General features: G+C 40.8%; 65 protein-coding genes, 1 tRNA gene and 1 pseudogene (2 of these 67 cut by a window edge). 6 read left to right on the forward strand and 61 right to left on the reverse strand.

The features are described 5' to 3' along the window. The 26 genes and pseudogenes from WCV88_00275 to mnmA all read right to left on the reverse strand — a co-directional run. Positions 1–126, reverse strand: the beginning of a protein-coding gene (locus WCV88_00275) for a glycosyltransferase family 1 protein (GenBank protein MFA6474620.1). The gene continues 1041 nt to the left of window position 1, outside the view; only the first 126 of its 1167 coding nucleotides appear in the window; it begins with the start codon at positions 124–126; its stop codon lies off the left edge, out of view. Next, positions 123–1130, reverse strand: a complete 1008-nt coding sequence (locus WCV88_00280; protein ID MFA6474621.1) for a rod shape-determining protein — start codon at positions 1128–1130, stop codon at positions 123–125. Before WCV88_00280 ends, WCV88_00275 begins: the two co-directional genes overlap by 4 nt. Before the next feature lie 5 nt (positions 1131–1135). Next, on the reverse strand, positions 1136–3094 hold the full coding sequence (locus tag WCV88_00285; GenBank protein MFA6474622.1) for a DUF4012 domain-containing protein: 1959 nt from the start codon (positions 3092–3094) through the stop codon (positions 1136–1138). Next, positions 3078–3902: a glycosyltransferase family 2 protein gene (locus WCV88_00290; GenBank protein MFA6474623.1), complete on the reverse strand. Its 825-nt coding sequence runs from the start codon at positions 3900–3902 to the stop codon at positions 3078–3080. The genes WCV88_00285 and WCV88_00290 overlap by 17 nt, the downstream gene beginning before the upstream one ends. Next, positions 3899–4819, reverse strand: coding sequence for a glycosyltransferase family 2 protein (locus tag WCV88_00295; GenBank protein ID MFA6474624.1), 921 nt, complete (start codon positions 4817–4819; stop codon positions 3899–3901). The genes WCV88_00290 and WCV88_00295 overlap by 4 nt, the downstream gene beginning before the upstream one ends. Further along, positions 4800–6197, reverse strand: coding sequence for an O-antigen ligase family protein (locus WCV88_00300; protein ID MFA6474625.1), 1398 nt, complete (start codon positions 6195–6197; stop codon positions 4800–4802). Before WCV88_00300 ends, WCV88_00295 begins: the two co-directional genes overlap by 20 nt. Then, entirely contained in the window at positions 6175–7020 is an 846-nt protein-coding gene (locus WCV88_00305) for a glycosyltransferase family 2 protein (GenBank protein ID MFA6474626.1), read from the reverse strand. The genes WCV88_00300 and WCV88_00305 overlap by 23 nt, the downstream gene beginning before the upstream one ends. 5 nt (positions 7021–7025) lie before the next feature. Beyond that, complete coding sequence (locus WCV88_00310) at positions 7026–8027, reverse strand: glycosyltransferase family 4 protein (GenBank protein ID MFA6474627.1); 1002 nt, start codon at positions 8025–8027, stop codon at positions 7026–7028. Further along, positions 8000–9478 carry a flippase gene (locus tag WCV88_00315; GenBank protein MFA6474628.1) on the reverse strand — a complete coding sequence of 493 codons (1479 nt, stop codon included), beginning with the start codon at positions 9476–9478 and terminating at the stop codon, positions 8000–8002. The genes WCV88_00310 and WCV88_00315 overlap by 28 nt, the downstream gene beginning before the upstream one ends. 11 nt (positions 9479–9489) lie before the next feature. Beyond that, positions 9490–9897 (reverse strand): 30S ribosomal protein S9, encoded by a 408-nt coding sequence (gene rpsI, locus WCV88_00320; GenBank protein ID MFA6474629.1) that lies wholly within the window; start codon positions 9895–9897, stop codon positions 9490–9492. A 2-nt stretch (positions 9898–9899) separates the two neighbouring features. After that, a complete protein-coding gene (gene rplM / locus WCV88_00325) occupies positions 9900–10238 on the reverse strand; it encodes a 50S ribosomal protein L13 (GenBank protein ID MFA6474630.1) in 339 nt (112 codons plus the stop codon). Then, complete coding sequence (gene rplQ / locus WCV88_00330) at positions 10235–10633, reverse strand: 50S ribosomal protein L17 (protein ID MFA6474631.1); 399 nt, start codon at positions 10631–10633, stop codon at positions 10235–10237. The genes rplM and rplQ overlap by 4 nt, the downstream gene beginning before the upstream one ends. A 6-nt stretch (positions 10634–10639) precedes the next feature. After that, positions 10640–11338, reverse strand: a complete 699-nt coding sequence (rpoA, locus tag WCV88_00335) for a DNA-directed RNA polymerase subunit alpha (protein MFA6474632.1) — start codon at positions 11336–11338, stop codon at positions 10640–10642. Between the two features lie 18 nt (positions 11339–11356). Continuing rightward, a complete protein-coding gene (gene rpsD, locus WCV88_00340; protein MFA6474633.1) occupies positions 11357–11968 on the reverse strand; it encodes a 30S ribosomal protein S4 in 612 nt (203 codons plus the stop codon). A gap of 14 nt (positions 11969–11982) precedes the next feature. Continuing rightward, a complete protein-coding gene (gene rpsK / locus WCV88_00345; GenBank protein MFA6474634.1) occupies positions 11983–12372 on the reverse strand; it encodes a 30S ribosomal protein S11 in 390 nt (129 codons plus the stop codon). Positions 12373–12419: 47 nt separating this feature from the next. Next, positions 12420–12815, reverse strand: a complete 396-nt coding sequence (rpsM, locus tag WCV88_00350) for a 30S ribosomal protein S13 (GenBank protein MFA6474635.1) — start codon at positions 12813–12815, stop codon at positions 12420–12422. Between the two features lie 4 nt (positions 12816–12819). Beyond that, on the reverse strand, positions 12820–12933 hold the full coding sequence (gene rpmJ, locus WCV88_00355) for a 50S ribosomal protein L36 (protein MFA6474636.1): 114 nt from the start codon (positions 12931–12933) through the stop codon (positions 12820–12822). Positions 12934–12949: 16 nt separating this feature from the next. Beyond that, entirely contained in the window at positions 12950–13147 is a 198-nt protein-coding gene (infA, locus tag WCV88_00360) for a translation initiation factor IF-1 (protein ID MFA6474637.1), read from the reverse strand. Positions 13148–13482: 335 nt separating this feature from the next. Continuing rightward, positions 13483–13944, reverse strand: a pseudogene (locus WCV88_00365) (Bro-N domain-containing protein). An 83-nt stretch (positions 13945–14027) separates the two neighbouring features. Continuing rightward, entirely contained in the window at positions 14028–14423 is a 396-nt protein-coding gene (locus tag WCV88_00370) for a TspO/MBR family protein (GenBank protein ID MFA6474638.1), read from the reverse strand. Between the two features lie 93 nt (positions 14424–14516). After that, positions 14517–14798 carry a GIY-YIG nuclease family protein gene (locus WCV88_00375; GenBank protein ID MFA6474639.1) on the reverse strand — a complete coding sequence of 94 codons (282 nt, stop codon included), beginning with the start codon at positions 14796–14798 and terminating at the stop codon, positions 14517–14519. A 72-nt stretch (positions 14799–14870) separates the two neighbouring features. Then, a complete protein-coding gene (locus WCV88_00380) occupies positions 14871–15344 on the reverse strand; it encodes a hypothetical protein (protein ID MFA6474640.1) in 474 nt (157 codons plus the stop codon). Positions 15345–15411: 67 nt separating this feature from the next. Further along, the gene (locus tag WCV88_00385; protein MFA6474641.1) at positions 15412–16149 is read right to left on the reverse strand and encodes a hypothetical protein; all 738 of its coding nucleotides are present in this window, start codon (positions 16147–16149) and stop codon (positions 15412–15414) included. Positions 16150–16154: 5 nt separating this feature from the next. After that, on the reverse strand, positions 16155–17918 hold the full coding sequence (locus WCV88_00390; GenBank protein MFA6474642.1) for an alanine--tRNA ligase: 1764 nt from the start codon (positions 17916–17918) through the stop codon (positions 16155–16157). A 41-nt stretch (positions 17919–17959) separates the two neighbouring features. Further along, entirely contained in the window at positions 17960–20119 is a 2160-nt protein-coding gene (locus WCV88_00395; protein ID MFA6474643.1) for a hypothetical protein, read from the reverse strand. Between the two features lie 32 nt (positions 20120–20151). Continuing rightward, positions 20152–21240, reverse strand: coding sequence for a tRNA 2-thiouridine(34) synthase MnmA (gene mnmA / locus WCV88_00400; protein ID MFA6474644.1), 1089 nt, complete (start codon positions 21238–21240; stop codon positions 20152–20154). 9 nt (positions 21241–21249) lie between these two features. Between mnmA and pdxS the strand changes: the two genes are divergently transcribed. Then, complete coding sequence (gene pdxS / locus WCV88_00405) at positions 21250–22125, forward strand: pyridoxal 5'-phosphate synthase lyase subunit PdxS (GenBank protein ID MFA6474645.1); 876 nt, start codon at positions 21250–21252, stop codon at positions 22123–22125. Continuing rightward, positions 22115–22729: a pyridoxal 5'-phosphate synthase glutaminase subunit PdxT gene (gene pdxT, locus WCV88_00410; protein MFA6474646.1), complete on the forward strand. Its 615-nt coding sequence runs from the start codon at positions 22115–22117 to the stop codon at positions 22727–22729. Before pdxS ends, pdxT begins: the two co-directional genes overlap by 11 nt. On the opposite strand, the gene WCV88_00415 is transcribed toward pdxT, so the two are convergent. Both WCV88_00415 and WCV88_00420 read right to left on the reverse strand, forming a co-directional pair. Further along, on the reverse strand, positions 22630–23856 hold the full coding sequence (locus tag WCV88_00415) for a serine hydrolase (GenBank protein ID MFA6474647.1): 1227 nt from the start codon (positions 23854–23856) through the stop codon (positions 22630–22632). The two genes, pdxT and WCV88_00415, sit on opposite strands and share 100 nt — an antisense overlap. After that, positions 23831–24250 (reverse strand): hypothetical protein, encoded by a 420-nt coding sequence (locus WCV88_00420; GenBank protein ID MFA6474648.1) that lies wholly within the window; start codon positions 24248–24250, stop codon positions 23831–23833. The genes WCV88_00415 and WCV88_00420 overlap by 26 nt, the downstream gene beginning before the upstream one ends. A 47-nt stretch (positions 24251–24297) precedes the next feature. Here WCV88_00420 and WCV88_00425 point away from each other — a divergent pair, with 47 nt between their 5' ends. After that, complete coding sequence (locus tag WCV88_00425) at positions 24298–25812, forward strand: HAMP domain-containing sensor histidine kinase (protein MFA6474649.1); 1515 nt, start codon at positions 24298–24300, stop codon at positions 25810–25812. Here the strand turns inward: WCV88_00425 and WCV88_00430 are convergent. The 15 genes from WCV88_00430 to WCV88_00500 form a co-directional block, all read right to left on the reverse strand. Beyond that, positions 25769–26344: a riboflavin synthase gene (locus tag WCV88_00430; protein MFA6474650.1), complete on the reverse strand. Its 576-nt coding sequence runs from the start codon at positions 26342–26344 to the stop codon at positions 25769–25771. The genes WCV88_00425 and WCV88_00430 overlap by 44 nt on opposite strands. Next, the gene (locus WCV88_00435; protein MFA6474651.1) at positions 26329–26724 is read right to left on the reverse strand and encodes a riboflavin kinase; all 396 of its coding nucleotides are present in this window, start codon (positions 26722–26724) and stop codon (positions 26329–26331) included. Before WCV88_00435 ends, WCV88_00430 begins: the two co-directional genes overlap by 16 nt. Further along, complete coding sequence (locus WCV88_00440; protein MFA6474652.1) at positions 26688–27020, reverse strand: hypothetical protein; 333 nt, start codon at positions 27018–27020, stop codon at positions 26688–26690. The genes WCV88_00435 and WCV88_00440 overlap by 37 nt, the downstream gene beginning before the upstream one ends. Before the next feature lie 37 nt (positions 27021–27057). Then, positions 27058–28401, reverse strand: coding sequence for an MBL fold metallo-hydrolase (locus tag WCV88_00445; protein ID MFA6474653.1), 1344 nt, complete (start codon positions 28399–28401; stop codon positions 27058–27060). Beyond that, on the reverse strand, positions 28398–28958 hold the full coding sequence (locus tag WCV88_00450; protein MFA6474654.1) for a non-canonical purine NTP pyrophosphatase: 561 nt from the start codon (positions 28956–28958) through the stop codon (positions 28398–28400). The genes WCV88_00445 and WCV88_00450 overlap by 4 nt, the downstream gene beginning before the upstream one ends. Next, positions 28955–29731 carry a hypothetical protein gene (locus WCV88_00455; protein MFA6474655.1) on the reverse strand — a complete coding sequence of 259 codons (777 nt, stop codon included), beginning with the start codon at positions 29729–29731 and terminating at the stop codon, positions 28955–28957. Before WCV88_00455 ends, WCV88_00450 begins: the two co-directional genes overlap by 4 nt. A gap of 21 nt (positions 29732–29752) precedes the next feature. Continuing rightward, positions 29753–31360 (reverse strand): hypothetical protein, encoded by a 1608-nt coding sequence (locus WCV88_00460; protein ID MFA6474656.1) that lies wholly within the window; start codon positions 31358–31360, stop codon positions 29753–29755. 22 nt (positions 31361–31382) lie between these two features. Continuing rightward, positions 31383–31847 carry an NUDIX domain-containing protein gene (locus WCV88_00465; GenBank protein ID MFA6474657.1) on the reverse strand — a complete coding sequence of 155 codons (465 nt, stop codon included), beginning with the start codon at positions 31845–31847 and terminating at the stop codon, positions 31383–31385. Further along, complete coding sequence (locus WCV88_00470; GenBank protein MFA6474658.1) at positions 31847–35185, reverse strand: S8 family serine peptidase; 3339 nt, start codon at positions 35183–35185, stop codon at positions 31847–31849. The genes WCV88_00465 and WCV88_00470 overlap by 1 nt, the downstream gene beginning before the upstream one ends. A 104-nt stretch (positions 35186–35289) precedes the next feature. After that, on the reverse strand, positions 35290–36564 hold the full coding sequence (locus tag WCV88_00475; GenBank protein ID MFA6474659.1) for a TRAM domain-containing protein: 1275 nt from the start codon (positions 36562–36564) through the stop codon (positions 35290–35292). Further along, positions 36528–36980 (reverse strand): 23S rRNA (pseudouridine(1915)-N(3))-methyltransferase RlmH, encoded by a 453-nt coding sequence (locus WCV88_00480; protein MFA6474660.1) that lies wholly within the window; start codon positions 36978–36980, stop codon positions 36528–36530. Before WCV88_00480 ends, WCV88_00475 begins: the two co-directional genes overlap by 37 nt. A gap of 7 nt (positions 36981–36987) precedes the next feature. Beyond that, positions 36988–37488 (reverse strand): RusA family crossover junction endodeoxyribonuclease, encoded by a 501-nt coding sequence (locus WCV88_00485; protein MFA6474661.1) that lies wholly within the window; start codon positions 37486–37488, stop codon positions 36988–36990. Continuing rightward, entirely contained in the window at positions 37488–37655 is a 168-nt protein-coding gene (locus WCV88_00490) for a hypothetical protein (GenBank protein ID MFA6474662.1), read from the reverse strand. Before WCV88_00490 ends, WCV88_00485 begins: the two co-directional genes overlap by 1 nt. Positions 37656–37736: 81 nt before the next feature. Beyond that, positions 37737–37810 (reverse strand) — tRNA-Val (locus WCV88_00495). Between the two features lie 24 nt (positions 37811–37834). Continuing rightward, entirely contained in the window at positions 37835–38539 is a 705-nt protein-coding gene (locus WCV88_00500; GenBank protein ID MFA6474663.1) for a DNA alkylation repair protein, read from the reverse strand. A 62-nt stretch (positions 38540–38601) separates the two neighbouring features. Here WCV88_00500 and WCV88_00505 point away from each other — a divergent pair, with 62 nt between their 5' ends. Continuing rightward, a complete protein-coding gene (locus tag WCV88_00505; protein MFA6474664.1) occupies positions 38602–39459 on the forward strand; it encodes a hypothetical protein in 858 nt (285 codons plus the stop codon). A gap of 1 nt (position 39460) precedes the next feature. On the opposite strand, the gene WCV88_00510 is transcribed toward WCV88_00505, so the two are convergent. After that, the gene (locus tag WCV88_00510) at positions 39461–40405 is read right to left on the reverse strand and encodes a glycoside hydrolase family 6 protein (protein ID MFA6474665.1); all 945 of its coding nucleotides are present in this window, start codon (positions 40403–40405) and stop codon (positions 39461–39463) included. A gap of 142 nt (positions 40406–40547) precedes the next feature. On the opposite strand from WCV88_00510, the gene WCV88_00515 reads away from it, so the two are divergent. Next, positions 40548–40850, forward strand: coding sequence for a hypothetical protein (locus tag WCV88_00515; GenBank protein ID MFA6474666.1), 303 nt, complete (start codon positions 40548–40550; stop codon positions 40848–40850). A 360-nt stretch (positions 40851–41210) separates the two neighbouring features. After that, positions 41211–42743, forward strand: coding sequence for a B12-binding domain-containing radical SAM protein (locus tag WCV88_00520; protein ID MFA6474667.1), 1533 nt, complete (start codon positions 41211–41213; stop codon positions 42741–42743). A 42-nt stretch (positions 42744–42785) separates the two neighbouring features. On the opposite strand, the gene WCV88_00525 is transcribed toward WCV88_00520, so the two are convergent. The 17 genes from WCV88_00525 to WCV88_00605 all read right to left on the reverse strand — a co-directional run. Beyond that, the gene (locus tag WCV88_00525; GenBank protein MFA6474668.1) at positions 42786–43502 is read right to left on the reverse strand and encodes an ABC transporter ATP-binding protein; all 717 of its coding nucleotides are present in this window, start codon (positions 43500–43502) and stop codon (positions 42786–42788) included. Between the two features lie 5 nt (positions 43503–43507). After that, positions 43508–44614, reverse strand: coding sequence for an ABC transporter permease (locus tag WCV88_00530; protein MFA6474669.1), 1107 nt, complete (start codon positions 44612–44614; stop codon positions 43508–43510). Positions 44615–44752: 138 nt separating this feature from the next. Then, the gene (locus WCV88_00535; protein ID MFA6474670.1) at positions 44753–45934 is read right to left on the reverse strand and encodes an aminotransferase class I/II-fold pyridoxal phosphate-dependent enzyme; all 1182 of its coding nucleotides are present in this window, start codon (positions 45932–45934) and stop codon (positions 44753–44755) included. A 21-nt stretch (positions 45935–45955) separates the two neighbouring features. Next, positions 45956–46204: a chorismate mutase gene (locus tag WCV88_00540; protein MFA6474671.1), complete on the reverse strand. Its 249-nt coding sequence runs from the start codon at positions 46202–46204 to the stop codon at positions 45956–45958. An 8-nt stretch (positions 46205–46212) separates the two neighbouring features. Continuing rightward, on the reverse strand, positions 46213–46782 hold the full coding sequence (locus WCV88_00545; protein ID MFA6474672.1) for a prephenate dehydratase domain-containing protein: 570 nt from the start codon (positions 46780–46782) through the stop codon (positions 46213–46215). Between the two features lie 2 nt (positions 46783–46784). Beyond that, complete coding sequence (aroC, locus tag WCV88_00550) at positions 46785–47789, reverse strand: chorismate synthase (protein MFA6474673.1); 1005 nt, start codon at positions 47787–47789, stop codon at positions 46785–46787. A gap of 3 nt (positions 47790–47792) precedes the next feature. Then, positions 47793–48869 (reverse strand): 3-dehydroquinate synthase, encoded by a 1077-nt coding sequence (gene aroB, locus WCV88_00555; protein MFA6474674.1) that lies wholly within the window; start codon positions 48867–48869, stop codon positions 47793–47795. Next, the gene (locus WCV88_00560) at positions 48859–49902 is read right to left on the reverse strand and encodes a 3-deoxy-7-phosphoheptulonate synthase (GenBank protein MFA6474675.1); all 1044 of its coding nucleotides are present in this window, start codon (positions 49900–49902) and stop codon (positions 48859–48861) included. The genes aroB and WCV88_00560 overlap by 11 nt, the downstream gene beginning before the upstream one ends. A gap of 4 nt (positions 49903–49906) precedes the next feature. Next, a complete protein-coding gene (locus WCV88_00565) occupies positions 49907–51121 on the reverse strand; it encodes a shikimate kinase (GenBank protein MFA6474676.1) in 1215 nt (404 codons plus the stop codon). Next, positions 51103–52335, reverse strand: a complete 1233-nt coding sequence (gene aroA, locus WCV88_00570; protein MFA6474677.1) for a 3-phosphoshikimate 1-carboxyvinyltransferase — start codon at positions 52333–52335, stop codon at positions 51103–51105. The genes WCV88_00565 and aroA overlap by 19 nt, the downstream gene beginning before the upstream one ends. Positions 52336–52569: 234 nt before the next feature. Next, positions 52570–53259: an amino acid racemase gene (locus WCV88_00575; protein ID MFA6474678.1), complete on the reverse strand. Its 690-nt coding sequence runs from the start codon at positions 53257–53259 to the stop codon at positions 52570–52572. Between the two features lie 25 nt (positions 53260–53284). Beyond that, positions 53285–53833, reverse strand: coding sequence for a hypothetical protein (locus tag WCV88_00580; protein MFA6474679.1), 549 nt, complete (start codon positions 53831–53833; stop codon positions 53285–53287). Between the two features lie 96 nt (positions 53834–53929). Then, positions 53930–54727, reverse strand: coding sequence for a hypothetical protein (locus tag WCV88_00585; protein MFA6474680.1), 798 nt, complete (start codon positions 54725–54727; stop codon positions 53930–53932). 17 nt (positions 54728–54744) lie between these two features. After that, positions 54745–55425, reverse strand: coding sequence for a hypothetical protein (locus WCV88_00590; GenBank protein MFA6474681.1), 681 nt, complete (start codon positions 55423–55425; stop codon positions 54745–54747). A gap of 23 nt (positions 55426–55448) precedes the next feature. Next, positions 55449–56351: a transglutaminase domain-containing protein gene (locus tag WCV88_00595; protein ID MFA6474682.1), complete on the reverse strand. Its 903-nt coding sequence runs from the start codon at positions 56349–56351 to the stop codon at positions 55449–55451. A 9-nt stretch (positions 56352–56360) separates the two neighbouring features. Then, entirely contained in the window at positions 56361–57485 is a 1125-nt protein-coding gene (locus WCV88_00600) for a C39 family peptidase (GenBank protein MFA6474683.1), read from the reverse strand. Further along, positions 57412–57671, reverse strand: the end of a protein-coding gene (locus WCV88_00605) for a hypothetical protein (protein MFA6474684.1). 544 nt of this gene lie beyond the right edge of the window; only the last 260 of its 804 coding nucleotides appear in the window; the start codon falls outside the window, past its right edge; its stop codon occupies positions 57412–57414. The genes WCV88_00600 and WCV88_00605 overlap by 74 nt, the downstream gene beginning before the upstream one ends.

The following is a 57671-nucleotide window of genomic DNA, read 5'->3' on the forward strand; positions in this document are numbered from 1 at the left end:
CACAATGTGGTGTTGAGTTGGATCGTAAATGCGGGCAAAGTTTTTTAATAAATAATAACAATACCACTCTGTACCAGTGCGCTGTCGAACATTCGCCCGAGAGGCATCGATACCGATCGTAATCATCGGGTCGACAAAATAGATCGTTTGTAGGATTCCAAATTTTCTAGAGCAATACCCGTACCTTTCACCACATTTTGTAACGGATCATCCGCTAAATAAGCCGGTACATTGATCGCGCGCGCCAATAATTCATCCAAATTTCGCAGCATCCCGGAACCACCCGATACAACCATGCCTTTATCAATTACATCAGCCGACAACTCGGGCGGCGTGTCTTGCAAAACAGATTTTACAGCTTGCACAATACCCTGCAGTTCATCCTGAATGGCTTCAGTGATATCATCTGATGTAACTGTAGCCGTGCGCGGTAAACCGGTGACCATGTCACGCCCACGCACATCCATCGATAATCGATCGGTCATCGGTAAAGCCGAACCAATTTTGATTTTTAATTCTTCTGCACTCCGTTCCCCAATGGCTAAATTAAACTGTTTGCGCACATACTCTTGAATAGCCGCATCAAACTTGGTGCCGCCAATGCGCACAGATGTATTGGCCACAATTCCGCCCAAGGAAATAACCGCAATTTCACTAGTGCCACCACCAATCTCAATAATCATATGCCCCGAGGCTGAACCAATCGGAATCCCCGCACCAATCGCTGACGCCACCGGTTGCTTGATAATAAAAGCCGCTTTCGCTCCGGCTTGTAACGTAGCATCAATTACCGCCCGACGTTCTGTGGAAGTAATACCAGCCGGTACCGCGATCATCACTTCCGGACTAATAAACCGGACACCACCTAATGCCTTATTAATAAAATAACGCAACATACTTTCCGTAGTTTTATAATCCGCAATCACCCCTTCTTTTAGTGGACGTTTGGCCACGATGGTATCCGGTGTACGGCCTAACATTTCACGCGCTTCACTGCCCACAGCTAACACCTTGCCGTCATGTTGACTAACGGCCACAACGGACGGTTCATTTATAGCAATACCGCGCTTAGGTACGTAAACCAATGTGTTTACAGTCCCAAGGTCGATTCCAATTTTTTTAACAAACATAAGGTTTACTTATAGTCGACTGTCATGACCACATCACGCCATAAAGGCATTGTCAAATGCACCTTAGTATTATCAATTGTAACGGTTTCGTCAAGAGCCTGAGCGGCTAAGACTTTTCGCCCGGCATCAATGTTCATAGTGGCTGTGACATTGTTTGTCCCTGGCTGTTTTTGCCAGGTTAACTGATATGTACCAGCCATAATTTGCTCACCAATGCGCTCGGGCAACCGATAACTCAACTTGATGGTATCCTCAGTTTTAGGCTCAACCGAAATGAACCCGCCAAACACAGTTTTATGCACAGCCTCATCTTCACTACTAGTGGCTGCTACGGGGTCTCCACCTAAATAGCGATCGTTTGTTAAAAATCCTTCACTACTAAGTAACTCACTACCAATCGGCGCATAGATTCTGGTATAACTGCGATAGCGTGTGGTGAAATCATCAAACACACCATCGTTTTTATAGTGCATAACGATATCCGCCTGCCAGTGATCACCGACTTTGGTGACAGTATAATCAATTGTCTTAGTCATGACTCGATCGGTTTTTTTGGCGGCCAAATTGGCATCGATCACCATTAAATAATCGTTATCTGTTACCGTGACAGAACCATCCCACCCAATCTGATGCATTAAATTCTGCACGGCAGCATCATTGGAATACACCAAGAGATGTTTTTCTTCAAAGTTAGTAATGGCTAGATCACCCAATTTACCCCAATCAGACTGCGGCAAATTCATCACGCGATTCATAATCTCAGCGGCTAGCTTACCAATGACGGCTTTACGCGCTGCGTCGGACACCCCTTCCTTATAATAGGCAATTTCCACTTGATATTGTAGTTTTTCAGTGAGATTATCAGCATTATATTCATCACCATCAATCACAATCGGGCCGGTAATCACAAGTAAATCATGAATCACTTCCGGCGTTACGGCAATCACACCATCGATGTGGGTGGTGGATTGTGATTCACGAGTATAAAAATCTTCGGCGCGGGCGGCTGAGGTAGGAAAATCAGGATCCCAATTAGAATCGCGCAGATACCAACGTGAGGCATCGAGATATTTTTGTAATGGTTCCGGTGGAGTTTCCGACCAAGTATATTTTACTTTGTTATCAATATTATAAATATTATCGGTTTTAAATTCTTCAATGTTACCGCTTTTCAATTGCAAAATACCGTAGGTGCCAATAAAACCCCCGGTTGGTCTTAATTCGGTATTGTTTTGTAAAAGAAACAGATAAGTTTTACTGTCTGGATAACCAGCAATGGTTGGTGCCACTGTTAAAAATGGTAAACCCTTATTAACCGCTGCCTCAATATTAGGCAGATTGGTTTTAATAGTACTGACAATGATAGCTAATGGTCCAATCACGCCTTTATCCGGCAAGTCTTGCAGGGCGGTGACAGAGGCTTGTAAATCAGACTGAGCCGCCGTTAATGTATCTGGCGATTCACTAATAGTTTTTAAAAAGGCCTCGCGCTCCGCTTTACCAATTTTATTAGCGGTCGTACTTTTGTCACCCACTAATTTATCGACTTCTTGAATGATTTTCACGAGTGGTTTACCGGCTTGTATGCCCTTATCACTGGCCAACAAAAGCTGATCCACTACCTGAAATTGTGTATGCACATACGGCAACCATTTGATGGGCCATAAGCCATCTGATGCCGCCCGGGCTAAAGTAATATGTTCCGACGCTTGATTTAAATTGTCATTTATTGCCGTATATTTCTTATCGGCAATATTCTGTTGTATCTTAGTAGCATCATTTTTCAGCGCCATACCAGCCTGGTATAAGCGCCGGGCTTGATAAGTTGAATACCCTCCGACTATCAGTAGAATCACAATGACGACAAATAAACCTATATATAAAGGTTTACGATTGCGACGCCGTTTTGGTCCAATCACTTTAGCTGGTGTATCAACCGAACGAATCTCAGGAATTTTTTCCATAACCTTGTTTAGCAAGTTTTAAATAGGTTAACCAATCTTTAATATGAATGCGTGTTGTGTAATTTAGCAAACTCCCAAACCCACCCCAGAATGAATGTTGGGCTGATTCGCGTCGATGATAATGCACAATAGACACGTCGGGATAGTATATCACTTTATAGCCATGTGCACGAATGCGATCGCATAATTCAAAATCAGCAAAATAAAGGAAAAAATCTTCCTGTAATGCACCTACTGTATCTAAAACAGATTTACGCGCGACTAACACGGCACCTAATAACCAATCCACTTCCCGCACCGACTGGTGATCAAAATCTACCATTAAATGATTGGCTAAATCTTGTTTGGCAAAAGCTAATTTACCTAACGGTGTGCGCCGATAAAGCGGAGTTAGTTTTGAATATGGCCGAAAACAAGATGATTGAATCGAACCGTCGCCGTTAGTTAATTTTGGTCCTAACAAAGCAATATCGGGATGATCATCTAAATACTGACACAGTTTAGATAAATCAGCCGGGTTTAAAAATATCACATCACTATTCATGATCACGATATAGTCTCCTTTAGCTTCCTTAATACCAAGATTATTGCCTTTGGCATGACCGGTATTAGTCGGGCTAGCAATTAGTTTAATCTTAGGATAATATTTTTGCATCATCGCCACACTGCCGTCACCGGAGGCGTTATCAACCACGATAATCTCAGACGGCACAGTTAAGTTTAAACTAAGCAAATTTTTCACCGCCAAACGTAATAAATGTTTGGTTTTATAGTTTAAAATAATGAAAGATAATTTTATGTCGGTCATAAAGCTAACTGTCTTTTTTTAATCATTTTAGGAAGCAGTCGAAACATGGTTGGAAACATGCGTAAAGTGGACCATTCGAAAATCAAGACATAGCCGAGTTTAACACATTCGTACGGTAACAACCAGGGCAGGCGTTTTAACCAATCAAATAATGACAGATTCTTAAATAACAGCCAAATATGGTTACGGTAGGACATAGCCCGAATTAAAGCCGATTTTTGGCCACGTCCAGCCAAAGTAGTCTGTTGAATGGAGCGGGCATGATAGATGACGGCCGTTGGTTCATACCACACCGTATAACCGGTGCGATGTAAACGCCAGCTTAAATCAACATCCTCTTTATAGGCGACAAAATCACTGTCAAAACATTCACTTGTGATAGCCGACCGACGCAATAACATACCGGCTCCGGTAATACCAAAAACTTCCTCAGCTGAATCATATTGACCCGTATCGGCCACTTGCTCTCCCCGATTAACCGCTCGCCCACTTCTTTTTAAAATCAGACCAGCACTATCAAAAATTTTACTAGGTTGACCATCGATCAATTTCAACATTTTGCCTCCAACCATGGCACAGTGCGTGTCTTGCTGCATTCGCTCAACGAGACGTGTGATACTAGTGGGAGTTAAAATAATATCATCGTTACAGATATAAATATATTCTCCAGTGGCAACCTTAATGCCTTGATTATTGCCTTGCGCAAACCACACGTTAGTTTTATTGACAATTAATTGATCAACTGGACGAACGGTTTGATGTTGTAGCCAATCGACCGTACCGTCGGTTGAAGCATTATCAACTACGATTACTTCCACATCTGGATAAATTAATTTAGCTAACGATGCAAACAAGGCTGGCATGTGCCGCTGACTATTATAAGTAAGAATAATAATACTAACTCTGGCTTTGGTCATAAACAGTACTAATTGATAAAGCTAATGCTATCCAACCTAAGCCGAGCGGATGATTCAGATATGGTGTCAACATATGTACAAAAGCCAGAGCCACTACACCTAAACCGGCGGTTAGACTGTAAAGATTATTTTGAGAAAACAATCTGATAGATAAAGCAGTTATAATACTAACATATAGTAATACTCCTACCAAACCAAGTTTTAACCATAGATCAAGGTAACCCCACTCAAACGCAAAAGTGGTAAACCAACCAGATTGATTATTAGTCAAAGCGCGCGGATCTTTGGTTTGATAAGTCACCGTAGTGCCAAAACCCGAACCAAGCAAGGGATGTTGTAAAGCAGCTAGAGCCAAGGGTTTTAATAGAGCTAATCTTGAGCCACTAGCCGCTTCGGTTGTGACATCACTGGTACGATCAGACAATAAACTAGCGGCATCAACCCCTGAGCCACTACTAAACAGTGGCACGTTAATAATGGCCAAAATAAACATGTATCCAATAATTGCACTACTACCAACAATTAAGAGATAATATAATCGTTGCTTAAAAAATATTAAAAATATAATTATTATCAATCCGGTTGCTACCCAAAAACTTCTGGAATAACTGAGCACTAGTAAACTTACTGTTACAACCGATAACACATAGAAATATTTGGCACGGTGTTTTAATAATAGAGCGGTGCTCGTAAAAATAAACGCTAACAACACATAAATGTGGCTCTGAAAAAAAACTCTGGTGAAATGATTAGCTTGGACGGTGACTTCCGCTAAACGAAAATCACGCACCCAGCGATATAGTTCAGGTAGATAATACCCAAAGGCACCCGGGTGTGAATATAAAAATAATATGAACACTGATTGGATCGCCAAAACAGTCACACCGGCTAACAATACTGTGAAGAGATTTTTAATATCTTGTTCAGTTTTAACCGCTTGCACAAATGGTATCACCATGGCAATAAATAAATATCCATTCATGTCTAAAAATATTTTAGCCGGATCATTGTGATAGATTAAGGCTGTCAACACTGCGAGACCAAACACCCCAACTAACCCAACCCACCATTTCCAATAATTGGTTTTAAAAAACCGAATTTGTTTATCTCGAATAATCCATACAATCGTCGCTAACATAATAACCAAAAATATCCCTAAGCGTAACTGCCCAATTAAATGACCCTGCGAACCGATAACCAATTCGGCCAACACGCCAGCTATGCCATAGTGCAAGCGATATAAACTAGCCAGTAAGACGAGTAATAAAATTATACCCAAGACAATATTTTTCCAACTCGGGTAACTGTAAACCAACCAAGATAATCCCTCTACGGCTAGCAAAATTGCTAACCAACTAGCGTACCACTTGATTCGCATAAGCTAAAAACATACTAACCGGATGTAATGTAATAAACCACAGATAAGCCAACACCCCGTTATGCTTACGCATGTAGGTTTGTAAGCTATGGTTAAAAATGCGCTGCGCCGTAGGCCGAGCCAATTGTTTAAAACTTTGTCCTTTAGCATGAATACAGGTCAAACTTGGCTCATAGCGCACCACATAACCATCGAGTTGTAATTTACGTTGCAAATCAACTTCTTCAAACCAGGCGAAATAATCTTTATCAAAACCGCCATAGTGTTTAGCTAAAACCGTTGGCATAAACATAAAGGCGCCCATCACCTGGGGAACACAAGCCGGTTTGGTATAATCAAAATCAATCATGAGATATTTATCAACTAAATGCGGAAATAAATGATGTAACTTTAATTGAATCACAGTTTGATCAGATACCCTGGGCCAAGCGCGCACGGTTGGTTGAATTGAACCATCACGATTCAATAATTTCACTCCGACCATACCCAATTTGGCTTGACTAGTTTTAAATAGTTTTAGCAAATCTGGAAAAATATTACTAACCAACTCACAATCATCATTTAAAAAAAGCACATACTCCCCTTGCGCTTGAATGAGGGCTTGATTATTAGCCGCCCCAAACCCTTTATTATCTGGGTTGCGCAGCAAGTGAACCTGAGGAAAGTCTTGTGCCACCATGTCCGCTGAACCATCAGCGGAGTTATTATCAACCACAAAAATTTCATAGTTACAGTCGGTCGTATATTGCGCAATAGAGTGTAAACACGAGCGTAACTGTGCACGCACATTCCAGGACACAATGATGATAGAAATGTCAATCATGGGCATTACTTTAGCATGTCATTAAATTGTTGCCTACGGTGCTCCCAAGTTTGGTTTAGTACCCAGTGCTGTGCGGCAGATTCTAGTTCAGCATAGTTTTTTCGTTGCAAAGCCTTAATCAGATCAGCTGGATTAGTGGGATCAACTAAGATACCGGTAATACCATCTTGAATTGCTTCACTCATGCCACCAGAGCGCCCACCGATACAGATTTTACCGAAACTATTCGCCTCTAAAGCCACTATTCCAAAACCTTCGACATCGCCATTAGATAATTGCCGAGCCGGCATAACCAAACATGTACAATGTTGGTAGAGATAAGCAATTTCTTGATCTGATAAATTTTTTAAAATATGCACTCTTTTTTCTAATTTATATTCTTTTATTAACTCGTTTAATCTTGGTTCATCTTGACCTGAGCCCGCTATTACATAATGTATTTCGGGTATTTTATTTAGTGCCTCAATTACCCGATCAAACCCTTTTCTTTCAACCAAACGACCCACTGATAGAATAAATTTTTCCGGTATCGGCTCGGCTGGTTTTACAACACCGGTGGTTGGAGTGATATGAGCCGCTGGATGAATCACTGTAATATTTTGTAAAGTTCGATCAAAAGTGAACAGCAGGTTTTTGGTATAGTCTGACGCCGCCACAATATGTTGCGCATGTCGTAAGATTCGTTTCAGTAACCAGCGTTTACGCCAATATGTTTGCGGTACCAAAACATCCATACCGTGCGTAAAAACAATATATGGTTTTTGAGTTAATAATTTAACAACCAACGCTACGGTGCCTAAGGGTAAAACCTGTCCCACTAAAACATGAGAATAATTATACAAACGAACTTGACCAATTAACCACGGAATCATCAGCCACCAAGGCTTGGGCATATCTAATCTGGTGGCTACTTTGCAGCGTAACAAATTATGGTAATAATTAGCCACGCCGCCTACATCCGGCGGATACTCTAGGGTTATTAAGAGCGGGTACGCATTTGTTGCCATAACACCTTTATTTCACTAAATTTTACACCACCAAAGACGAACAATAAACCGACATAAATAATAATGCAGACACTTAATATCAATAAGAATATCATACTGGTATGATCCAGACTTTGCTGTAACCACCAGGCTAACACAGCCATGATACTGGCAGACAACAAACTAATGCCGGCTTTTTTTAGAATAACCAAACTGCGAAATTCCGTCAGTTGATACACATACGGTAAACCCAGTAAGACTAAAACGATGGCACTGAGAGTGGCCGCCAGAGCTGCCCCCATGTAGGTATATTGCGGAATCAAAATGATGTTTAAGACAACGTTAACACCTAAAGCTATGCCCATGTTTAACGTATTGGTTAATTGTTTATTGGCGGCATTCAAAGCATTGCCAATGGGATAATTCGCAAATAAAAACACTACCCCAGCCATAAACAATTGTAAGGCCGGAATTGTGGCCGGAAAATCTTTAAAAGCTAACTGAATAATATCTGGTGCCAACACATAAGTACCCAAAGCGATTGGTATGCTTAAAAATAATAACAATATACTAGTTTGTTCAAAAATGTTACGAAAAGATTCTTTTGATTGCAATAGCGCTTGACTCATCGCCGGGAAAAAAGCGGTCGCAAAAGCGCCTGGTAAAACGGTTAAGGTAATAGTTAATTTTAGCGCGATACTGTACCAGGCCACATAGCGATCCCCAGCTAAATAATTTAACATCACTGTATCAATTGAACCGTTCAATTTAAAAAATATATCAGCCAGGGCAAACGGTGCGGCCATAATAAATAGCTGACGCATAGTTGGCCAATGCCACTGCCAGCCTAACCGAATGTCGGTTTTACGATACAATATATAAACAGCATAGAGTAAATACAAAACACTGGCACAGTTAATGGCAATAATTAAACCGCCCGCTTTATAACCGAAGAAAAAAAATGTTCCGCCAATAACCACTACAGCGATCTGGTAAAAAACTTGACCAATCGCCTCATACTGCATGAGTTGCTGCGCGCGTAAGACGGCAAAGATAACCGATCGAAAGGTATCGAACACAATAATACCGATAGCCAAATAAACCAGCATGACTGTATACGCTGGCATTGGTTTGTATAAATTTAAAATATGAAACAGACCAATCAAAACCACAACGCTGACAATCGTTAGAATAATTTTTAACGATAAAGCCTGCTTAAAATATTCCTGTAATCGTTCTGGATTCTTGGCACCCTGCCGCGTTAAAACCGGAATCAAACCAAAATTCATCAAGATTACAAAAATACTTGTGTACGTAACCGCAAAGGTGTATTTCCCTAATAACTCATCCCCCGCTGGTATAGCCAGTTGATGGGCAATGTAGGCGAACCACCAAAACGCCAGAGCTTTTTGAGCCATGGACGATAAGGTGAGATAAGTAGCATTCTTTGCTAAGACGCCAGATAGCGTCATGGGGATAAAAGCTAACGTTTAGACCACTGTGGTGCGCGGCGAGCCCGTTTCAGACCGGGCTTCTTGCGTTCTTTCTTACGTGAGTCACGGGTTAAAAAGCCAGCTGTTCTAAGATTTTTGCGCAAACTTTCATCAATGGTCAACAATAAACGGGCAATGCCCAAACGCATGGCAATGGCTTGCGCCGCTTTACCGCCGCCTTGTACTTTAGCGCTAATTGAAATTGTTTTGGCATCTCCATAATGACTCAGCGGAGATTTAATGTCTTTCAGTAAAGTGGCCGGAAAATAATCAGCCACTGGCTTATCATTCACTGTAATTTCGCCATCGCCTTTTTTTAACAAACGCACCCGCGCGACAGCCGTTTTACGTCGACCAACGGCATAAAGATAAGTTCGTTTTGTCTTGGTATCTGCCATAACTATTCAATCGTTAAACGCTTAAGCATCTGATCCCGTAATTTGTTTTTTGGTAACATATTGTTAACCGCGCGCCGGAGCAACTGAGCCGGAGTAAAATCTTTCGCCAATTTCATCTTTAAACCACCGGGATGAAAAGTGTGATGTTTATGCTCAATCGTCGCCAATCTTTTAGCATCAAATTTTAGTGCCGAAATATTTTTAACTTCTACCATATCGCCACAATTAGAGTAGGGCTGATAATCTGGTTTGTGTTTACCCATCAGCAAGCCCGCTACTTTCGTAGCCAAACGACCGAGGGTAATATTGGTTGCATCAACACTGTGTGTTTTTCGAATCATACATTTACTTTGTCAGTTGGTTTATCAGTTGACTTGGCCGGCTGCTCAACAAACTCTAATTGCACTAATTCAGCGCCATCACCTTTACGGACACCAAGTTTGGTGACACGGGTGTAGCCACCTGCGCGCTGATCGAACATAGGTGCAATGGTTTTGATCAACTTATTGACCGCTGTAACATTACCTAAGCACGCTAAAAGATAACGGCGGGAGGATTCTGTATTGCGTCTGGCGCGCGTTATTAACCGCTCTACAAAAGCTTGCGTCACTTTAGCTTTGACTTTAGTGGTACGTAACCGACTGTTCGTTATCAAACCAATGGCCTGACTTTTCAACAAAGCCTTCCGTCCGGCGTGATTACGATCAATTTTTTTGACAGACTTCTGGTGGCGCATACAATATTATTCAGTCACCTCAGTAAACGAATTACCAATCACCGACAAATGATCAACTAACATGGCACAAGCTTGGTGCATGGCTTGCTCCGGAGTGAGCGTACCATCAGTAGTGACATCCATGAGTAATTTATCAAAGTTAGTCATTTGTTCCACCCGCACATGTTCAGTTTTGAAATTAACATTACGTACCGGTGTATAAACAGCATCTAAAGCCATAAAACCAACGTCGAGTTTTTCATCCTCACGGGCTTCCACTGGCACATAACCACGACCTTTTTGCGCCAAAATAGTAATTTCCAGTTTGGCAGAAGCATCGGTTAAGGTGGCAATATGCACATCTGGGCTCATCACTTCAATATCTGAATTTTTTTCAATATCTTTGGCGGTGACTTTTTTCTTACCAGATACTTTTAAAGTTACTTGCACGGCTTCATCTGAAAAAACTTTTAGACGGACTTGTTTCAAGTTTAATAAAATATCAACCACATCTTCTTTGACGTGTTCCATGGTAGAAAACTCATGATCGACCCCTTTAATTTTGACGGCTGTGATCGCACCACCTGGTAACGAAGATAACAATACTCGGCGCAACGCATTACCCAAGGTTGTACCATAACCCGGATAACATGGTGAGATAGTAAACAAAGCGTGATTGGTATCAATCGTTTGCGCTTGGATTTGGCTAGGAAGTTGAATATCCATATGGCGTAAGTTTGATTATTAACGAGAATAAAATTCCACGATCATATTAACTGCAATGCTGCCTTCAGCATCTTTGGCCGTGGGCAAAGTTAACACCTGCGCAGAATAACGAGTTTTATCTAGCTGCAACCAGTGCGGTGCATCATACGTTTTTAAATGATTGACGACTTGTTCAGTATACTTCGATGCTTGCGTACTGGTTTTTAGAATAATCACATCACCAACTTTTACTTGGCGTGATGGCACATTACATTTCTTGTCATTCACTAAAATATGACCATGCGTCACTAATTGGCGCGCTTGCCGCCGCGTTGTTGCTAAACCCATTCGGTACACGACATTATCCAAACGACCTTCTAAAAATTGCATGAGCTGTTCGGCGGTGTTACCAACTTTACGGCTAGCGGCCGCATAATAATTGGAAAATTGGCGTTCTAAAATACCATATAAGGCTTTGGCTTTTTGTTTCTCACGTAATTGTAAACCAAATTGGCTCAAACGCGGTTTTCGCTTCATACCGTGCTGGCCTGGAGCATAATTGCGTTTGGTTAAAGCACATTTGACTGAGCCACAAACGCTCTCTCCGAAACGGCGACAGGCTTTACATTTTGCTTTGAGATTTCGTGCCATAGGTAATACAATAATTAAACGCGACGTGGTTTTTTAGGGCGACAGCCGTTGTGTGGCATCGGAGTAATATCCTTGATATCGGAAATGGTTAAACCGGCCGCTGTAATGGCGCGCAAGGCTCCATCGCGACCACTGCCAATACCCTTAACAAATACTTGCACTTCTTTTAAGCCAGTTTCTTTAACTTTCTCTAAAGTTTCTTTCAGTACCACACCCGCAGCATAAGGCGTTGATTTCTTTGGTCCTTTAAAGCCGTATTGTCCAGCACTACCTTGAGCCACAGTATTTCCAGCCGAATCAGTAATATTAATAATTGTGTTATTGTACGTCGATAACACGTGAATCGCCCCTTTGGCAAGGGATCGCTTCTTTTTTTTCTTCTTTTTTAGAACAGCTTCGGCCATAATATGAGATAATTTGTAGTAGATTTATTGAACTTAATTGTTGTTAATTATGTTTTTTGAGCCGCAATCTTACGACCGGATCCCATAGTGTGGCGTTTGTTACCACGCACAGTGCGGTTATTAGTTTTGGTCGATTGCCCGCGCACCGGTAAATGCCGAATGTGACGACTACCCCGATAACTGCCAATTTCCTTCAAGCGTTTAATATTAGCAAAAATCTCGCGACGTAAATCACCTTCCACAGCGATGCCCATCTTATCAATCATGGTTTTAATGGCATTCACGTCAGCTTCGGTTAAATCTTTGGCGCGCGTATCAGGATTGATCTTCGCTTCCTTAAGAATTTTTTTGGATAATGGAATACCTACTCCGTATAAGTATGATAACGCCACTTCAATGCGTTTTTCATTTGGGAGGGTAACACCGGTAATACGTACTGCCATAAGATTAGCCTTGACGTTGTTTATGTTTAGCTGTTTTACAAATCACATGAACTCGACCTTGACGGCGGATCACTTTACAAGATGTGCAGATGGCTTTGACTGAGGATCTAACTTTCATGCTAATAAGGAAATCTTTAGTGTCGATAAATTACTCTACCTTTAGTTAAATCATACGGGGTCATCTCGAGCGTCACGCGATCACCGGGCAAAACTTTGATCCGATGCATACGCATTTTCCCCGACAGAATACCTAATATCTCATGCCCGCTGTCCAGTATTACCCGGAACATGGCATTCGGAAGCATTTCAGTCACCTCACCTTGCATCTCAATAAACCCTTTTTTGGTAGAGCGCGGTGCGCCACTGCCTGGTTGAGGTTGTACTGGTGCTGGGCGTGAAGTGTTTGAATGATTTGGCATTAAAAAAATACTGCTAAAAAACGAGCTTGGTCGAACTTTTGATAGATATTGTCAATTTCTTGGCAAATTCGAGTATTTCGACAAGCAGACAATAGTATACGTAGGCTGAATTGACCTGTCAACTTAACTTTTGTCAAGCCTGTGGATAACCGGCTTACCTATCAGCTTATTAAGTGATTTGGCATTTTTTTTGGTTAGCACTCGTTGGCCAGTTTTGGTTTCGATATCTTTGCGAGCGTTGCCCAGGCTTTGCGGATTTCAATACTCTTCAGCCGTTGGTTCACCCAATCCGGGCTATAGCCTTTTTTTAAATAGGTTTTTAAAGCTCGACTGATAGCTAATTCTGGATCAGCCGTTTCTTCTAAACGTTCATACCCTACCTGTGCCAACCAAAGTTTAAACGGCTCAGCATTTGGTGAGGGAATGGATTGAATTAGTCGGAGCATAGTTTCGGTATCAGCTGCGTCAGTTATGTAATACTTACCGTCTGATGACTGCAATTTCAGTTGGTGACATTTTGTCACCAACTCACTTCCCTCTTTACGGAGTCGTTCTGCCAGCTTATTCCAGTACTTCCTAGCATCAACACTGTCAGTTAGGACACGAACCACGTCAATAACCGAAAAGTACCACAATTCTTTGTCTGCGTCCCAATGGCGTCTGATCTGGCTACCTTGAAATAAGGCAATGGCTTCTTTTTTAGATTTCATAACCAAATCTTACCCCAAAAAAAGGCTATTGTAAAGGCCGTTTTAAGCCAAAATTGGCTTATTAGTTAGCATGGGTTAAATCCCTACCAATTTAAATACGTAATCGTGAGTTGCAATATGGTCGCGAATGTCACCCACAACAAATAGGGTATCTGAACATACGCCACCCATCGTATCCGGGGATAAATGACTACCATACACCAAATGAGGGTGCTGAGCACTAGGAGAATATCCACGGCTGCCAGCCAGTTGCTTCTTAGGCCAAACTGAATTGGAGTGAAGACAGCATTAAAGATCAGGTTCAACACAAATGGTACGGCCATCATCCGCGGTAATTGTTTCTTCCAGACCATCCAAAATACTGTACCAAACGAAATGGCAATCAATCCGTACAGCACCGTCCACGCTGGGCCAAATAACCAGGTTGGCGGCGCCCAGGTGGGTTTAATCAATTGTGCATACCAGCTAGGGATGTCCATTAGGTGTAGTATAGTCAATCGCGGATTTCTTGCATAGATTAAAGGGTTTTATTACACTGAAGCTGGTTGGGGTGGGATGGATGGTGTGGGGGTTTATTTTTTGAACTTTGGCCATCGATTATAACCCACCGACGGATCATTGGATTTTAACTTTTTTATATAATCAACCTCAATTTTATTTACTTCCTCATCAGGTGCATCTTCAGATTGCCAAAGAATTTCTCGCCGAATAGTAAAATCTTTTTTATCAGTGTCTGAAAAATCTTGCTCAAGTATTTTACTATCAGGGCTACCGAAGTATCTAAAAGTCCCGGTCAAATCTTTACCAACATAGATTTTCCCGTTTGGATATGTGATTTTATATATCCACTTCATACAGTGTTACTAAGTAAAAAGTTATTGAATAGTTATTTCCGTTAAATTGGTGGGAATGGGGTGAGTGGTTTCCTATCTATTAACTACCGGCAAATATGTGCATCTGCAAAATGGTTTGCCATTTTGATTCATATCATAAGTGCAACGTGGATTTGGTATTGGCATATTTTCAAAAGCCTCTTTCAAATCAAATATTTTACCGCTATTAATATTACAGTGAATGCAACCTGAATTACATAAAATCTCCACTTTTTCACAGCCCAGTTCCTTAAGTATTTGCAATTCCAATTTTGCGGCAGCAGCATTTTCTTTAAAACTGTCTTTTCCTTCCTCATTCAGATACAGAGCCATTGTGAAATAAATCATTTTTTGATCTTGCAGGTCAGTGGTTTTAAGAATTACTAAATTAAACAATGACCATAATGTGTCACCATCAGATGCAGGTTGACCAAATTTCTTTGTTAGCTTTTCCTTCTGATTCTCAAAATCCTTCCCAGATACACCATAAGCTGATAGAGAATTAAGATATTTTTTTATATAGGCCATAAAACTCATTTTAGAATAACATCACCACCTTTGGCTATATGATCCAAATTGGAAAATGTTACATTTTCTAATAGTGAAAACGTGGGTCAGTTGATAATTCATCCTTCAGCTTCTGATTCTGCTGTCCTAATTCTTTGAGCCTAGGAATAAAACTATCTATAAATTGCATTTCTTGAGAGTTATTGTTTATGTCATCAAATAAATCCATTAAGCCCATCGCGATATTTCCCACCAACCACAAATCAGATTTGACATGTAACTCATCCTCTAAATCAAAATAGGGTGTATCAAATTGCCCTGCAACTCTATTGAAACTGAATGTTTTCATAGCATAGATAATATTTGAATGTGAAGTGGTCGAATTAATATGATCCTTAATTTTCTGTATGTGGTTAGAACCGTCACGATGATACGTTGTGATCCATTTGTACCTTTTATTCTTTAGTGCGTCTGATGCTTTCAGTATTCCTTGTTCATCGTAATCAGCAAAACCATCAACCGACGGATTGGCAATTGCATAAGCAGCACATGTACCGGCTTCCAAAACCTGACGTAAGTCCATCATGGCTTGCGTGTGATGCAACCTAAGTGCGGAGAATAGGGCAAGTGTGTGATGTTTTCTAATCTGTGACAGAAAAATTACAAAAACTCCTAGTTTGGGGCTAACTGACTTCAAAAAAGTATTTAGGAGAGTATTTAAGTTTGATGCATTTAGAAAATGCTCGTCATATCGTACTTTCCCTTCGAGAACCAGTTTTGTCTCAGTCTCAATAATCTCACCGATAGTTCCCTGCTTGATTCCCATAAATATTAACTCTCCTCCACCACCGCCTTAATCCGCCTCACGCCAGCGGAACAAGCTTCTTCCTTCAGGATCTTAAAGTGACCAACCTCTTGAGTATTGTTCACATGCGGGCCACCGCAGAATTCTTTGGAGAAATCACCAACGATGTAGACTTTCACTTTGACGTCGTACTTGCTATCGAATAAACCAATGGCTCCCAGCTTATGGGCTTCTTCCACACTCATGATTTCATAATGCACCGGCAAAGCACGTTTAACTTGTTCGTTGACCATGTCTTCAACTTGTTTAAGTTGTTCAGTGGTCATTTTTTCGGGGTGGGAAAAATCGAAACGGAGACGCTCCGGGGTGATGTTGGAACCTTTTTGGTAGACATGCGGACCGAGGATGCGGCGGAGGGATTCTTGCAATAAGTGTGTGGCGGTGTGACCGCGGATGGTTTCCCAGGAGGCATCGGCTAGACCACCTTTGAACCGTTTTTGGGCACCAGCGCGGGATTGCTCTTGGTGTTGTTTATAAAAATCATTGAAGCCATCTTCATCTATCGTCAGGTTTTTTTCTTTGGCCATTTCTTGAGTAAATTCTAAGGGGAAACCATACGTATCAAAGAGATGAAAAGCATGCTCCCCCAACATAACTCCACCACGAGGAATGTTTACAGTGAGCCTATCGAACTGTTTTTCCCCTTTTTCTAAAGTCTTGGCAAATTTTTCTTCTTCATTAACTAACTCTAGTTTGATTTCGGAACGTAAATCATTAAATTTCGGATAATATTGTTTGAACATATCAATAACGATGTCGGCTAGGTCTTGTAAAAAATAACCTTTGATACCTAATTTACGTCCATGACGAATAGCGCGGCGAATTAAACGACGCAATACATAACCTTGATCGATATTTGAAGGTGAGGCACCATCGCAAATCATAAATGTAGCAGCGCGAACGTGATCGCAGATTATTTCCTTTGAAGTATCCCCGTGGGTGGTGGCCAGTTGATTGATTTTATCCATGATTGGGACAAACAAATCGGTTTTATACACCTCGTCTAAACCATTGAGCACAGCGGTGACGCGTTCTAAGCCCATGCCGGTATCAACATTTTTTTGTTTAAGCGGTTCAAATTTTCCATCGGCCGTTTTTGAATACTGCATGAACACATCATTCCAAATTTCCACATACTTACCACACGAACAACTTGGGTCACACTCGGGTTTACATTTTTCTATGCCGACATCATAAAACATTTCGGTGTCTGGTCCACATGGGCCGGTCACACCAGCTGGACCCCACCAATTTTGCGCTTTGGGAAAAAAATAAATGCGTTCATCGGGAATACCTAGGTTGCGCCATAAAATAGCTGATTCATCATCACGCGGGGCATCGGCGTCACCGGCAAACACACTAACCGATAACCGCTCCACTGGGATGCCGAGCCAGTCTTTGCTGGTTAAAAATTCAAAACTCCAAGTGATGGCTTCTTTTTTAAAATAATCGCCTAACGACCAATTGCCTAACATTTCAAAAAAAGTTAGATGCCAGCGATCACCGACTTCTTCAATATCACCAGTGCGCACACATTTTTGCACATCAGTTAAACGCACCCCTGCCGGATGTGGTTCCCCCATTAAATACGGTACCAATGGGTGCATACCGGCCGTGGTAAACAACACCGTTGGATCATTGTCCGGAATCAACGAGGCCGAACCAATAATGGCGTGATTCTTACTCGAAAAAAAATCTAAATACTTCTGCCTTATTTCATGTGAAGTAATCATGGCGATAGTTTAGTGAATTATAAGGGTTTCGTCTAGCTTTATTGTCTTTTTGTTCTTAATGCACTGTGCAATTCATCAAATCGTTTTATAATGGTGTAGTCATCTAGTGCAGCCGTCATGGCTTCATAATTATCTGCGTTTAATTTACGCAAAATTTCGCGGGCTTTTTCAATGATCGTCGAGGACTTACCGGGACGAATCATTCGTTCGAGGTGGCGTAATCCACTGGATCGTTGCACTAGATATCGCAATTCGGCAGCATCTTCTGGCTTGATATCAGGAGAAAAATCAATCAATAATGCTGGTAGAACTTCACGTAAACGTGTCCGAAATTTAGGGCTGTCTTTTAAGAGGCGATCAAACTCTGAGCGTCCTTTCAATTCTTCATACACTTGTTTTTGTAAGGTGTTGTCTTTAAAAATAAATTTATCAACATGATAATCACTGAGTGATGCGCTTCTAAGATAGGATCGAATAATTTTTTGAAAATTTATAATAGGATCACGTTGGGCAATTTGGTACACGATTTCTATTTCTGTATGATCCGCCTTATCGGCGATGGTTTGATATTGTTCATTAATCGCCGCTGCTAGTCCGTCAGGCAATTCTGCTGGAACACCGTGTTGTCGCATTAATTCAACAACCTTCGATGTAAAAAACACGCGTTCTTTGGCACGGGTTTGTTCGTGAATAATGTTCGCAGAAAACTGTTGTCCGATGGCTATGATACGATTATCTTCTACCTGACTTAAATCATAGGTGGTTCCAAACTGCTGAATGGCTAAACTTCGATAATAATCTTGTTCTGCAACGCTCAAAGAAGTAACTGGAGGAAGTTCAGCTGGTGCTTCGTTGCTGCCATCAATTTTCACCATATAATATTCAAGAATATCTTTTAATTGCTCGGAATGATGCGGAGCAGTCAGAGGCATATCAAGGGCAACGGCTCTAACGACAGGCTCCATACGTAATAGAGTATGATCTAAACCGATAATTTTTTTTGTATCCAGATCTCGTTTTGCCCACGTAGCATCCGTTATAACGGAGTTAGCTGATCCATCGCGTGTCACGGTCACAAATGAATTCCAGGCGTGCCCAACTTTATTTAAATTATGTGATAAATAATCATCTCGTTCTGGAGCAAAAGAGTCATCACCCTGCTCAAAAAGAGCGTAAGTATTACGTAATCGATTATATTGAGTTTGATTGGCTTTAAGTGCCTCAAACACACCTTTAACAGCACTGGCAAAATTCCGACACACTCCATTACCTTCCCAAGTAGGGTCGGTTCGTCTTTGTAAACCTTCTTGCAATAACTGTAACACTGTACTTTGATCAGCTACAGTATCTTGACCGACTACTAAATCACCCCGCTCAGCTTTAGTATCACTCCATTTATATTTCGTTAAATCAACTACCAAACTAGTAGCTAATTCTACGGCTTGACTAGGCGACAATGCATCTAATTCTTTTATCCCCAATCCTTTAGCAATTTCAGCTCCTTCCCCTTTTATATATTTTATAATAAAATTATATAGTTTCTTTTCCCAACCTCTTTCTTTAATTGTTTCTTGATAAGTTTTAGCGCTTGGTGCAGTTCCATCTAGACGACCGTCGCTCATTAAATATTTTTCGACTGAAGCAGGGATAGGATGAGCCTGTTCCGCTGCAGCTACCTGGGGATGAAAAGACTTTAATTCTGAAAAAGCGATCGTATTATCTGGTGAAGGTTGTAGTCTGAGTAATGGATGATCAATGACACGTTCTTCGGCTTCAACTGTTGTTAAAAAATAGGCTTTGGCTTCATCCCAAGTATCAAAAATAAAAGAGGTTGTAGCTAAATAATATCTGCCAGTTTCATCTATTCCGCCCGGTACGGTCACTTTATAACGGCCATCCGCTTCTAACTTAATGTTGAAAAAATGATCGCCGGCATAGGTTTTATCTAATGAAGCACGCTCGGTTGCAATGCGCACATCATTTTTTGATATTTCAACGCGCGCTCTGGCTGTCGCTTCATCTTCAAATCGTTCTTGACATGTTCCAACTATTGAACCATTTGAGCTATCAATCAAGCCAGGTAACGACACTTCGAATTTTCCATCGACCGCAACTATACTATATAGCTCTCGCCCATTTGGATTTATAAATAAGTCCCTCTTTCTTTCACTAGCTCTAATTGATTCAGAGGTAATCATGGCGGTAGTTTAGTGAATTATAAGGGTTTCGTCTAGTTAATCTCTCTTTCAATTATCACTCCACCGCCTAATACTACATCCCCATCATAAAACACAGCAAACTGGCCGGGTGTTACGGCTCGAACGGGTTCGGCAAAGTCTATTTTATTTCCACTGACACTACATTTAACATCTGGAGTGCGATAACGTACTTTTACGGAACACGTAAATGTGTCGGTTGGTCTGAGGCCGGATACCCAATGCTCATCGCTAAACGTACACCAGTTGGAAAATAAACTGGGATGATCTTTACCCTGACAGATTACTAAAGTGTTATCAGACAGACGTTTGTCCACCACATAATATGGGCCAGTACCACCAATTTCAATGCCCTGGCGCTGACCAATGGTGTAATAGGCTAAACCTTTATGCTCCCCCACTATTTTACCGTCTGTTAAAACCATTGGTCCAGGTGCAGCTTTAACATATTGTTTTAAGAAAGTTTGAAAATCAATATCACCAATAAAACATAAACCTTGACTGTCAGGTTTGGTCGCCACTGGTAATTTAAACTGTTCCGCTAGTTTACGCACTTCTGGTTTTAATAAACCCCCAATCGGAAATAATATTCTGGATAATTGAGTTTGATCTAAATGGTAAATAAAATATGATTGATCTTTATTCGGATCGGTTCCCTTTAACAATTGATTTTTTATGATTCGTGAATAATGCCCCGTCGCGATTTTATCAAAACCCAGCGTCATCATTTTATCTAAAAACGATAAAAATTTTATTTGGGTGTTACACATTACATCAGGGTTAGGTGTGCGTCCGGCTTTGGTTTCTTCTAAGAAATATTGAAACACTTTATCACGGTACTCTTTTTCAAAATTGATACTTTGAAACGGAATCTTTAAGTGAGCACAAATAGCGGTAACATCTTTCACATCATCTTCCCACGGGCAATGATCGTACTTACCACGATACGCTGCATCGGCTTCATCGGACCAATTCTTCATGTAAAAGGCTTCTACTTGGTAGCCCTGCTGCAATAATAACGCCGCCGACACAGCTGAATCGACCCCGCCACTCATGGCGACGGCAATTTTGTTGTTTTTCTGAATTGACTGTGGTATAGTCATGCCCAGACTATGGCAAAAAATACATTTAAACTCAAGTCCGGTCTGGCCCAAATGCTTAAAGGTGGGGTGATTATGGATGTGGTCACAGCCGACCAAGCCAAGATTGCCGAACAAGCCGGTGCGGCTGCCGTGATGGCTTTAGAACGCGTTCCGGCTGATATCCGCGCGGCTGGCGGTGTAGCTAGAATGAGTGACCCAAAGTTAATTAAAGCCATAATGAAAGCCGTGACAATTCCGGTCATGGCCAAAGTTAGAATCGGTCATTTTGTTGAAGCCCAAATTATTGAAGCCTTGGGAGTAGACTATATTGATGAATCTGAAGTGCTCACCCCGGCCGACCCATTTTCTCATATTGATAAAACTACTTTTAAAATACCGTTTGTGTGTGGTGCCAGAGATTTAGGTGAGGCTGTACGCCGAATCAACGAAGGTGCGGCCATGATTAGAACCAAAGGTGAGGCGGGTACCGGTAATATTGTTGAAGCGGTGCGGCATATTAAAAGGATCGCTGAAGATCTGAAGGTACTGAAGACGCTGAAAAAATCACAGCTAAAAAAACTAGCCAAAGATTATCGGGTACCGTTAGAATTATTAGAGCAAATACAAAAATTGGGGAAATTACCAGTCGTGAATTTTGCGGCCGGTGGCATTGCTACCCCAGCCGACGCTGCCTTGTGTATGCAGTTAGGTGTAGACGGTGTGTTTGTGGGTAGCGGGATATATAAATCCAATAATCCAGCCAAACGCGCCAAGGCCATTGTAGAAGCTACTACTCATTATAATGATCCCGATTGGTTAGCACGGGTATCTGAAGATTTAGGTGAACCGATGCCCGGATTAGAAATAACTGAATCTTTAACTAAGTTATCATCCCGTGGCATTTAGAATAGGTGTATTGGCACTACAAGGTGATTTTTATGAACACTTAGTGGCCTTAAAAAAACTCAAGGTTGATGGTGTGCCAGTTCGAACAGTGTCTGATATAGAAAAAACTTCCAGTTTAATTATACCAGGCGGTGAAAGTACTACGATTAGTAAATTATTAATCACGAGTGGTTTAAAAAACTGGATAATAAAACATGCCAAAACAGGTTATCCTATTTATGGCACCTGTGCTGGTTGTATTATTCTTGCCTCTCTTGGACTGATAGACATTTCGGTGAAACGAAATGCTTATGGCCGACAACAAGATTCTTTTGCTGAACTAATTCAATCTAAAATGTTTCCCAACTTATCCGGTGTATTTATTCGGGCGCCGATTATCACTCGGATTGGTGCTGGTGTTAACGTGTTGGCGACACACAACGATATGCCTGTGCTCGTACAACAAAATAATATTCTCGCCGGAACATTTCATCCGGAATTAACCGATAAGGTAGATGTGCACCGCTATTTTGTCACACTGAGCGCCCAATCGGCTAAACGCTCCGCTTCACTGAAGCGTGTCCAAGAGGTCGACGCCCCCATCACTACTACAATGATATTGTGATCTCCATCGTGCACACGCATCGCTAAACAATACAATGCTTCATAAATAAAACCAGTTTTGCTACCGGTAATATCCAAGTTACTAGTCAACATTAAACTGTTGGTATTATTAAAATCGTGAAAATTACCGTAATTGATGGTAGTAAATTGGTAATATGGTGTGGCTGTGATGGCGGCAATGTCATCATTTTGTAAGGCCAGATTCATAAATCTGGCATAGTCACTGGCGGTAGTGATATTGCCCACATCTAAGCCAGATGGGTCGGTAAACACTGTAGCAGTTAAACCAAGTTCCTCAGCAGTATCATTCATCTTATTAACAAAATCAGATACTGAATAACCGGCATTACCCACTAAACCATAAGCGGCATTGTTCGCTGAACCAACTAGCATCGCATTCATTAAATTATCCATGGTCATAGTTTCACCCTCAGTCACGCGTAAGAAAGCCCCTTCTTTATCATAACTACTATGATAGGTCGCCACCTTATCCAAATCGACACCGTCATTAAACAACACATAACCGGTCATTAATTTTGTCATCGACGCCATTGAACGTTGGGTGTCGGCATTATGGTTATATAACACCGTACCAGTATCAGCATCGATGGCAATCGCCGCCGCCGCGTCAATAGCGCCAAACTCATTAAACGGATCCGTCGTGTCAGCTGCCACTACCACTAAAGAATTTAAGGCACCCCATTGGGCTGTGACCGTCTGATCAGCTTGGCTAACTTGAGAATCCAATTTAACCCAAGTTTGACTGCCGGTATTATAATAATAAAAGAAGCGATCATACTGATATTTTTTACCCTTGAGATGATACTGAAATTGTAAGGGTTCATTTATCCAATTAGATTCGTCTTGAATGGTGTAACTATAAACCGGTGAAATTTGTTTTAAGGTGTCAGGTAAAACCGGGAAATTTTTCACGCGCCGCACCCACGCTTTAGTGGCGGTTTGCAAACTATTGGCTTGAATACCTAAATCTAATCGACCGCGCTCTAAAGTATAGCCAGAAGTTCTGCTACCTTGATCAAGTGTTATCTTAGTGACTGGCTGTTGTGCAAAAACAACCAATGGTAGAAAAAATAAACCAAGGCTATTTAACCAAACGACCCGGACCATTCGGATTGTAGCCATTATCTATTTCTTCTTTGTCAGTAAAACCATCACCATCCGTATCCGCCTTGAGTGGATCGGTGCCATAACGCTTTTCATCGATGTCTCGCAAACCATCTTTATCCGTATCAAGCTCCTGTAATGGAATAGAGGAATTACTATTATTGGTATTATTTGTGTTATTCACTGGCGTGACTGACGGGATCTCTTGAAATGGATCAAGTTCAATGTACAACCAAATACCACCGCCAATTAAACTACCCAACACCAAAACAGATATCACAACAATAATAATTTTCTGACTGGTTGTTAAACCGGTGCGTCTAAACGATTCCATGGCCGCTTGATCCGCTAACGGTACACCCGGTTTAGTTAGCGGAGCTGATTCATTAGCAAACATAGATTACAGTGTAGCATATTAGATATATTTACGGTATACTTTATCACATGTTTCGAGACATTAAGGTAACCACAAAGATTTTAGCTATATTTGTTGTTTTAGTCATACTGATTGTTAACTCCTGGGCGTTTACTTTTACTACCGTCTTAGATTTTAGAAATACCTTTACCACCATTCAGGATTATTCCTTCCCTAGTGTGGTAACTACAGCCGAACTAAAAGATGATGTCCACGTGGGTATGCTAGCGGTGTATACCTATATCACCACGGGTGATCCAACAAGTAAAACTCTGTATCAGGAACATTTTAATCAAGCCATTCAAACCGAATATCGCCTCTTTCAATTATCTCAAACTAGTGCCGATTTTGAGTTTACGCAAAAATTCAACGATAAACTGCTGGATATATATAATCAAGCCGATAGTTTAGTCACTTTATATGAAAGTGAGGCACCGTCTGAGGATATCAGTAAACAATTAGCCAAACTAAATACCTCACGCGCTGAGTTTAATAATTTTGTCGAAACGACGATTACCGATCAAACCACCGCTCAAGTGACTGAAACTGGTGATACCATTTCCAAAACTGTTAACCAAACGCAATATTATCTGTTTGGGGTGTTAGTTTTTGTGGTGATCGTAATAATATTTGTCTGGTTGTTTGTTTCTAACAATATTACTAAGCCGATTCGAAAATTAACAGCCGCGGTGCAATCCTTTGGTAAGGGTGAATTTCACCGTGTTACTATCACTCATAATGACGAACTAGGATTATTTGCCAAAACGTTTAATACCATGGCTGAGAATATTCAAAAGAGCCAGGCGGCCCTCGAAGAAGAATTGGAAAAAACCAAACAACTGGATCGCCAAAAATCTGAATTTCTCTCGATTGCGGCGCACCAATTACGCACCCCGATGTCTGGCATCCGTTGGGTGAGTCAAATGTTGTATGACGGCGATATGGGTGATTTATCCGAGCAACAAAAACACCACATGGGTAATGCTCTGGAAAATATTAATCGTATGATCTTGTTGATTAATGATTTGTTGGATGTTACTAAAATTGAAGAACAACGTTTTACTTATAAATTTGTCCATACCGACCTGGTAAAAATTTGTCAGGATCAAATTACCGCTTTAGCCCAATTAGCCAAAAATCAAACGGTCACTGTTAATTTAATTCATGAACCAGCCGGTGCCTTACTAACAGAAGTTGATGTTGAAAAAATTAGTATGGCCATAAACAATCTCATTGATAATGCCATTAAATATTCAAAAACAGGTGGCAGTGTTGAGGTTTCTTTAAGCAAACATGGTAACACAATTCATGGCTCAATTCGTGATCATGGCATTGGTATTCCGAAAAAATCACAAGCGGAAGTATTTACTAAATTCTTTCGCGCGCCCAACGTGTTAAAGATTATTACTGAAGGCAGCGGTTTAGGTTTATTTTTAGCCAAAGATATTGTTGCCAAACACAACGGCAAAATTTGGTTTGAATCTGAAGAAAATATCGGGACTACGTTTTTCTTCGATTTACCTGTGACACAATCACCTTCGTAATATAATCCAGTTCGATATTACACAGTTCCTCCACTAACCGTCTACTTAGGGTGGTAGTTTTTTTTGTATGAGGTATTAAACTAACTGACACTCGATCATCATTGATTGATGATATTGTTAAATTTACACCATCTATTGTCAGACTTCCTTTGAGTATAATATATTCCATGAACTCTTTCGGTAATTGTAGTGTTAAGTTCGCATTATTTGCTAATACATTTCCAACACCATCAATATGTCCATAAACCAAATTACCAGATAAAGGCGTAGTTAAAGTTAAAGCCGGTTCAGCATTAATTTTATCTCCAACGCGCCAACTAGATACTGTAGTTAATTTCATAGTTTCGGCCATATATTCTACTGTGAAAGAACTATCTGTAATTAACGTTATAGTAGAACATATCCCATTTAATAAAATACTTTCTCCAACCGTAACTTCACCCCAGTTCGGTTTAGTCAATGTCACTGTCAAAACATCACCGTGTTGAATAGATTTAATGCTGAGCAGTTCTTTTACTATGCCTGTAAACATAATTTTATAGCTTTAATATCAAGCTGCATTTGGTTCTGCAAACTCTCACCATCAGAAAAAGCTTGATTGGCTCTAATAAAATTTGTTAAACGAAATTCAACTCGACCAGTAATATCAACACTACCATCAAGAATGTGCGCCTCAGCTTGACGCTCGGTTTCATTAAAAGTAATGGCCGCACCAATAAAAATGGCGGCCGAAAATTTATGTGTCTCTTTCAAAACAAAGCCGGCATAAACACCGTCTGGAATAGATGCCGTTACGGGTATATTCAAAGTCGGTACACCTAAAAGACGTCCTCGCCCACGATGCGGCTGGACGTCTCCGGTTATAGTGTACTGAACTACTTGCGCTTCAGTTCGCGCTGCACTAGTTTCCAATGGGTTTTAAGATCACGTTTTAGAGATTTTACCGTACCGGTACCAACTTTCTTTTGTGCCGCATATTCATCGACAACTTGCTCCACAATTTCATCATACTTTTTTTGACTAATCTTTTTTATAACATGCACGCGTTTACTAATATCTTTCGATAAATCAATCGCAGTATCTTTAATTTTTTTGGCAGTCAATTTACCAGATTTGGTCTGTCCAAAAAAATACGCTGCTACTCCAGCGGCTAAAACTGCACCGACTCCTAATGTTGTACCTAATACGAGAGAACCTTTGTTGGCCATAATTTGATTTTTAATACTAATTATATAGATAGTATATCTAAAGTTCAACACTTTGTCCAATTTCTGGCAGGCTGACGGTTTGACCGCGGCGGCGGAGAACACCGGCGAGAATTTCGGCATTTTCTGGTTCGCCGTGAGTTAACCAAATGTGTTGCGGTTTGTTAGGCATAGTATGCACCCAATTTACTAACTTGGGTTGATCGGCGTGGGCGGAATAGGCTCCGATGGCGCGTACTTTGGCATGCACGGGTACGCGATCACCATCGATGGTAACTTCTCTGGCTTTGTCTAATAATTGTCGACCCAAAGAACCTTTCACTTGATAACCAACAATTAATAATTGATTATTGGCATCGGGTAAATAATTTTTAGCATGAAAGCGTACGCGACCGCCTTGCATCATGCCGGAACCAGCCAGAATAACTTTGGGCGCCTTCACATGTAAAATCGCACGAGATTCCTCGCTGGTTGTAGTAAACTTTAACCCATTAAATTTAAACACATCGTCCCCTTTCTCTAGCAAATACTGTGTCTCTTGATTAAACCAATCGTTATATTTAGGATAAATTCTCGTGGCTTTGATGGCTAGTGGGCTATCAATGAAAATTGGCACTGGTGGAATTTCTTTATTTTCTACCAAACCATTAAGTTCATACAAAATTTCTTGGGTGCGCTCTAGCGCAAAAGCTGGAATCAATAATGTCCCTTTCATGGTGATAGTTTCGTAGATGGCTGAAGACAGTAATAATTTACGTTCGCGGCCGGGTTCATGGGCGCGTTGACCATAAGTTGATTCCATTACCATATAATCAGCCTGGGGTAGGGGTTCAGTTGGTTTTAGTAACGGCACCGGTGGATTACCAACATCGCCAGAAAAGATTATGCTTTTACCACCAGCAGTTATTTTAATAAAGGCTGAACCCAACACGTGCCCAGCATCAAAAAATTCTATATTAAATGGCCCCACGGTGACTGGCTCATGATACTTTACACCATTAAACAAAGCGGTGGTCGCTAAAACATCTTCGGCCGTATAGAGTGGTGGGTAACCAGCTTGTTCGGCGTCTAATTGAATTACATGCGCGCTATCTTCCAACATGAGAGCAGCTAAATCTAACGTCGGTAAGGTGGCGATCACTTTTCCTTGGAAGCCTTCGCGCACCAAACGCGGGATGCGTCCACAATGATCAATATGCGCGTGTGTCACACAAATGGCTGCCACGCCACTGGGATCAAAGGCAAATTTGTCATAGTTCTTATCATCCGTAAATTGTTCTCCTTGAATCATGCCACAATCGACGAGCAATTTGGTGTTATCTTGTTCCAGTAAATACTGCGAGCCTGTCACCATGTGGCAAGCGCCGAGAAAAGTTATTTTCATAAATAGTGTTGTTGATAATATTTGGCAAATAAACGCACGGCTTTGGCGCGATGATCGTACTTTTGTTTATCCGTTACCCCCATTTCAGCAAACGTCCTGCTATCCCCAGTGGGAATAAATATATTATCATACGGCATGGTTATTTTTCGTGGTCCACGAATCGTTCGCACTAATCGACCTCGACAAACTCCCCTGAACACCACCGGCTTAGCTCGAGCTGAGGCTTTAAAAGCGATGTAACTACAAAAATAGGCGTGCTGGCCAGACTTTATTAGTTTAAACAAACCCTTAAACCCTAAACTCATCGCTACATAGCGCGATAACACACCGGGAAACTGTTTATAACCAGTAAAAAAAATACCAGTATCATCGACTAACACTGGTGCCTTTATTAGATTATAGGCTTGTTCAACTTTATGCCGCACTACTGCTTCAATCGATAAACTTTGGATTTCATCTATTTCTATGGCTTCAGGTTTAAGGCCAATGCCATACGGTTTCAAGGCCTGACTAATTTCTAGTGCCTTGAGCGGATTACTGGTAACCAACCTAATCATGGCTTAATCAGCTTACCGCACATTTGACAAACACACAGTGGTACACGATTTTCTCCAATCCCGATATTATAACGTTTATTAGCTTTGCCTGAAAAAAATACCAGTAAAGTTGACCGATGCGATTGACGAATCGTGACAGTATCCCGATCTGGCACGGTGATAATTCTGTCATCGTTATCACTCACCAATAAAGCTGGCCCACGATCCACGCGAATTTTTATTATTGAATCTACCGGTAGTATCGAATGACTTAATGGAGCAATTGAGTTATTGAAGGCTACACCCATGCCTTGTTTAAAGGTGCTATGCGTAATACTTTGAAAATATCCGGCACTACCTAGTGGAGTAGATACCACTACACCATCACCTAACATCTCATCACCAAATGGTTCGTGATCTATCCAAACATGATAGCGCAAACCACTATTTGCGGAAGCATGTGCGACCACAATATCATTTAAACCATAAATGGTTTGTTGATTATACTTGGCTTCCAGTAAGGTTTGTTCTTGTAAACTATATTGCCCTCGTACCAGTAAACGCAAAATAACTTCAGGAGCAGTGCGGGCACACGCTTGACACACGCGACTATGCCGAATCATCACCTTCGGTACCATGGGATAATGGCGCTCGGCATATAGTAAAGTACCATCACCACCATAACACAACACAAAATCCGGCTTGGATTTAACTATTTGTATATCTTTAGGATAATGCTGCTTGATATACCGAGCCAGCTCGAGTTTTTGTAGGCCGCTGATGACTACTTTCATAGGTATCAGTATAGCACAACTTTAATCGTAAATCTCTTCGCGCTTCTCGCGCATGTAGGCAAACCAATCTTCAAACACATCGACGATCAATTTAAATGGGGCTTCAATGATGACATCTAAGATAAAGACAAAGATATTTATTTTCGAAAAATTAACTGAGAGCATGCGCCCGGAGCGCACAATTGGAATGGAAAAGAAATCGATAATGGCACTGAGCAAGCTATCGCGTTTATCTAACACCACTAAATCTTTGGCCATTTGGCGGACCCGTAAACCAAAGAAACTAATCAAAGTTAAGAACACCAGGAATAAAGCGATCCCGAGCCAGTTGAAATGCACCGCCATTAACGCCAAGATTAAACCACCAAACGTAATTAAGAAAGCTAACCAATAAAATAGAGTATATAAACCATTGGCAAACCAATTGCGTGCCGTGGCCGGCCGAATGCGATAAACAATATCTTTTCCTTGATAACTATAAACGAGATCTTTTATACCCTCGATAATCTTTAAGGTATTCTCTTTGGCCGGAATGTGCACTGCCAAAGCAATCACAAATAATAATAAGGGATGAAAAACAATGTTGACCCCCAGCGGCATATAATTTAGATGACCGTAAACTAGTAAATCGTAAGGTAATTCAACAATTAAGGCCAAAAACATTTTAGTGACAAAAATGTAAATAATACTGCGCAAACTGGTTCGTCTTAATTTTGTTTTTACTTCTTTATACCGTTGATTAGTCGCCTCTTCAATTACTTCAGTAAGTTTGTCTGGATTTTGTAAAATCACCATGGGATCTTCGGTTTTCAGTAACCAATCAGACAATACCACAAAGATGATATTGATTTTACGCATCTGCCGGATCAATTTTTCTTCCAACGGATGGGCAATTTGTTTAGCAATCGTCGCTTGCACATTCAATACATTTCGGGCTACCCGTTTAACCGTGTCTGGATTCCCCTCTTTCCAATCCGGATAAAAAAACCGTAATAAATTATAGGATGTTAAATCAACATCGTACTGCGGATAGGCTTTTAAAACAGCGGTGTAGATTAATACTTTACGTTCATCTTCGGTAATTCGTTTGGATAAAATATCAATCCGTTCCAACATGGTGGTATAAAAAAACTCAATCATGCCATCTTTGTGCGGCGATGGCAGTAACACTTCTTCAATTTCACAAGCCAACATGGTAATACACCAATCAAAAGTCTCCTCGCGTTGCCGACCTTCTAAGGCAGGTATGGCTTGACCTAAAAAATTGGCATACTTCACCAAAACTTTCTCGACATCTCCGATGACAATTTCCGGCAGTGTATTGTTCCTAATATAACCACCCCGGATCAGTTCAACAATGAGGGGCTTCGCAATTGAGGTTGGCTCTACTCCGGGAACAAACCGGCGTTTTAAAATCCGAACAATAGTAGATTTAATCAACAAATGTTCCTCTTTGTAATCTAGGGCATTACGCACTTTTTCATACACAAAAGCCAACCGGCTGATGGCTTCAGTAATTTTGAATTTGGGTAATACCTCGATATCTTTTCGGTGTGCCGTTTCGCGCTTGGCCGCTTTGACCAAACGTTGCACACTGAGCGGTATTGTATATGACGACGCCTCAGGCATATGGGCGTCAAAGTAACATTATTTAATCGGTTTGTCTAGTTTCATTATCTTTCCCTAAACGATATTCCCAAATAATCTCTAAATGATCGAAGGCCATATCGGCTTTATCTGGTAATTTATCCAGATCAAACCATTGCACAGCGGTCACTTCATCATCTGGTTCATGAATTTTTTCAATGGGTTTAACAATAAACACAAAGCTAACATTTTGTCGATCATCACCGGCACGGTTTGGCGTATCGAGCACGGTGAGTAATTCGGCTATTTCACTGGTGTAGCCAGTTTCTTCCAATACTTCACGCATAATCGCTTCTAAAGTGGTTTCGTCACGCTCTACATAACCACCCGGGATGGCCCATTTACCGCCAGCCCGCAGATGGTCAGCGCGCTTCACCAGTAGAATCTTACTTTCCTTAATCATGAGGGCATCAACTACGACATGCCTCAAATTGGCTGTGTTATTATTTTCGAAGGTACACGCAATCATTAGTTGGTATTGAGATATAATCTGGTATTAGCATCAAGTTTACCGCTGATGCTTAAGGTGTTGTCCGTTTGATAATGCAGTAAGGCTTCCTCAGTTTTTCCGTCGAAGGTTTTGTCTGGCTGACCGGTAAAATAATTGGCCTTTTTCAAACGTTTTTCTAAAGCGGTAATTTCTTTATCAACATCATTGAGATTGAGATCTTTGGTAAAACCAACCCGCACGATAAAATGTTTTTTACTAGCCACTGTCCCAGCGGGATTCTTTACCTTAACAGTATACGAACCTGACTTAAATGCCACCGGAACCTTCGCAGTTAGAGAGGTGGAATCATTCCAGGTCACATTACTCAACTGAGTTTTACCAATCCAGACGGTGGCATTATGCTTGAAGTGTTGTCCGGTTAGGGTAATGTCACGTTCAACGTTATTAGACACAAAATTGGTCGAGAGACTGCCCACATACAGACCACCACTGGTGATGCGTACTGCATTGGCACGCGTTACTTTTCGACCATCCGGATTAACAACCTTTACGCTATACCGGCGCGCCCCCATGCCAGCTGGTACAGTAGCGGTGATTTTAGTTCTACTTTCTACTACTACATCATTTAATAATTTCTGACGTAATTTAACTTTAGTGGTGCCAACTTTTTGAAAATTAGTACCATGAATCGTAATGGTGCGATCTTTACTGTTGGTGAATTTGTTACTTCGGACTGAACTAATCGTTGGTTTAGTACCGCGCAACCAAGACATGGCTCCACTGAGAAAATTATCCAAGGTGGCTGTACCGGAATCATTAATACCTTCGATGCCAAAACTGAGATACATTAACCGATAAGTATCATTATCCACCTGTACGCCGGCTGATTTATCAACCCCTTTACCTAACGTGTAGTTAAAGATACTCTCAGCATCATCAGCCGTGTTCACGGTTAATTCATCCACGGAATAATTGGCGTGCGTGCCAGAACTGGAAATAACATATGGATCAATCGAATAGGTTGTTGTGCCAACCACGGTAGCTGGTTCATAAATTGTCGAAACATACTGGGCATGCAAATAATTCCAACCAAAGTCACTCGGCGCACCTAACGAACTGGCTAATGATTCCGATGATATCAGCATATTTCCGCCGGCATCTAAATAAGACTGCATAGCGGTAGTATCACCCGGTGAAAAAGTGGCATCTAACCAAATCACTACTGGATATTGTGACATGACATCAGCCGCCGGGGTGCCCAATTTCGTCACATTCCACACCATTGCGTTATAATCTAAGTTGTCTAACGCCGTCACTATTCTATCGGCTGCCCCAACACAATGTGTTGCACCGCCGTAGGATAAACCTTCAATTGGTGCATCATAACAATAACCGTCATTATCCACTACTAGTACTTTCGGCCCCTCACCTACCCAAAATTTGCCTGTGTGCGTACTGCTTTCACTGGTGTCATCCTCGGTGGCTGTGATGGAAATAGTATACTCTCCGCTGACAGCTTCAGCTGGAATGGTTAATGGAATAGATGTCCAGGAAGTTTGTGGAAGATAGAACATGCCATAATAATCCAATCCCACAGCTAGTTGTGCTGAGGTTCCGGATAAATCTGCTACAGCTGTGCCGTCAGGATCAGTTACACTATAGGTGAGAGTAACATCATGGGCTTCTATATCATGTTCGGTAACATACGCCCACATGGTAACATCATCACCGGCCGCAAATTGATTGGTAAAAGAAGCAATATCACTAGTGGTATCACCATTACTGTCACCCCCAGTTGGTTTGTCATTAGTGGCTGGCAATAAAACGTCACCACTGTCTGAAGTAGTAATTGGTTGTAATCCAACTGTCGTGACCGTCGGCACATCGCTTAATAAGGCCAATTGCAGGCTAGCCACTGCCGTGGTGGCTGGATCGGCTGTTATGGTGACTAAACCGGTTACATCGTCTGCTGTTAAGGTAATGGTGGCTAAACCATTCGCATCGGTGGTTGAACTACTAGTTGAAAGTGTACCGGCGGAAGTTGACCAACTAATTGTATCTCCCACTACGGCTGCATTAGAGGCATCACGTACTGAGACTGTTAAATTAGCAATAGCGCTACCATCTGTTACCAATGTACCGGTGTCAGCATATAATATAGCCGAAGCCGTCTGTGTACCAGTTGCATCTAACGCATTCACTGCACCGTAACCGGATAAATAATCAACCCCAGAAATTGAACCAAAATCATCGGCGGTATTTTGCAAAATTTGCCGCACAGCGCGTGGGTTGGTGGTACTAAACTTTTGCATAATTAAAGCCGCTACCCCGGCCACATGTGGTGACGCCATCGAAGTACCGGAATATTTTTCGTATTTATTACCAGGAATGGAAGATGATATACTTTCACCTGGAGCGATAACGTTGACTTTACCCCAATTCGAGAAATCTGATTTATAACCATCTTCATTCGTTGAACCAACCGATACTACTGAAGCATAGGCCGCTGGATAAGACGGTATGGTGTAACTGTAACTATTACCAGCCGCCGCCACTACTAATACACCATTGGTTTCAGCATAATCAATGGCGGCTTTCATGGTATTGGAAGCCATGGCAGTACCCAAACTTAAGTTTATAATATTGGCTCCGTTATCTACTGCGTAATGAATGCCATCAGCAATGGTACTGTCATAGCCATAACCACTAGAATCTAATACCTTTACCGGCATAATCGTAGCGGACGAGGCCACTCCACGCACCCCAACGGTGTTATTTTCGGCGGCAATAATTCCGGACACATGTGTACCATGACCATACTCATCTTCTGGATCATTATCTGGAGTCACCGCTGTGTACAAACTACCAATGAAATCATAGCCATAATAATCATCAATATAACCATTACCATCATCATCCACACCATTACCGGCTGTTTCACCAACATTCACCCACCGGTTGGCATCTAAATCTTCATGCAAATAATCAACTCCGGTATCAACCACAGCCACAATGATGCCGGCACCAGTGGCACCATTGGTGGTGGCAGCGGCAGCGGCTTGCACTTGATCGTAACCCCAGGAGGTTGTCTGCCCGAGCGCCCGTACTAAACCATCCGGTTCAACAAAAGCCACATTAGATTGTTTGGACCAATGTTTAATAGTATCCAATACACTACTACCGGCCGCTACTGGTACCCGCTCAGTGGTACCATTTTTGTATTTTACCACCACATGATCCGACGCAAAACTAGCCTGATTACTTGGCGTGGTAGCGCTGTCTTGCCATGGACCAGCTTGGACACTGATTGGAATAATCACACTGAATAATGCTACCAGCCATAAACGTTTTGACATATGGGTTTTTGTTTAAAATAAAAATTACGAATAATGAATCAATTATACTAAAAATTTAACAGACTGTCTATTTAAATCATGTAGAGACGCGATTAATCGCGTCTCTACATGATTTTATCCAATACAATCAACCCTTCAATGTGAGGCGTTCTGGGGAAAAAATTAAACAGTTTCGCGTCAATAATCTTGTAGCCAGTTAATAACCGCTCAACATCTCTGGCTTGGGTAGATAAGTTACATGATAGATAGATAATGCGTTTTGGTTTTACTTCTAATAAACGAGCCGTGACATCATCATGTAGCCCAGCCCGGGGAGGATCTAGTATCACCGTCTGATTTTGGTTAAAAATATCTAAAATATTTTCTGTTGGCACACACTGAGCTGAAAAATTTTTGATATCTAATTGTTGAATTGTATTTTGTGCCGAAATAATCGCTGATTGATTACTGTCAATAATCACACCTGTTTTTATTTTGCGATGAAGTGGTAGAGCTATGGCTCCAACGCCACCATAACAATCTATTACCTCACTACCGTCATTCACATACTGACTAATCGTAGTTAATGCCTGTTCAAAAATTGGTACATTAACTTGGAAAAATCCTAAGAGATCATGTTGTAAGGGCACGCCTAATACATGGGTTGTAATAATTGTCTCGCCTGGATGTAATAATTTAGTTGGCACCGCAGCGGGGCTACGCGGGTTAGAATAATACACTACCACGCCCAGCTCATTGGCTAAGGGCAAACCCTCATCGCGCACAAATAATCCGGCAATAGTTTCGCCACGCTCGTTCGATAAGATAATTAAACTTTTGAGATTATGATCAGTCACCGGTAAAGTTTTTAACCAGGCTAGCACTTGTTCGGCTTTTTGGTTTATCGCGGCACTGGCTAACTGACAGGTGTGAATGGGTAAACGCCAATGACTCCATCGTTTAAAAAACGCGAAGGTTAATTCACCGGTAGCGGTGTGCGTGAAACTGTACTCAATTTTATTACGGTAACCATAGTACTGGGCAGGATCTTCTACTAAATCAATCTCGCTTAAGAATTTATAATAGGCATCTTTGGCTAATTGTATTTTCCAAAGTTTTTCGGCAATGGGTGTCATGATCTGCCAGGGGCTGCAAGATAGAGCATGCTCTTCTTGTAGTGTGATTCGATTCGGTGCCGGGGAAATAATGTCTGTGGCATACCCTTCACAAAAAGATTTTTTCTGGCGCGTCACTTGCACAGTGACGGTTTCTCCCGGTAATGCATTCCAAACAAAATAAACTTTACCATCTAAATGACCCATGCCCTGTCCACCAAACACCAATTTTTCAATTGGCACATTTTTTAATAATGGTAAGTTTTTCCCGTTTGAATAGTGCATATTCTATATAGTTGTTCTAATAACACGATGCTGGCTAAATCGTGTGGTAGTGTCCACTTGGCCAAACCCAGATTTGCCTGCGCCGCTTGCTTAACAGCCGCACTTAATCCAAGTGTGCCACCGACAATAAAAGTAATAGTTTGCGTGTGCTGCTGTGACCAGATGTCAACTTGTTTAAGAAAATCAACAGTGGTAAATAATTTTCCAAATTGATCGCAAATAACCACAAAACTTTCTGGTGTTAAAGCCGATAAGATTTTTTCGCCTTCTAGCGTGATTATTTTATCGCGTAATTTTATATCGGTCACTTTAACCGGTTTTATTAAAGTGATTTTTAACTTCGCTAACCCCGCCAGACGTTTTATATATTCGTCGGCCGAGTTTTGGGAGACAGCAATGATATGGAAACTAAACATGTATCCATTAAAGTACACCTTTGCTTTTCAATTCTTGAAACATAGTAACCGATCTTTCTAAACCAGAAATTTTCATGGCATCAACATCTTCCGTATGTAACATTTTGATCGCAACATAAGCAAAATTTTGCGGGACGCGCTTTTCTATTTTTTTACCAACTAATAACGTTTTAACTTGACTATCATCGTAATAACATCTTTGTTTCAATACATCTAAAATAGTTTTAGCCATATTATCTATATCGCGCCGTTGATATTCTCTAGTGCTGGCAAAATATTGAATAACAAACACAAACAGTTCTTGACTGGTTGGAAATTGTTGACTATCTGCTAATTTTTTATCTAGGTAACCATTAATTGTGTGTTTAAACACACCTAATGATTCTTTCTCGATTTTACGAGTTTGACCAGAAAACTGATCTACTTGATAAGCTTCTTGCGTAGCTGGGATAATTTGACCAATACCGAAATCAAGATCAACGCCAGTAATTTTATATTTCTTTGACATTATCTTTTCTCTCTAACAGATTCAACATAAAGGTTAATACCAGCTTTAGTTTTTTCTTTTTTCACAGTTGTAGGTTCTACAAATTTACCTTCTTTCGTATAAAAATCAATTACCATCGGTTGATTTTCAATATGACTAGCTATAAATGTTACAGGTTTTTTTAGCATATAGTCAGATATTAACAGATTTTAAAAAAAAATCAAGACTGACTTGATTATATTGTGGATAAATCCACAATAGTCCTACAGTGGACATATCTGGACTCGAACCAGAGACCTCTACAGTGTGAATGTAGCGCTCTAACCAACTGAGCTATATGTCCTTAGTTAGCGAGACGAGTATATCACTAACTGTGTAAATAGTTCAAGCGTTGTTTTTCAGGCAAACGCTCTATGGCATAACGCAACATCGTTCGTGGCATGATCTTGGCATAACGATCCAAAAAGTCACATTCAATGGCACTGGAACAGTTTTTACCAACTTCGCGTAACATCCAACCAACCGCCTTATGTATTAAATCTTCTTTGTCTTTTAATAGTATCTTAGCAATTTGTAAAGCCGGGTCAGGTTGATTTTGTTTGATAGTGTATAAAGTGGCAATCATGGCAATTCTGCGCTCCCACATTAGTTTTGATTTGGCTAATTTGGTTAAAACTGGTAGTGGGTTATCTTTTAAATATCCACCCACAATTTGCGCCGCAGAACTATCAACAATATCCCAGTTGTTAATATATTTAGTATTGCCCAAATATGTTTCGTAAATCTTTTTTTGAGTTAATTTATCACCCTGTTGAAATTGATAAACCAATAAAAATATCGCCGTTAATCTATCCTCGTGCCAAGGTGACTGCAATAGTTTAATAATTTCTGTTAGCGGTAAATCTTTAAAGTGTTTGGCTATTTGCCGTTCTTCTGGCACAGTCACACCACGAAACTTATCACCGTAACCATACTCCCCCTTCCCTGTCTTAAAAAACCACGCAGAGGCTGCAGCTTTTTTAGCTGAACTAACTTTTTGTAAAGCTTGCTGCACTTGTTTAGCGGTTAGCATACCTGCACTCTAAACCAAATTCACCTCTTGTCAATATAATAAAATATTGAGATAGTGTGTCCATGACAAGCCCATTTGATCAGCTACGCAGAACAGAACAAGACCCGATTAAAATTGGGAAAACCTTGTTTGATCCAGACCGTGATATGGTAGAAACTGCTTGGACTGATATGGAACAGGCACTTGGTAAAAGTTTAACACGGCCTGCCCCAGATTTTGATCTGCTCAACGATATTTGTGTACTATATGCGTTATGTGGTCGACCTTTAATTGTATCTCCAGAATTATTACAACAAGCGATAGATCGAGAACTGGATAATATTAAGTCTGTTATTAAAAAACATAAGATTGATCCTACCAGCGCTGTTCGAACCGCTGAATTTATTCGAGGAGTACGAGCGGTATCTGCCAGCACAGACACATTGACAGAATCTTTACCAGTTGACGTTATGGCACAACAGGCTTTAAATGGCGCCCAGGCAACCTTAACGAATAAAGGGCAATTTCCGTTGTATGAAATACAGGATGCACGCACTCTTGGAATGAAAGATTTTCCAGATTATTTAATTGGTGACGCTATGTATCAGCAGGTATTATCCAAATTATCCGTTAAACCCGACTCACAGGATGTTAGTAAAATTCTGCAATGGGTTGAGGAGTATGTCGGAATGGTGCGGATTTTTCCAAAGTTAGTCACGGATCTACCGCTTTCAAACATAGACGCCAAAAACATTAATCAGGCTACATTTAAATTTCGTCCCAAGCTGACCAAGGATATCAGATATCTAGCAGAATTACGTGCCTTGATTGACAGTACTTTTCCATCAACCAGACCGGCTCCATTAAAAATAATCAATCCATCAGACAAAGCCCATGATCAAGCCATGCTCGATAATCCGTTTGCGCCACCAAAAAATTAATTTATAAGACCAGTTGCGCTAATCCTAACGCATACTCCGCCCACCACACACCGGCGGCTGGGCCACCATTACATTCACCGTCGGATTCGCCGGGTGGTTTAATCCATAAAAGAGCATCAACTAATTGATTCTTAACATTAGTGGTTGGTACACGCCCTAATGCCCGACCGAGTGGATTACACCAAGCATAATCACTGGTTGGACCAAGACCATTGCGGCTAGTGTCGATCACGAAATGCTTATTGTTGACTAACGCCGATAATTGGGCACCATAATTTTTATTCCGTTTTGTTTTATAAAAATTAGATACATTCAAAGCGAACCCATCAGCTGAGGCAATTCCCGCTTGGTTTAATCTTTTGGCCATGGTTTTTTTCGGAACCCAATTTGGATTACCCGCATCGATATACACAATAGTCTGTGCATTGGTTTTTAAAGCCTGCACGGCATAATTGATTAAAGCATAACGGTGCTTTTTTTCCTGTTTGGTTAAACACGATACTGCGCCTAAACTATCCGGTTCAACTATTACCACAGATTTATTATTACCAATACCAGACACAACTTTATCAACAAAGTCACGATAAACGGTTTCACTCGATGCTCCACCAGACGAATATGAGCCACAATCTCGTTGTGGAATATAATATAAAACAAACACTGGCACTTCATTAACTTGTTTAGCTGCCTTACGCCAGGCCGCGACTTCTGTCTTGGGATGATTGATCCACTCACCCAACCACTTTCCTTGCGGTTCACGCGCCATCTTCCGTAATTGTTTCGCATCATCCGGTCGCGTTTCTCGCCACGCGCGCACTTGATGTTTGGCATTCGAGTTTGGATCAACATAAAAAGACCACCCGGTTAAAGGATCAGTTTTAGCCTGAGCCATATTACCTATAACCAGAACAGTCACAACACAACTGATAATTGAAATTAATTTCATAATAATAGTATATAGCATACATTTGATCTCATGTAGAGACATGCCATGGCATGTCTCTACAAATTATGGCATGTCTCTACATGAGATCAAAAAATGATTCATCTTCTCAGTGATCCATTTACCATGTATAATATACAAATATATGACAACAACTTTAATGCCAAAAACTATTTTAGGTAAAATATCCATCGGTTTAAATATTCTTTTCTTTTTATTAATTACTGTGTCTATTCTTTTAGTTGTGATTGGTGGTTGGTCTTTTGATTGGAAATGGTGGGATGTAACTTTGTTTGTTGCCTCACTAACAGAATTAATCGCCTTTATTACTGGCATAGTGGCCTTATTAAAATACAAAGACTACACCATATTGGTATATATATCATTTATAACTGGTATATTAGCAATTCTTTTTGTGCTTCTTCATAGTTTGTTTATCAATGATTAATACTATCTCACAGATAGCTATATTTATTTTGGGAACAGCCGCCATTGTTCTTGTTGCGAAAAAGAATAAGTGGGGTTTTGTGGCTGGATTTCTAGCACAGCCTTTTTGGTATATTACTTCGTGGGAAAATAAACAATGGGGTATTTTTTTTGTTAGTTTCATTTACACAATTAGTTGGAGTTATGGAATCTATGAATGGTTTTATAAGGATAAAAATTTGAAATCAAACAAGTAGAGACGTGCCGCCGGCACGTCTCTACTTGTTTGATTTTTTGATTCTCATTTGTTCAGCGATCCATTTGCTTAAGTATTATATATCATCTAGGATTTGAAATAGAGAATAAACCTCAGGAGATTCTCATGTTCATTAAAACTCCAAGGATTCTTTTGGTCCAACCGCTCACTCCGCCCTCGTACTGGGGGTTCCAGGAGTCTGTAAAGTTCCTTGGTGCACGCGCCGCGCTTCCACCGCTGCCTCTCATCACTGTCGCCGGTCTGTTGCCACGCCAGTGGCAGTATCGACTGGTGGATCTCAACATCGAAACCCTCACGGATAAAGATCTTCAGTGGGCAGACTACGTTCTGCTCACGGGGATGATCATCCATCGTGATTCAATGAAGGAGGTTCTGGCACGGTGTCGCGCGATCGGTGTGAAGACCATCGTCGGAGGACCGTTCGTGAGCTCCTCGCCGGATGCTTCTGAACTGACTGACGCTGACACCAGGGTGATCGGAGAACTGGAAGATCAAACCCTTCTCGCCACGCTCGTGAGTGACCTGAGGAGCCGTGCTCTGCGGGCAACGTATCGAGCCCACGCTTTCCCCGATCTGGGATACTGTCGTGTTCCCCGCTTCGACTTGCTCGACGTGTCCGCATACACGTCGCTGTCGATTCAGGTATCGCGGGGCTGTCCACACCGGTGTGAATTCTGCAACGTGCGAATGCTCAACGGGAATCGACCACGGTACAAGTCCACCGAAGAAGCTCGCGCTGAACTCGACGCCGTATATGCAACTGGTTTTCAAGGCAATGTATTCATCGTCGATGATAACTTCATCGGCAATGTTTACGCCGTGATGCCTGTTCTGGATACGATCGTGGCGTGGCAGCTGTCGCACCACTTTCCGTTTCTGTTCTACACGGAAGCGGACATCCGGTTGGCCGATATGCCGGAACTGGTCAACTACCTGGTGTCGGCTGGGTTCTTCGCGGTGTTCATCGGCTTCGAGTCGCCTTCAAAAGAGGCACTCGAGGGTGCAAAAAAACACCAGAACCTCAAGATCGACCCGGTTCAGGCTGTCTCCGTACTCCGGCAACATGGGTTGCTGGTATATGGTGGGTTCATCGTCGGGTTCGATTCCGATGGACCTGACTGCTTCGATGCCACAGTGGAGTTCGTCGAAAAGTGTGCTGTGGATTTCGCCATGGTGGGAATGCTGATGGCGATTCCGGGCACGCCGCTGTACGACCGCCTGGCGCAGGAGGGTCGGCTACGCACCGATGACAGTGGGGATCAGTTCGCGGAAACGAATGTGATCCCGCTGCGCATGACCCAGCGCCAACTCGTGGCTGGGTACCGAAAGCTGCTCCAACAGATCTACAACCCGAGCCGATTCTTCGCCCGCGCCGCTCGTGGCCTGCGAGAGTGGACGCCGCGAGTACATCGGCCGTACACCTGGCAGGAAGTCGGCGCAGTGTTCCGATCGTTCTGGTGGCAAGGAGTACTCGCACCCTACCGCCTGGCGTACTGGCGGTTCATTCTTCAAGTGACGTTCAACAACCCGGCCAACTTCGGTCGGGCGATCGCGATCGCCGCGAGTGGTTACCACTTCTTCGCCTACACGCGCGAGGTGGTGGTGCCGCGGCTCATCGCAGCTGAGCGTCGTCTCTAGCCGTTATCACTCCCACTTCGAGTGCTCTGACGGCTTATTTTTTTAAAAACTATGATGTTTCATGGTACAGACTTGATTGTGGTTACCTGGTTCAGTACGCACTAATTTGCCATCCTCGATATACAACACCTGATGCGCCACATCTTTGATGCGCTCATCGTGACTAACAATCACCACGCTCTTTTTTTGTTCACAACCTAATGAACATAACAGCATCATTACTTCATGCCCTTTAGCGCGATCAAGATTGGCGGTTGGTTCATCGGCCAGAATTAACGCCGCATCATTGATCATAGCTCGTGCTATCGCCACCCGTTGGCGCTCACCACCGGATAGATCTTTTGGCCTGGCGTGCAAGCGGTGTGCTAGACCCAGCTTACGCAAAAGTTCTTCAGCTCGTTCTCGACGATTGGTGACAGTAAAACCAGCCACCATAACATTTTCCAAGGCACTTAAATTTTCTAATAAATTAAACGATTGAAAAATAAACCCAACTTGTTCTCGCCGCACAGCCGTGCGCGCATTGGAGCGTAAAGCATAGACATCTTGTTCCTGCCAGTGCACACTGCCGGATGTTGGTGTAAGTAATCCGCCGATCATAGTTAGCACAGTTGTTTTACCACTACCCGATGGACCCATAATCATAACAATCTCACCGGCTCCAACGGCAAAATCCACGCCGTTGACAGCGCGCACTTCGGCTGGCTTACCGGCAGCGAATATTTTCTTTAAGTTTTTTACCTCTAATATATTAGCCATAGATATTACGCCTTAAAGACATCAGCCGGATCAATTGATACCAACACTCGCAATGGCAGCAATGCCGCCACAGCGCTCATCACCAATGTTCCGGCTCCCACCACCGCCAGCTCGCGCACACCAAGATCATAAATGAACCCACCCACAAACTTGGCGGCAATTTCTGCCACGATGGGAGCTAACACACTGCCCACCACAAACCCGATCACTCCAGCCACCAACGACTGCACCAGAGCAATCACAAACAGCTGACTATTCGTATAACCAATGGCTTTTAACACACCATATTCGCGACGCTTTTCCAGTGTGGCGGTAAAAATCATCAAACCGATTATGGCAATGCCGATCGCCACTGCCACAATAACCAGTACACCAAGAATGGGCAAAAACGCTTCTCGGATAATAGCTGAATTGCGTAAAGAAAAATCTTCCCGATCAATTGCTTCCACGCCAGTTAACGCTTGCACGATCGCATCTTCTGATCGTTGAATATTAGAAGACCGCACTAGAAAGTAATTAACAAACCCATTAAATTCTGTCAGATCAACCAAATCATCCATGGTCACGAACGCATAGCTAAACACCAACACATGACCACCGGAACTGATACCGGAAATTTTGAAAGTCTTGTCTAAAATGTCGAGCGTGTCACCAATGGCTAAACCTTGATCGGTAGCAAAGGCTTCGTCAATAATAATCTCGTTCGTACCTGGTGAAGTTGTCCCATAAACGGATTTATACGGTTTGACGAATTGTGTTGGATCAATCCCAACCAGGTATAAATGTTGGTCTGATCCATTCAATTTTATGTTAACTCGTCGTCCAACAAATGGAGCCACTTGTGTAACATCCGGTTGTGCCTCAAGCGTGGCTTGTGCCGTGCTGGGTAGAATAGAAATCGTGTGGCTCATGTCACCACTACCGGTTTGACCAACCCATAAATCGGCTGGAATACTTCCCAGAAACCGAGTCATTTGTGTGTTCCAACCCTGATATAAACCCACCATCAGCAAAATAAGCATCACAGCAAACCCAACCCCGCCGACTGTGATCAGGAGCCTCCCCTTTTCACCAAGTAAATTTCGTCCGGCAATTATGGCTGTTGGTGTCATGGTTATTAGTTTAGCACTACACTTATCTCATACACAAATGAAAGAAGTATGCAGCTCATACATATTATTGAAAAACTAAAGGTTTTAAATTAATCAAGTAGAGACGTGCCACCGGCACGTCTCTACTTGATTAATTTTCTAAATACTCATCTTTTTAACGATCCATTTATTAAGTACTTGTAAACTATCAATTAATTCTGCCTCTTCGGCTCCAAATGAAGCTCGAACATAACCTTCTTTACCAAACGCACTGCCCGGTGTTAGTGCTACACCGGCTTCAGATAAGGCGCGCTGACAAAATTCTGCCGATAAAATGTTCATAACACCAATTATTTTTAATGGGAAAAAACAATATAAACCGGAAGCTGGAGCTGGAATGTTACAACCAAATAATTTATTAAACTCACTCACAAAAACATCTCTGCGTTTTTGCATGGTAGTTTTTACATCCAACATAATAGTGTTTGCCTGATTCAGTGCACCTAAAGCAGCATACTGGCTAATACTAGATGTACCAGTGGTGCTTTGACTTTGAATTTTAGTTAAGACTTTGATCACAGCAGTGTCAGCAAACACAAACCCCACGCGCCAGCCGGTCATGGCAAAATGTTTTGAACAACTTTGAATCACAACAATATTTTCTTTACTAGTCTGCACTTCAGGAAAAGATGCGACCGACACAAATTCATCTTGATATGTTAAACCACTATAAACCTCATCCGATAATAATAAAATATTTTTCTCTCTCACTAAGGTCACTAAATCATGTAACACTTCAGGTTTATACACAACACCGGTGGGATTATTACAATTATTAATAATAATCATTTTGGTACGAGCAGTGATTTTTTGTTTTATTTCTGCTATTGGTAGTTGCCAATTATTTTCTATCTTAGTTTCAACGATAATACTTTTACCACCAAACAAAGTTATCAGAGCCGGATAAGACACCCAGTATGGTGAAATAATTATCACTTCATCACCCTGACTAATCGCACTTTGCAGTAAGGCATAAATACCAAACTTGCCGCCGCAGGTTACGAGAGTTTCTTGGCTAGAAAAATTAGTGTGATAAGTTGTGTTCATCCAGCTAGCTACTGCCGCGCGTAATTCCGGAACGCCTGCCACTGGTGGATAAAGCGTTTTTCCAGCTTGTATCGCCTGTTCAGCGGCCACACACATAGCAGCATGAGGTGGCAACATTGGTTCACCGGCACTTAAATTATAGATTCTTTCACCTTTAGCCTTTTTTTCCGCCGCTAAACTATTCATCGCCACAGTAGCGGACTCGGCTAAATTTAAGTGCGTGGTAAAAGGCATAAGTGGGATTATTTTTTTAGCTTATTTTTTTATCTCGGCAATTAATTTATACAAAATATCTTTAATTAAGCCGGGATTTTCTATCTTGGCTTTTTTTATCCATAAATCATAATTATCAGATAATTGACGTTCTCGGGTTGCATCAAATACCGGCAAGTTGTGTAGTTTTTTATAGTCTTGAATTTGCTTACCAATCGTCAAACGCTGACCTATCAGTTTGATCAACTTTTGATCTATTTTTTCTATATCAGACCGCCATATAGCTAACATGCCATTAATTATTTCTTCACAATTATAAACGTCGTTAAATTTGGCCGCATGTCTTGAATATTGCGTTCTAAAATTTTTAAGCCATATAATCCCGCCGCCCGAGCTGGAGCAATCACCGCTGTAGCCGCTGGTAATAAACCAGCCTTAAGATCACGCGCGGCTTTGGCGGTATCGGCCCACTCGATTACATTTACTGCTGGAAATTCACGCTTAATATAACGCTGACATTGTAAAACAGCTTGCGAATGAGTCGCAATATTTTTTATCTCGGTTCTGGTTAAGCCCGGTAACACTAACAAACATTGTTGCACTTCTAACCAAAGTTCATCTACTAAAGTAAAATTATGTCGGCCCATTGCCTCAAAGGCTTCACGTACTAGACCACCTTGTGAGTTCACGACTGGAAACAAACCAACTTCGACTTCGCCTCGTTCTAACCGGGCTAATACTCCTTCCATATCAATGGCATAAACCAGTTCGGCTGTTAAACCTTCACGCTCAATGTATAAATGACCGGCTTCTTCAGAAAAACTTCCCGCATCACCTGAGATAGCAATTTTTTTTATCACTTCCATCATAATTATAAATTTTGGGCTTTGTGTCTTAAATAATGATCCATAATCACCAGAGCGGCCATGGCATCAACGATTGGTACAGCGCGCGGTAACACACATGGATCATGCCGACCAATCTTACCAATTGTCGCCACTGGTTTAAACGCGACACGAAAATTGATATCATCACCATTGGAAATCCCACCCAATGTGCCACCGGCTTGTTTATTTGATTTATCATTATATTCACTTCCTCTCAGTGTCACACCAGCAAAACCAGAGCCGATTTCAAAACCCTTCACAGCATTGATACTCAACATGGCTTTACCTAAATCGGCCGGAAGTTTATCAAACACGGGTTCACCTAAACCAGCTGGCACGTTTTTAATTACTCCCCTAATCACACCACCTAACGAGTCACCTTCAGCTTTAACTGTTTCAATCAGTTGAATCATTTTTTTAGCTGTCACCTGATCTGGACAACGGACAATATTTGATTCAATTTCTGTCAGGGACACTTTATTAAAATCAATGTTAGTTTTAATATCGCCCACTTGCTCCACATAGCTTAAAATTTCAACGCCTAACTTTTCTCGTAAATACTTTTTAGCAATCGCTCCGGCCGCGACACGGGCTAATGTTTCCCTAGCACTGGCTCGACCGCCACCACGCCATTCGCGCAGACCGTATTTTTGTTGATAGGTTAAATCGGCATGACCCGGCCGAACAGCCTGTTTGAGATGGTTGTAATCTTCTGATTTGTGATCTTCATTATAAGCCAGCAACAAAATTGGTGTACCGGTAGTTTGGTCGTCAGTTACTCCAGACAAAATATGAATCGTGTCAGACTCGTTGCGCGCCGTGGTAATATTGCTTTGACCCGGTCGCCGTCGATCTAACTCTATTTGAATATCGGCCTCACTTAATTTTAGTTGAGGTGGGCACCCATCGATGATTACACTAATCGCACCACCATGAGATTCGCCCGCCGTAGTGATTTTGAAAAGTTGTCCAAATGAATTGCCTGGCATAATTTATGGTTTACAACCTAATTGAGTTAGTACTTTAAACACTACTTTATCAGACACTGGGTGTGCATACTGACCGTTCACTTTATAGACCTGACCAATTTTTTTAAGTAAAATATAATAAACCAGACCGGCTTGAACTTTTTTATCAGAATGCGTAACAGATATAATTTCTCGGGCAGAATACTTACTAAATATTTGTTTGGTAATACCAAATTTTTGCAAGATTTTTTGTATCGCCAAATTTTCTTTTTCACTCAAAATTCCCAGTGCTTGCGCAATTGAACATTCTGCAATAATGCCATAACCAACCGCGTAACCATGCGGCAGTGTATACTTAGACATTTTTTCTAAAGCATGCCCGATAGTGTGGCCAAAATTTATCACCCGCCGCTCGTTACTTTCATGTTCATCTCTCATCACAATAGCCGACTTAATTTTCACCGATCGCGAAATTATTTTATCTAATTTATATTTATTAATTATTAATTTAACAGCTGCTCGATCGGAGGTTAAAAATGTTTTTAGAGCTTCTATTAATCCACTGACTTGTTGTGTGTGCGGCAAACCACGCAAACGATTCATATCCATAATCACGCCAACTGGCTGATAAAAAGCACCGATGGTATTTTTACCATACACAGTATCTATACCCACTTTGCCACCCACCGAAGCGTCCACCATGGCTAAAACGGTAGTTGGTACCTGGATATATGGTACACCGCGTAAGTAGGTGGCTGCCACAAAACCGGCTAAATCCCCCACTACGCCGCCACCTAAGGCAATAATGAGCGTATCCCGACCGTAGTGTTTTTTTAATAAAGTATGTTGCAGTTTAGTAACTTGAGGTTGAGTTTTGTTGGTTTCTCCGGCCGGTATAACTATCATATCAACATTTAACTTGGTCGTTTTAAGTTGTTTTAATAATTTACTTCCCTGATTATGGGCTAAATGTTCATCAGTAATTATCACTAACTTCTCAGCCTTCACTTGTTTAATAAGTTTGATTAGTTTGCTATCCAAATCTGACCCAATAATAATTGGATAGATACGAACATTAGTAGTTTTTATATTAAGCAACATATAATTTTGTCATATCATAAATTAATTTTTCTGTGTCAAACCAACTCAAACACGGGTCAGTAATGGACAAACCAGATCGATCAATTGTATTAGTGTTTAAAGCATCTAAGTTTTGTTTGCCTTCTTTGATAAAACTCTCGACCATAAAACCTTTTACTAGTTTTTTTAATTCTGAATTAACATTCATCGTCGCCAGTGTTTCTTTAATCACCATCGGTTGCATCGTACAATCTTTCACCCCATTCACTAAACAATTATCATGGCTCGCATCAATTATTATGGCCGGATTTTGAATTTTAGCTTTGGCGAACAAAGCGGCTGCCTCATGAATATATTCGGCGCCATAATTGGGCCCACTGGTTTTTCCCCGCAACACCAAATGCGCATACGGATTACCGTTGGTTTCAACTTGGTAGCCATTAAACACCGCATTGTGTTGATACTGGGCAGAAATAATACCATTAACGGCAATGGCGATTGAACCAGTGGTACTATTTTTCATACCCACGGGGCATTCCACGGCGGAAGCAAACACCCGATGTTCTTGATCTTCCACACTGCGTGCCCCAATCGCTACCCAACTTAATAGTTCCACAAACCCTTTGGCATTGTGTGTAAATAGAGCCTCGTCAGCAATCGGTAAACCCAGCTCAATTATTTTTACCATCAAGCTACGACAATATTTTATCCCCGCAGTAATATCCGATGGAGCAAACGGATCAGGTTGATTAACCGGCCCTGTCCAACCTTTGGTGGTGCGCGGTTTTTGAATATATACGCGCATCACAATTTTAATTGTATCCTTAACATTATCAGCGACTTTTTTTAACCGCGTAGCATATTCGAGCACGGCCTCTTTTGGCCAAGCCGAACACGGACCAACTATCAACAATAAACGTTTATCCTGACCAGAGATAATATCACGTACTTCTTGCCGATCTTTAACAACGCGTTCGTGTCCCTGTTCAGATAAAGGATAGAGTTGAATAATTTCATCGGGTGTTGGAATTTTTTTTATAACAGTTATGTTCATAATATTATGTTGTTAACCATAACTCTATTTGTGCCCTACCTTGTGCTTCAAACATGGTAATACCAGAAATAGTTTTAGCCCCGCGTTGTTTAGCTAATTTCAACAGTTTAGTCTCAATTGGATTATACACTATATCAAAGACGGTCATATGACTAGTAATGATAGATTCTAAGATTGGCTGCCAGTCAGGTACTGTATTTATAACGATATCAAGTGGTTGATTTAAACTAAATATTTTTCCACCGAATTTTTCTATTAATTGTTTGGCTTTAAATTCAGTTCGATTTAAACAATATATATTACCTTGTTCAGATTTAATGACTGCCGCCACCGCATAAGCCGCACCGCCGGCTCCAACAATTAACACATTTTTATTATTTATTTTTATATCAGTCAAAGCATGCTTAATACCAATAATATCGGTATTATATCCAATTAGTACACCATTTCTATTTATCACAGTATTAACAGCACCAACTGCTTGTGCCGGCTCATCAATTACATCTAAATATGACATAATCGTTTGCTTGTGCGGAATAGTGACAGCTACTAATGTTAAAGGTTTATTACGAATTAATTGAACTAGTTCTTCAATATTTTCACCGGCATAACTGGTCATCTCGGCATTGATCTGTTTAGTTTTGTAGATAGCATTATGTAATTTTGGACTCAGGCTATTAGTTAACGGAAAGCCAATTACACCGTTATGTATCTGCTGGGACAATTTATTAATTATATTTTCCACTACAACATCTAAACTGTTGTTATTATTAATAGTCATTATGGCTAAAGCGTCGTAATGTGGAGTTCGTTCCAGCCACAGTTTTTGAAATGATATATATGGATCAACTTCTTGCGGAAAAAAGGCCGGCCAACCATTCACCATAATGCGTTCAAACACCACACCTTTAGGAGCTGTCACGTTTATCACTAGATGATTTTTTAATAATATTTGATTACGTAATTCGATGGGTATTCCTCCTCCGACTGCTATCACTCGTTGCGCTTCATTACTCAATAACTGTTTTAATACCTCATGTTCTAGATCACGAAAATAGGCTTCACCTTGTGCGCGCATAATTTCCCGGCAGGATAAATTGGCTTGTGCGGCAATCACACTATCTGTATCCATGACAGGTAAATTAAGTTTATCGGCTAATAATTTAGCAATACTGGATTTACCGACGTGTTTAAAACCGATTATGACGATGTGTTGCATATAGCCCCTAAACTTTTTATCAGTTGAATAAATGGTGGACAGGTTTTATTAATACTCTCGGCTGTAGCTATGGTGGTTTCACCGGAGGCGACTAACCCGGCAATGGTGAGTGCCATGACAGTGCGATGATCATTATAGCCAGGCACAGAAGTTCCGGTTAGTTTACTTTCTTGAATAATTAACCCATCTGATAATTCTGTGACTTTTGCTCCTAATTTGGTTAAGCCATCAAACATCGAGTGTAACCGATCAGTTTCTTTCAACCTTGCTTGTGGTACATTTATTAATTCAGTCACTCCATAAGCCTGGGTAGCAATTACCGCTAGGGTTGGCACCAAATCAGGTATGTCATTACAATCTATAATTTGACCAGTTAATTTGTTTCCACCGTGTATCACTAGCTGCCCTGTTGGTTTTTGAATAATATCTGCCCCCATGTGTTGTAAAATTTCTATTAACCGTTTATCACCTTGCATGTCACTAAAATCCAACCCTTGTACAATTACTTCATCACCACATAACACTCCGGCCGCAATCAGATATGACGCTGAAGAAAAATCTCCGGGAATAGTTTTATTAAAAGCCTGATAGGTTTGTCTTCCAATAATTTTAAAAATATCTTTAGAATCTATTTGGATCCATGAATATTTTATATTAAGTTCATCTAACCAGCGTGTGGTCATTTTCACATAAGGTCGTTCGTTTAAATTATTTACAGTCACGATAGAATCATGCTGTGCTAAAGGTAAGGCTAGCAACAAGGCTGAGAGATATTGTGAAGTGGTTCCATCAATATTTGTTGCGCCTCCCACCAAACGACCAGAAATTTTTAATGGATAAATCGTTCCAGGAGTTTCTGTAATACTCATGCCCAACTCCCGCAAAGATTGCAGTAAAGGATCAATTGGCCGAACGCGCATTTGTTGACTACAATCCAGTGTCACTTGGTCAGTCGTATCAAAACGTAAACCAAGCAAAGGTAAAATAAACCGAGTAGTAATACCAGAGTCGCCGGTAAAAATACTAGATTTATTTTTGAGATCAGCCAAAACCGTGCGCGCAGTGTTTGTGTCATCTGATTCAAGTATGTTAGTCAATTCAGATTTACCTTGTGCCACACTAGCCAACAACAAAGCCCGGATCGATTGCGATTTGGAACTTGGCACTACTACTGTACCAGTTAGATGTTTAGTTGATTTTACTATTATGTTCATATATTTTACCTACCCGAATAAAGAAAAAACCCCGGTGTTCCGAGGTTATTGTTTATGCGCGTAATGGTTTAATCATGCAGCCAAACAAGCCCCGGGTGTGGTAGGAGTAAAACTAAAGTAGAAATTAAAGGATTGTGAGTGTTGCATGTGTACACAAAGTATCAGGCTAGTCATTTGGTGTCAATTAGCCCTGATAATATTGGTGTGGATAACTAACATGTGATCTAAATAATATTATTGCAATATTTCTTTTACTGTTGCGTCCACCAATATTTTCATTGTGTCAAATATTTTTAAACGTGGATGTTTCGGAATTAATAATTGCAGGTCAGTGCAAGCCAGTGCTACACAGTCAACACTCTTATTTTCAAAGTCACTAATAATTTTAATAAGCTCCTCACGATCACGATTTTTTTGCTGACCAGTAACGAGATTAAGAATAAATTTACCCATTTTTGCCTGCTGCAAAGCGTCGGGTATAACATAGGTTATGCCATATTCCTCAAAGGCTGTTTCGTATAATTTATTCTCAATTGTTGCCGAGGTAGATATTATACCAATCTTTTTAAAATCTTTCTGCTTGAAATACTTTACAGTTTCTTCAACTATACTTAACATTGGGACATTGACAGCGTTCCTTATTTTCTTGATAAAAACATGGAGAGAATTACAAGGCATGACGATAAAATCGGCTCCGGCTTTTTCCAACCTTTTCGCCTCGTTGATTAAAAAAGGGATATACCGTTCAGAACCTTTGTTTTGTGTGATTAGATCCTCCTCGATTTCATAAGGCAAAGGCACGCTCGAGATTATTATTCCCGGCCTAATCTTTTTATTTTCCCTATAACATGAAAAAACTATGTCGAGATAAAATTCCGCTGTTGTTTCTGGTCCGAGACCACCAATTATTCCTACAGTTTTCATAATAACTACTTAGAATTTTCTACCTTTAACTGCTCACCGGACGTGGAAACACTTCCAAACTCAATATTTTCGTAGCTTCTTTTGGTGAAAAGACTTTTTTATCTTCCAAAAGATGCACAATCTTGATGGTTTTTTTATCCTCAGTTTTTAATGGTTGAAATAGTTCAGCTTTAAATTCACCAAATTTTTCATCTAAGTAGGATTTGGTCACCATCTGAGTTTTGAACTCTGCTAGATCAGTTTTAGTAGCCATGGTGGACTTAATATTATCAATTTCCTTCTTTAGCTCACCTTTCGTGACCATATTGGCCTCAATACGATCAAACCGTTGTTCATGGTGAATAGACATAGTCGCAACAGCTGAAACAAACTCGTCTACTTTTGATGAAATGCTATCAACACTAACTTTAACACTAGCCACGTCTGATTTAACACTAGCCACGTCTACTTTTACACCAGCGACGTCTTTTTTTACCTCAGCGAGACTTAATTCAATCTTATCAACCTTTGTATTCAAAGAATCTACGTTAATTTTAACCTCTTTAATTGTTGTTTGATTCGTGTTTTGTTCCATAAATACAATAATTTAACGATGCTACCTTAAAAAAATGATACTGTCAATACTATAATTTTTTTGTAATTATAGTATTAGTGTGGATAAGTTAATTAATTATTTTTTTGGGTAAGGAATTGGAAAAATTCCGGTTAATTTAATAATGGCTGGTGCAGCAGTTTTGGCGTTTATTTTGGCAGTGAATTTGTACTTATCTTGTGTGACCAGTTCTTTTGGATCCATGTCAGAATGGTATTTGTTGATTAGATTAGCAGTTTCTGTGTCGATAAAATAACACAAAATATGATTGGCAGTTTCTACTAAACGCTCAAAAACATCAGTGCGATAATGCATGGATGTTTGATCAGATAATATACACAGGGAGCCTTTTTCTTGGTTTTGTATAATTTCTTCAACTATTGTTTCATAATTATGTGCTTCATCAAGCGCGAGTGTGCGATTTTTTCCTCCCACCACCTGCCAATACTGTTTCACTAAGTAGATACCAAGCTCTCTAGCCACAGCTTGCCCCAGAGTTCGGTAATCAATCTTACAGAGTAAAAACTTTTGCTCATCATTTTTCATTTCAGTAAAATCAATTTCCTGATGAAATTTTTTGATATTATCATCCAGCGTGCCTGGTTGAGCAGCAAAAACCGCCACCTTATTTATCTTGTCGGCGGGAATGTATGATTGAATATCTTTGACTAGATCACCGTAAGGTTCAATAAACATACCGCCTCTTCCATTATAAATATCTGAAATTATTATACTTTCAAGTGTAACTGATTTACCACAGCCGCTGCGACCCAGTAGATGTAAAATTCCAACATGCTCTTCACGCTTTAAACTAAGTGTTTCTCCATTTTCTTGGACACCAAGTGGTGTTAATATTTTTTTAGTGATGTTTTTCATACTATTTGTTAATGATATTAATTCTTCGCATACACACTATCCAGCAACCTATTAAAAAAAGACATGTCCTCTTCATGGTAGTATTGATTCAACATTTCCAAAACTTCTTCTCGGCTTTTGCCTTGGTCTTTTAGAAATTCAAATTGCTTGGTAAAAGTATATTGCTCCACTGGATTATTTGGATATGGATAGTCAGTTTTTAAATCCTCAAAAGCGAATCTTTGCATATTACCTTGATATGCTTCAGACGATTCAGAATCTAAAAAGTTTTGGCAATGCGCCAATTCATGGCATAACCAAGCAATTTCATCGGGTTTGTCCTGCACTTCAAAATAACTCTGTTTGACTAAGATTAGTTTTCTTTCAGCACTTGATTCAGATGGTTGATTGCCTTTGAACCATAAGTCATCCGGCACAACTGCAATCATAATCACATCCAATCTACTATCATTAAGTATCTCTCGCTGAGCTTGATAATGTTCTGGAAGATTGATTGCTTCCAATAATTTTATCCTGTCAGCATTTTTTTGTTCAATACCGAGGTATTCCTGTAAATGTTTTTTTATTTCATGTTCAGCTGGATTAACTCGATCATCAATCTCAGGTAATGCGGTCAATATAATATCAGTTGATTCTGGTTGTGAATCAATATGTTGAATAATTGTACCCGGACGAAAATGATTTTCAGGATCTTTCATAAATAAAGATAAATTGAGACCTATTACAATTTAACATGATCACTATCATCGATTAACGGGCTATTTAGAATCCTAAATTTCTTTTTTGTTTTCCAAATCTGTACCAACTCATCAAAGCTTTCATCTGGTTCTAACATCAATTCAGCCAATTCATCAATCTCTAAAAAATCTTTCTCGGTTAATATATCAAATTTGTTTGCTACATAAGCCGGTATTTGCAAGTATAGTATTTCATTGTTCATTAAGCAATGAAAATCATACAGTACCGCCCACAACACCGGCATAAGACCTTTATAACCTCCGGCGTTAATAAAATTATCTGCCTCTACCCTTCCTCGTCTTATACCAAGCCAAGTATCAGCGGCCCAATCAAATTTATCGTTAGGTATATTATATTGATCAAAACCAATTGTGCTATCAAAAAAACCATCCGCATCAAAAGTAATCCATGTTTGCTTTGTATTATCCCAGTACTGATTGATCCAATGATCACAACTGCCTTGGCAAAAATATGGAGCAAACCCAGATCGAACTCGGCATGGAATTTCTTTAGATTTTAGAATGGCTGCCATTAGAATAGCCACATTACGACATGTCACCACGATTTTATTTTCTACTTTTCTATCAGATACAAAACCGCTGACGTCAAGTCTTAATAATTCTGCCGTCATCGCCACAGCCGTAGGTAAAACATCATCCTCACATCTTAATCTATACCACGGAAAATTATTCATATCACCATAACGCAAATCTTGATTGGCTTTTGTGTTACCTTCTTTTAAGGTCACGCGATGTATGATTTGATGACTTATTAACTTACCAAGTTCATTGACACTGTCTGGTAATGTTTGAAAAAACACTTTATAACAACCAGGGTTAGTAAAAGTACCAAACTCTCTATAGTGATTTAAAATTTTATTATCCATATAATAATATTATTCAATCACAATCATCTTTGGTTGACCAGTGGCCATATTGGTTTCTGGAATAGTTAAATCATGAATCGCTGGTATTAAGATGTTTTCAGGAATATGATATTGTTCCCCATATCGCGTACCCGGATCATGCACAATAAAGTCACTCCCTTCATAACCAACCACCAAAAGCATGTGATAATACGGGCCGCCATTACGGTAGTGTGGGTTGTGTAAAGCCTGACCAAACACCGGCACAATAACTGGCTTCTTTTGAGCAATTGCAACGCGAATAGTAGTGGCACTAACATCAGTGGAAACTTCAGCCTGCAAATTATAGAACTCACGTGCGGTTCGAGCGGTTTCATCAGCCGAAGTATCTTCATGGTGTCCATAAGTTTTCATCTCCCACGCCACTATCGAGCTAATGTCATTATTGGCTTCGTCGGCAGACAAACTAGTACCATCTGCCCAGTTGTGTAACATAACCAAAATAGCTTCCTCGCAGGCTTCATTATAAGGTGAACTCCAATCCCCAAACGGCGCCTGAGCGGTAAAGGGTACATCAATAAATGCTGAAACAGCGGTGTCATTAAACTGATCAACTTCATTTAACAAAATCTGGTATAAATTATCATCCGTAATACCCACCCCTAGACGACTCATAATTTTATAAGCATCGGCTGGGCGACCTAAATAATAGCGTCGATTGTTAGCTGGGTTTACATACCAAGCCTCACCATGATTTTCTACTTGCAATAAAATGCGCCCACGCACCCGCTCCAGCAGTGCAGCATCTGCATCCCAATTTGTGCCGGCTTGTGGTATGTCTGCCAACTGTTCATTAGTAATACCCAATCCTAAATAGCGCATGATAGCAAAAGCATCGTCCGGTCTACCTAAATAATACCGACGTTGATCAACTGGATTCACGTACCAAGCCTCACCATGTTGCTCAACCTGCAAAACAATGTGGCCACTCACGCGGCTGGACACCGTACTGGCCAAACTAATTTTAGGCAGCACCAAAAACATTATTCCTAAAAAAATAATGTTTACAATAATACTGTGTTTATAAATCGGCGTAGACACCACCGGAAATTTTAATGCGACCAAAAGCAAGAAATACCCAACTGACCGCAGCATAAAATAAGAAATGACTCAGATACATAATCTGATAGATCGGCAAACCAAAAGTTTCTTCGAGTAAATCATAAAAAATATATGGTACGGTGGATAACATTATCAAACTGATCGCAACCAATAAGAACCTAGTGAAACCGGTAGAAATAGCCACGTATTTGCCAATGCGCTTAACTTTCATTAGTGTCA

The organism is Patescibacteria group bacterium, from assembly GCA_041665365.1.
In the GTDB taxonomy this organism is placed as follows: Bacteria; Patescibacteriota; Patescibacteriia; order UBA9570; family UBA9570; genus UBA9570.

Coding starts and splice junctions, on each gene's coding strand:
- WCV88_00280 (MFA6474621.1), bottom strand. CDS start 1,130: ATGTTTGTTAAAAAAATTGGAATCGACCTTGGGACTGTAAACACATTG.
- WCV88_00285 (MFA6474622.1), bottom strand. CDS start 3,094: ATGGAAAAAATTCCTGAGATTCGTTCGGTTGATACACCAGCTAAAGTG.
- WCV88_00290 (MFA6474623.1), bottom strand. CDS start 3,902: ATGACCGACATAAAATTATCTTTCATTATTTTAAACTATAAAACCAAA.
- WCV88_00295 (MFA6474624.1), bottom strand. CDS start 4,819: ATGACCAAAGCCAGAGTTAGTATTATTATTCTTACTTATAATAGTCAG.
- WCV88_00300 (MFA6474625.1), bottom strand. CDS start 6,197: ATGCGAATCAAGTGGTACGCTAGTTGGTTAGCAATTTTGCTAGCCGTA.
- WCV88_00305 (MFA6474626.1), bottom strand. CDS start 7,020: ATGATTGACATTTCTATCATCATTGTGTCCTGGAATGTGCGTGCACAG.
- WCV88_00310 (MFA6474627.1), bottom strand. CDS start 8,027: ATGGCAACAAATGCGTACCCGCTCTTAATAACCCTAGAGTATCCGCCG.
- WCV88_00315 (MFA6474628.1), bottom strand. CDS start 9,478: ATGACGCTATCTGGCGTCTTAGCAAAGAATGCTACTTATCTCACCTTA.
- rpsI (MFA6474629.1), bottom strand. CDS start 9,897: ATGGCAGATACCAAGACAAAACGAACTTATCTTTATGCCGTTGGTCGA.
- rplM (MFA6474630.1), bottom strand. CDS start 10,238: ATGATTCGAAAAACACACAGTGTTGATGCAACCAATATTACCCTCGGT.
- rplQ (MFA6474631.1), bottom strand. CDS start 10,633: ATGCGCCACCAGAAGTCTGTCAAAAAAATTGATCGTAATCACGCCGGA.
- rpoA (MFA6474632.1), bottom strand. CDS start 11,338: ATGGATATTCAACTTCCTAGCCAAATCCAAGCGCAAACGATTGATACC.
- rpsD (MFA6474633.1), bottom strand. CDS start 11,968: ATGGCACGAAATCTCAAAGCAAAATGTAAAGCCTGTCGCCGTTTCGGA.
- rpsK (MFA6474634.1), bottom strand. CDS start 12,372: ATGGCCGAAGCTGTTCTAAAAAAGAAGAAAAAAAAGAAGCGATCCCTT.
- rpsM (MFA6474635.1), bottom strand. CDS start 12,815: ATGGCAGTACGTATTACCGGTGTTACCCTCCCAAATGAAAAACGCATT.
- rpmJ (MFA6474636.1), bottom strand. CDS start 12,933: ATGAAAGTTAGATCCTCAGTCAAAGCCATCTGCACATCTTGTAAAGTG.
- WCV88_00370 (MFA6474638.1), bottom strand. CDS start 14,423: ATGGACATCCCTAGCTGGTATGCACAATTGATTAAACCCACCTGGGCG.
- WCV88_00375 (MFA6474639.1), bottom strand. CDS start 14,798: ATGAAGTGGATATATAAAATCACATATCCAAACGGGAAAATCTATGTT.
- WCV88_00380 (MFA6474640.1), bottom strand. CDS start 15,344: ATGGCCTATATAAAAAAATATCTTAATTCTCTATCAGCTTATGGTGTA.
- WCV88_00385 (MFA6474641.1), bottom strand. CDS start 16,149: ATGGGAATCAAGCAGGGAACTATCGGTGAGATTATTGAGACTGAGACA.
- WCV88_00395 (MFA6474643.1), bottom strand. CDS start 20,119: ATGATTACCTCTGAATCAATTAGAGCTAGTGAAAGAAAGAGGGACTTA.
- mnmA (MFA6474644.1), bottom strand. CDS start 21,240: ATGACTATACCACAGTCAATTCAGAAAAACAACAAAATTGCCGTCGCC.
- pdxS (MFA6474645.1), top strand. CDS start 21,250: ATGGCAAAAAATACATTTAAACTCAAGTCCGGTCTGGCCCAAATGCTT.
- WCV88_00415 (MFA6474647.1), bottom strand. CDS start 23,856: ATGGTCCGGGTCGTTTGGTTAAATAGCCTTGGTTTATTTTTTCTACCA.
- WCV88_00420 (MFA6474648.1), bottom strand. CDS start 24,250: ATGTTTGCTAATGAATCAGCTCCGCTAACTAAACCGGGTGTACCGTTA.
- WCV88_00425 (MFA6474649.1), top strand. CDS start 24,298: ATGTTTCGAGACATTAAGGTAACCACAAAGATTTTAGCTATATTTGTT.
- WCV88_00430 (MFA6474650.1), bottom strand. CDS start 26,344: ATGTTTACAGGCATAGTAAAAGAACTGCTCAGCATTAAATCTATTCAA.
- WCV88_00440 (MFA6474652.1), bottom strand. CDS start 27,020: ATGGCCAACAAAGGTTCTCTCGTATTAGGTACAACATTAGGAGTCGGT.
- WCV88_00445 (MFA6474653.1), bottom strand. CDS start 28,401: ATGAAAATAACTTTTCTCGGCGCTTGCCACATGGTGACAGGCTCGCAG.
- WCV88_00450 (MFA6474654.1), bottom strand. CDS start 28,958: ATGATTAGGTTGGTTACCAGTAATCCGCTCAAGGCACTAGAAATTAGT.
- WCV88_00455 (MFA6474655.1), bottom strand. CDS start 29,731: ATGAAAGTAGTCATCAGCGGCCTACAAAAACTCGAGCTGGCTCGGTAT.
- WCV88_00460 (MFA6474656.1), bottom strand. CDS start 31,360: ATGCCTGAGGCGTCGTCATATACAATACCGCTCAGTGTGCAACGTTTG.
- WCV88_00465 (MFA6474657.1), bottom strand. CDS start 31,847: ATGATTGCGTGTACCTTCGAAAATAATAACACAGCCAATTTGAGGCAT.
- WCV88_00470 (MFA6474658.1), bottom strand. CDS start 35,185: ATGTCAAAACGTTTATGGCTGGTAGCATTATTCAGTGTGATTATTCCA.
- WCV88_00475 (MFA6474659.1), bottom strand. CDS start 36,564: ATGCACTATTCAAACGGGAAAAACTTACCATTATTAAAAAATGTGCCA.
- WCV88_00480 (MFA6474660.1), bottom strand. CDS start 36,980: ATGTTTAGTTTCCATATCATTGCTGTCTCCCAAAACTCGGCCGACGAA.
- WCV88_00485 (MFA6474661.1), bottom strand. CDS start 37,488: ATGTCAAAGAAATATAAAATTACTGGCGTTGATCTTGATTTCGGTATT.
- WCV88_00490 (MFA6474662.1), bottom strand. CDS start 37,655: ATGCTAAAAAAACCTGTAACATTTATAGCTAGTCATATTGAAAATCAA.
- WCV88_00500 (MFA6474663.1), bottom strand. CDS start 38,539: ATGCTAACCGCTAAACAAGTGCAGCAAGCTTTACAAAAAGTTAGTTCA.
- WCV88_00505 (MFA6474664.1), top strand. CDS start 38,602: ATGACAAGCCCATTTGATCAGCTACGCAGAACAGAACAAGACCCGATT.
- WCV88_00510 (MFA6474665.1), bottom strand. CDS start 40,405: ATGAAATTAATTTCAATTATCAGTTGTGTTGTGACTGTTCTGGTTATA.
- WCV88_00515 (MFA6474666.1), top strand. CDS start 40,548: ATGACAACAACTTTAATGCCAAAAACTATTTTAGGTAAAATATCCATC.
- WCV88_00520 (MFA6474667.1), top strand. CDS start 41,211: ATGTTCATTAAAACTCCAAGGATTCTTTTGGTCCAACCGCTCACTCCG.
- WCV88_00525 (MFA6474668.1), bottom strand. CDS start 43,502: ATGGCTAATATATTAGAGGTAAAAAACTTAAAGAAAATATTCGCTGCC.
- WCV88_00530 (MFA6474669.1), bottom strand. CDS start 44,614: ATGACACCAACAGCCATAATTGCCGGACGAAATTTACTTGGTGAAAAG.
- WCV88_00535 (MFA6474670.1), bottom strand. CDS start 45,934: ATGCCTTTTACCACGCACTTAAATTTAGCCGAGTCCGCTACTGTGGCG.
- WCV88_00540 (MFA6474671.1), bottom strand. CDS start 46,204: ATGTTAGCTATATGGCGGTCTGATATAGAAAAAATAGATCAAAAGTTG.
- WCV88_00545 (MFA6474672.1), bottom strand. CDS start 46,782: ATGATGGAAGTGATAAAAAAAATTGCTATCTCAGGTGATGCGGGAAGT.
- aroC (MFA6474673.1), bottom strand. CDS start 47,789: ATGCCAGGCAATTCATTTGGACAACTTTTCAAAATCACTACGGCGGGC.
- aroB (MFA6474674.1), bottom strand. CDS start 48,869: ATGTTGCTTAATATAAAAACTACTAATGTTCGTATCTATCCAATTATT.
- WCV88_00560 (MFA6474675.1), bottom strand. CDS start 49,902: ATGAACATAACTGTTATAAAAAAAATTCCAACACCCGATGAAATTATT.
- WCV88_00565 (MFA6474676.1), bottom strand. CDS start 51,121: ATGCAACACATCGTCATAATCGGTTTTAAACACGTCGGTAAATCCAGT.
- aroA (MFA6474677.1), bottom strand. CDS start 52,335: ATGAACATAATAGTAAAATCAACTAAACATCTAACTGGTACAGTAGTA.
- WCV88_00575 (MFA6474678.1), bottom strand. CDS start 53,259: ATGAAAACTGTAGGAATAATTGGTGGTCTCGGACCAGAAACAACAGCG.
- WCV88_00580 (MFA6474679.1), bottom strand. CDS start 53,833: ATGGAACAAAACACGAATCAAACAACAATTAAAGAGGTTAAAATTAAC.
- WCV88_00585 (MFA6474680.1), bottom strand. CDS start 54,727: ATGAAAAACATCACTAAAAAAATATTAACACCACTTGGTGTCCAAGAA.
- WCV88_00590 (MFA6474681.1), bottom strand. CDS start 55,425: ATGAAAGATCCTGAAAATCATTTTCGTCCGGGTACAATTATTCAACAT.
- WCV88_00595 (MFA6474682.1), bottom strand. CDS start 56,351: ATGGATAATAAAATTTTAAATCACTATAGAGAGTTTGGTACTTTTACT.
- WCV88_00600 (MFA6474683.1), bottom strand. CDS start 57,485: ATGCTGCGGTCAGTTGGGTATTTCTTGCTTTTGGTCGCATTAAAATTT.